Origin of the sequence: Butyrivibrio sp. INlla14 (genome assembly GCF_900102515.1) — a bacterium.
Taxonomy (GTDB): Bacteria; Bacillota; Clostridia; order Lachnospirales; family Lachnospiraceae; genus Butyrivibrio.
In genome coordinates this window covers 1-53,974 of sequence record NZ_FMVS01000028.1, presented here as the reverse complement: position 1 = coordinate 53,974, position 53,974 = coordinate 1, and the positions used below count along the sequence as shown (strand labels likewise).

Genomic DNA, 53,974 nt, shown 5'->3' with positions numbered 1-53,974 from the left:
ACTCCTCCAAGTGCGAGGATGCTCGGTCTTCTGATCATAACGATAGCACCGCCTATGGCAGAACGGGCAATCATCCTGATGCCATTTATCAGTCCTAGCCTGTATCCTGAGGTGGCATACACCATCCTGGTCATCATAGAAATTTGCATCTTCTATGACAGCATGGTTGACATTGAGCAGTTTTTTACATAGTGTATTAGCAGAAACCATCTGTGGGTACCTCCGGTATCTCTGAATGTTGTAGTTTAGTCGCTAATACATTACAGAAACACAGATGGTTTTTCAATTGTAAAAGTACATCAGAGGTTAGGCATAGTACCCACCTTTATGCCAGAAGCCTCTCATTAATTTGATATTTCCTTTCTAAAATTGTTGCTCGTCGTTATGTCATACTGCTTTTCTCAGATTGCGCTTGGCATTTTGTTGTGCTTATTCTCCTGAAATTGATACTTGGCAATAAGTTGTGCTTGCTCTCTTGAAATTGATGCTTGGCAATAAGTTGCGCTTGCTCTCTTGAAATTGATGCTTGGCAATAAGTTGCGCTTGCTCTCTTGAAATTGATACTTGGCAATAAGTTGCGCTTGCTCTCTTGAAATTGATGCTTGGCGTTGTGTTGGTATAATTTCCTTTTATATCCGCATAACCAGTGCCTATCAATATATAGATATTTTCTTTTCTGCACCACATATATTTTTACGTCTAGTTCTTCATTTCATTTTTCTAAGCAGTATGCTCAAAAATTGATTACTGCTCAATTATCAAAACAAGCAAAACTATAGTAAGACTCTGCAAATTAAAAGGATTTGTATGCAATTGTCTTACTGCCTGAATTGTCTATTTTTCTCCGCAGCGGTAAGAATCAAGCAAGCTTACGGCTAGTATGCAAAACACTAAAAAAATTTCGTAGTCCAAAATTCTCTGGCTTACTATAAAAATGAATAATTGGAAAATCTAGCAGTAACTCAGGAAATGAGCTACTGTAGTTTTGAATAAAACAGAATTCAAGACGTAATTCTCAGCTTTATTTCATCAAATAAATTAAAATTCAATACATACAAGCTAATACACAAAAGCTAATACATAAAAAGAACCGCATATTTATGCGGTTATTTTCAATCGGAGTGACGTGATTCGAACACGATTGAAATTTCTCAAAGCCCGCATGGAAAGGAGGTTTGACAACACCGACTGACCTCTTGGTCAAACAATAGGTCAAACAATTTTTTGCTTTCTCAGATACAGTATACGAAATAGTATAACTCCATATCTTCGATACCGATTTAAGTTTACAAGCCTATGATTACTGCTATAATTATGCTATTGGTGCTACCTAAACGGTCGCGGTTAGTCCTCTATCAGGGAGTACAAGCCCTGTTAATATAGAAACTCGCAAGAGAATACCTATAGGAGGAACCTGCCCTATGATAACCATGGAAGGCTTGATTGCAGTACTTGCGCTTTGCGCAACATTCTTCGGTCTCGGCTATTCCATAGGTCGGAATAGCAAGCATTAAAATAACCGCTCAGCCTCGAAAACTAGCGGTTATTTTAATAATCGTATAATTTCGGACTAGCCGTTGCTGTACGGGTAGTACCTTTTTGTATCTTGAATATAGCATTAATGCCGTCTTGTGTCAAAGAGTTTTCTGCTGGTTGTCAGCCTTAGCACCCAGTTAAGATGCCTTAAAGGTGCAGAAATAATTAAGTCCCCTGCCTGGACTACAACGTTTATCCCCATTGCCGGGCTTGATACCTGCAAATGGCATCTTATGTGGTGGAAAGCTTACCCTGCTCCATCTACAGCACAACTTTTTACGATGCTCTTACATCGGAAACATCTCTATTTCTGTCTTCATTATATCATTTATCTATCCCCACTTATCTGCATATTCAATAAGCTTAAGAAAATCGCTTATATCTTTAGATATCACATCATCCACGTTAGCCTTGAGCACATCTGGATATTGTGCATTATAAGCAGGTCTCATCAACTCATCATATGAGGCTTTTAATTTGTTTACCGTCTCTTTGTCTGAAAAATCTGTATTTATGATGTTGTCACGGATGTTTGCAATAAGATCCCGGTTTGTTGCAATATCTGTGCTTGCATACTCATTAGTTGATTTTCTTACTTCATTTGGCACATGAACCTCAATGCCAAAATATTTTCCGGATTCAGGATCATCATTAGTCTTAGTTTTCTTATTTGCCAGCATCCTTTCCTGAGTTCTGATCAGATTATTATTGTAGTCTTTCATAGCCTTGCTAATAGCTTTGGCCTGATCATCATTAAAGCCTTCGTAAGCACGGTTATCAACAACCTTCTGCGCTACTTCCATCTTTGCATAATCTCTGTAACTGAGATATCCATTCTTTAACTGACTTCCGACACCTGTTATCAAATCTCTTGCAGCAGATAACTCCTCATCATTAAAAGAAGCTCCGCCAATTTTATAAACACCTTCTGCATTTTTGCTTACCGGTATGTCTTTTTCATATAAAGCGCTTACAGGATGATTATTCCAGGAATCTCTCACTTTTTCTAATTCTTCAGCACCTAAAGCAGAAATAGACAAGGTAGCTGCCGTATCTGAGAAAGCAGTATTTATTTTAGATTTATCACTTAGTTTCTCGGCAACCGCGTTCTGTAAGCCACTGCTCTCATCCTTATTTACAGACTTTGTCTGCATCTCGTCACGCTGCAACTTTGCAGCATATATATCCTGACTAATATCTTTTACCTGTCTGTTCACTGAAGTAATATTGATTCCTGTCATAATCATCTACCTCCTTGTACATGATTTGTGAATATCACAAGGGTTTCTCTTTTTCCTTTCGGCATCAATCCTTTATCAGATAATACTAATTTCACCAATAGCATCATCTATGTCATGAATAGCGTTCTTCTTATATCTGACTGTCAACAGCGCTGCCCTTAACATCATTTGAAAGTAAGCTCAGCTTATTGAGGATATTCGTAATTTCAGAATTAACAGCATTCTGCGTATCCTCCATAGATGCACTCTCAGAAATAATAGTTCTCTGGGCATCCTCTGCTCCCATGCTGTCAGCTTCTGCACGTTCTCTTCTTGCAATAGCCCGTTTGGTATCAGCACTGGTTCTTTGGCTCTCTACTGCGTGTTCCTTGATATTCTCTATCATTTCCTGCTGCATAGCTTCTTTTTCGAGTTTCTTTGCTTCTTCCTTCTTCTCTTCTTTCTTCTTTTCGGCAGCTTCTTTGGCTTCTTCCTCGCGTTCCTTCTGCTCTTCGTCTACATGCTCAACCGCTTCCTGCGTCAAAAGAGCTATAGCCTCTTCGCCCGCTGCTTCCATAATATCTTCAGCTTCATCCTGAGCTTTCAGCATATCCTGTGACTTAGCTCGTTCTCTTTTCATATCTGCAAAGCCCTGAACATTTCCCATCTGCTGAGCTTTTGCCCTGTCTATATCAAGTGAATTCTGCTGATTCTTCGCAACATAGTATAAAGCCTGCTGCTGATACTCTGACATTTTGCTTTTTTCTTCATCAGATAAACCATCCTTGGAATTATTCATCTTAAAAGCAAGTTTTGAAAGCTCATTATTCTCTTCGCTGTCCAGATCAATTCCATATTGTTCCTGTAACTCTTTTAGCCTGGCATCATTCTCCATCGTATCAGCAGTCTTTTCGTTTATCACATCCTGAAGACGCTTTATCTCATCTTTAATGCCCTGCATCTGAGCATCCAGCTTCTTCTCGCCGCCAAAAGCATCGGAAACCACCTTGAGTGCCTGTTTTCTGGCTAGGCCCTGCCTCTGCTGGACAAGGCTTTCACCCTTCAGATTGGCACCTGATACTGAGGACAAATTGCCGCTCTTATGTGCAGTTTTACCTACCCCAGTAGTCGACTGGGCATTATTCTGATTTTGGAAAGGATTTATTTGAACATCCGTGTTCTGTTGTATCCTCATAAAGCACCTCCACTTATGGCAAAACTGATACTATCTTGTATCATGCATAATTATGTTCATCTATATGTATATCGGCAAAAATGATTCTTTATTAAAGCCTGAATAGCTCACTCTTTTTTATCAATATTTGACGGCAGAATTGATGACAGCACATCTGAATAATTTCCAGTACTCGTATACGTGCCACCAGCTCTTGCTGCGGCGTTTGTCATGGACTGCGCCTTGTCGTAAACCTTTGATGCAAAAGAGTTATAACCTGTAAATACACTCTTCAAAGTACTGATATCCGCCTTTTTAAGGGCGTCCTCATCAAGCTCAAGCTTATTATCAGCACCTACTGATATACCAGCACGCGCCAGAAGCCTTTCTGTAGACTTTGTGGTCTTGGTCATCCATGCAGCATTTCTTAAAACATCCTTGGTGTTTGAATTACCGGCACTCTCAATAGTTTTGTTGTAATTATCAACAAATGACTTTACAGCCTTGGTAATTGTATCCCAGTCATAATCTTCTTTTGTAGTCTCTTCGCCCGTCTTCTCATCTTTAGTCTTGATCTGTTTCTTTTCCCAAAGAGAGTCCTTCATAAGAGCACTTGCGGACTTTGCCAGAGTACCTGCTGCACTTCCCATGGAAGTAAGTTTTGCAGATGAATCCCTACCTGATGAAGCACCATCAGCCTTCTGCTTGGCATAATAGGCCTTAACAAGTTTCCCATAGGATCCATTCTTTATACTGGCGTAATCTGAGAGGTTTATTCCACCCATGATACCATTATTATTGCTGTTCCCTGAATTGATACTTAAACCAGCCAGGAATGAACTGGCATTTTGGTTATACGCGCTATAATCGTTATCAGCGCTGTCATAATAGTTACTCTGTGAATATCCTCTGATTGTTGACATCTATTCACCCTCCTTTGCTGTTTCCCGGAATCCATTCCCTTTATATGTGGTAATCAATATGCCTATATTTTTCAGGCAACGCTTTATCAAGTGGCAAGTTATTTAATTCCTTCGCCTGTGCTATTGCAGCGGCATCAGCTTCAGCAAGTGATTCATCTGATAGCGCCTCAAGATTCTCCTCGTTAAGTTCAGCCATGTCCTCTGCCATCTCTGCGAGCTCTTCAATCTGATCCTCAAGCTCATCCATGACCTCAGAAAGAATACCTTTATCCTTGTCAATACCAGTTGCCTCCTCGATCATTTCCTCACGACGCTCTTCCGGTGTCTTTGGAGCCATCTTCTCAGCTTCCTCAGCAATCTTTTCACCGCGTTCTCTGGCCTCATCCAGTATATGGAACATCTGAGAGTTGTTATACGAGGCTTTAGCTGCATCAATCTGGTCATCATACTGCTGGAACATATCAAGCTTCCTCTGGATATCCTCAAGAGAATTGGTTTTCATGTTCTTTAGGTTTTCCTTCTGCTTTTCAAAGAAGGCTATCTGATTATCACGCTTAGCCTGTCTTTCCATTCGATCCTGCGTTGCTTTGCTCATAGGTCTGTTAAGAAGATTTAACCCTTGCATGTTTATATTCATAGGCGTTCTCCAATATTCTCTGAAGTTCTTCAAACTGCTCCATCGTGAGATCAACGTGCTTTTCTTTGATAGGACTTGGATCTAATAGTTCCCTAAAAAATGCTTTAAGACCATCTGCCATAACCACCAGCCCCCTTCGTTATTATCAAACTACCTGTTCATTAGAGTTGAGCAGAGCACTTAGCGAAGTTCTTTTGAGCTTAGTGCGAGCCATGCAAGTTCACTTAGCGAGGTTCTTACGAGCTTAGTGAAGCTTGCTGATAATAATCCTCAAACAGCTTATTGGCTGCATTCATAGTCTCTTTGCATATTGCCGGAAGTTCACGTCCCCAGGTCTTAGTAGCCTGCTTGAATCCCTTTTCCATGGCTTTCTGCATCTCTTTCATCTTGTCGACATCATCTCCGGCAAGGGCTGCAGCAAAATCAAACAGTCTCTGGGATGTCTGCTTTACACCGTAGTATCCGTCTTCAGAAATATCTTTCTGTGCCTGCGCTCTTGTAGCCGCATCAACCTTGATATTTCCACCAGCAAGCTGTTGCCACATGCTGTTTCCTGTAGCCTTGCCATATGCACCTACCTGTCCCTGCAGAGTTTTCTGAACTATAGCCATCAGCTGGTTTCTCTGTTGTTCCTCTGCTGCTTTCATCTGCTGAACAATAGCTGCTCTGTCTGTAGCTGATTTCTTATAGATTGCCTTGGAATCATCCTCTTTGCTATTCTTCTCTGTGGCTGTCTTCTCATATACAGCGCCCTGCTGGTTTACCGCTGATTCCTTCTCTTCGTCTTTCTCATCGTTCTTTGCCCAGCTAGGCTCAGCATTATTAACGCCTGCATAGTTGTAGTTTCCATAGTTTGTGTTGATTCCGATACTCATAATGTAATACCACCTCCGTTTCACTTCGGATACAGTCTTACTAAGCTCGCAATGCTCGCTAAGTGCGACTAGCATCCTTTTATTAACATTTGTTAGCAGTATCCGTAAAAAAATAGTTTAAACTGTGGCATCAAATGATCCACCTGTTTCCACCGACATACTTTGCGATGATGTGGTGGTTACTGGCATATCCATTCCTCCAAGTGACAACGAAACTCCGCAGTCATATCCTCCAGCTAATGAGGCTTTTCCAGCGTTTTCCTTTTCCGATTGTAATCTGTCAAACAAGGCTTTCAGATATTTTAGGTCAGCTTTCAGAATGTCCCTTGCTTCATCCGATCTGTGTTTCACCTTAAGCTGCTCCAGATCTTCCGGTGTCATAGATCCTGAAAGAGCTTCTGCCATCTCATCCAGATCCTCATCAAGCTCAGCTGTTTCTTCTGCCATCTCCATCATATCCTCAGCAGCCATCTCCAGCTTTTCCATAAGAGCTTCAAACTCTTCCTGTTCCAGCTCTTTAATTTCTTCCTCAGAAGCCTCTTCATCAATGGTTTCTTCCGGCTCAAGCGGCATTTCTTCTTCACTTTCAATGCCTCTTTCTGCCCGTTCTTCCATCTTCAGATTCTTCTTTTTCTTGTCACAGGCACGCTGGACCATTTCCGCATGAAGTATAGCCCTTAGGATTTCTTCTTCATCATAGTCGCCGTTCTTTAGCTGCTTACGCAAAAGACCTATCTTCATCCTTATGCTCGTTGATACCTGTGCGGCTTTCCCTGATGTCTTTGCAGCGAGCACCTGCGACGAGACCTGCTTGAAACTGTATAGAGCTGCTTTTTTCTTTTTTCCGGTCTGCTTTGTCGGTTTACAGATTCCTATAGTTCCAACATGATTACCGTAGGCATCATAGAGTTTTTTTCTGTAATGCGTTGTATTTCCGCTTACATTTACTTCCCATCCGCCATTCACATGACCACCTCCTTACAGCCACATGATAATGCGCTCCCAGATATCCATATCTGTATGCTTTGGCAATTTGATTAGTCCGTCATGGATTTCGCTTGCATTAATCTCTGCCCATCCACCACCGCCGCCGATTCCGGGGATCTTATAATAGCCGCCTGATGAAATGTGAAACCATTCATCTGTTCCTTTTGCCTCAGGATATTGCTCCAACAGAGCCTTTCCATCCACGTAAATATAATCATCATCAAAATCTACTACGATTGATTTTTCCACATCTGTATAGATTTTCTGTACATTTCCTGTATAACAAATGCCACTTATCATTCCCAAATCATTGGTCCTATTATATGAATTGGCTTTAATGATTCCTACTGAAGCTACAACCAGAATCACTAATGCAACTGCACCAATAGATAGAATCTTTAGATTATAGGCTTTTCTGGCAACGATCCTTTCCAATCTTTTTTTCAGAATCTTATAGCTGTCATCCCACGCAAAAGACATTCCGCCCTCACAACCGAGCTTTTTCCTTGTATGCATCATATTCCTGGCACATCCTAAGATTGTCTCGCCATAATCACATGCATCAATTCCGCTTCTCTGGATTGTAACTGTGTCGCAGATGTCCTCAAGGTCTCTTTTCATATATCCTACGCAAAGATGCAGGAACAGATTAGGCCACAGCATAACTCGCAGAATATCATATGCAAGGAGTATCCAAAGATGTCCGAGCATAATGTGCGTCTCTTCATGCTTTATGACAACCCCGGCTTCATCTGATGAAATGCTTTCAGGGATAACAATTACAGGTCTTATGCATCCAGTGCAGAAAGATGCCAGTTCACCGGGGAACACCTTGATAACATATTTTGATCTATACTCTGCAGAATCATAAAGACGATTTACTGAATCTGAAAGTTTTTTCCTTCTCCACCAAAACCTGAAGCCAATTGCTAATATACCGATGACATAAACCATGCCAATCCATTTGTGACTTATACATAGGCTATGCCACCAAAGCATCAGATATAAACCAGCCTTAGTCTCAAAATACATATGAAGCTTCCCACAAAAAATAACGGGAATCAATAGACACCACAAAGCAGCCTTTCCAAAAACGCTCTTAGAAAACAGCGTGCTTCGCAGAATCATAATGATTCCCAAAACCAAAATCGATATGATTGCACAAAAACCAAGTATGGTCGCGAAATAGACACATACAAATTCTAAAAATCCATATAGCTTATTAAAGAATAACAGCATTCCCTGCATAACTGCTCCTTCGCTCATCCGTGAGACTCATTTATTCTTCTTAGCCTTAGCTATTAGGTTTTCCAGTTCCCTTATCTGTTCTTCAGATAGATTTTCTTTATCTAATAATGCAAATGCTGCTGAAAGCCTGTTGCCTTCAAAATAGCTTTCAACAAAAGCACTGCTCTTTGCCTTTTGGCACTCCTCTCTTCCTCTTGCAGCTGTATAGTGATAAACCCTGCTATCATCCGGATCCACGGTATATGTAAGCATTCCTTTTTTGCAAAGTCTGTTTATCAGGACTCTTACCATTCTCTGTGTCATCTTGGAAGACTTCGGAAGTCTGTCTGTTATCTCAGCAGATGTAAGGTCATGGCCGCATCTCCAAAGCACCTCCATGATCATCCATTCGCTTTCACTTGGAAGCATCTCTTCTCTTGGCATAATATACCTCCCGCATGTGCTTAATCAGATTATTTCTCTATTTATAGGATAACACATGAAATAACAAACATTAATTATAAACGCAAATTAATAAACATTTAAGATTTTAAGTCTTTATATCCAAGCTGTGATTAACTGAAATGCTTGCAGATACTTCTGAAGGAGTTGTGGGCGCTACTCTCTCATCGATGTGAGGAACACTGGTATTATAAGTTGATGCTGACTTAGTTTTAACTTCTACGCCGGCAACAGTAATCTGTTTTTCTTCGCCTTCACCAGGAATCTGAACATTTCCGGAAGCCTTTTCAGCAATCTGTTCCTGAAGCTGCTCGGCCTGCTCTCTTCTCTCAGCACGTTTCTTCTCGCGCTGCTTTTCAATACGTTCATTCTGCTTTTGTTCCTCAGTATCTGCTTTGGCTGCTTCGTTCATGTTGCTGTTAAGCTCAGATAACTGTGACATTTCCTGCTGACCTATTTCAGTAGCTTTTTTCTGTATGTGCTCCAGTTCTTCTTTCTTTTTTGTAACGTCTCCACCTCTACCGGAATCCAGCTTGATTTCTGCTTCCAGTACTCCGGCTTTTCCGTCCATCTGTGATTTTATTGCATGCTGAGCCTTAACCTGTTTCATGGAACTGCTGGCAGATATGAGTGATCTTGTCATTACATTTGATAAAGCCATTTGCCTACCTCCGTGTATTATGCTTCTATCCATAAAGTGTCTAAAAATATGTATAGTTATCCTTACAACTTATTTATCGGATAACAATCGTTAATAGTTAATAGTTGTTATCATTTTTTATTATTCTAAGTACAATGCTCTTATTTTTAGCACGTTAATATTTGTAAAAAAGCGTCCCCAAATGTCCCCAAAAATAACCCAAATGGCAACCAAATGGCACTTTTAAATTCAAATTACATTGCTTAAACTTAAAATGCGTAGAGTATTAGCTCTAATGCATTCTATTATAAAATACTGTTGTGGACGTCCCAATTTTGTCACAGTTTTGTCCCGACTTTGTCCTAACTTTGTCCATTGAAAACAATTCTACAGGAGCTAAAATAGTATAAGAAAAAGAATAAAATGTAGGCGTCTCAATCAGAGCAATCAGGAGTTTTTCCTGGTTGCTTTTTTATTTGTTTTTGCCAAATAAGCGTAACGTAAAAAATGTAAAACAAGCGAATGCGCCGTTCCGAGTTTTCGAGGTGTAATGGAGTTTGGGGCGTTACGCCCCAACAAGCAAAAAATGGCATTTGTCCCACAAATGCACTGCTTGCCACTTTTTTATAGCCCTCGTAGGGATTCTTGAGAAGCGGCGCCACTGCTGGGTTTAAAGGAGGTTTTGAATATATAATCAAGAAAAAGACAACCAACCAAAAAATGAGTATTTTCGAAGACATAAAAGAGAATATTACAACTCGCCAGGTAGCAGAAAGATATGGAATTGCGATTAATCGTAATGGTATGTGCAGGTGTCCGTTCCATAATGATAGGATTCCCAGTATGAAGATTGATAAGAACTTCTACTGTTTTGGTTGCGGCGAAAAAGGTGATGCCATAGATTTTGTCTCAAAGCATTTTGGACTTAGTCCCAAAGATGCTGCACTTAAAATTTGTGAAGACTTTGGTTTGAACGCAAGCACAAATTACCATGCTCCACCAAAATATACATCTCCTCCAAAATCAAACGAGCAGCTTTTTAGAGAAATTGAAAAGCATTGTTATCTTGTTTTATGTGATTACCTGCATCTGTTAGAAAAATGGAAAACTGAATATGCTCCCAAGGATGAAAACCATGAATGGCATCCTTACTTTTGCGAAGCTCTGAAGGAAATAGATCTGATTGAGAATCTTCTGGATACAATTCTCTACGGAAATATTTCTGACAGAGCTTTTTTAATTACAAATTATGGAAGGAAGGTAATAGATATTGAAAGACGAATGGAACAGCTTAGATGAAAACACAAAGAAGGCTCTGCTTAATGTAGCAAGGCAATTGGAATCTGCCAGTGATGAAGTTAACTGGTTTGATCAAAAAGCAAACAGAATTGATGAGGTGGAGTTCTGCTCATGGTTCATCAGAAGACATCCACTTAAATATGTTGGTGGAATCTTTTATGACATTGATGGAATTGTCAGCGAGGAAAAACTCAAAAAGGAAATAGTTGATATTCTGAAACCTTACGTAAAAACCAACATAGTAAAAAAGGCTAAGCAGGTTCTTGATGCCATACGCTATGAGGTCCTTTGCGATTCAATGCCAAAACATACAGACAGGGTTCATTTTAAGAACGGAACCTATTTTATTGATGGTGGATTCATCCCTGAAAAAGAATTCTGTTCAAACCGCTTGCCTATAAATTACAATCCAAATGCAAAAGAGCCTGTAAGGTGGCTTAAATTTCTTGATGAACTTCTTTTCCCTGAAGATATTGCTACTCTTCAAGAATTCATGGGATACATTTTTATCCCCACAACCAAAGCCCAGGCAATGCTCCTTCTTGTAGGTAGCGGTGGTGAAGGCAAGTCCAGAGTCGGTTTTGTCTGCAGAAATCTTCTTGGAAATAACATGACTGTATGCAGCGTTAATACACTGTCGAGCAACAGATTTGCTTTGGCGGATCAGGAAGGCATGCTCCTTATGATTGATGATGATATGAAGATGGAGGCTCTTTCCGATACCGGCATCATTAAAGCTGTGGTTACCATGGAAGATAAGATGAACCTTGAACGTAAGGGTCAGCAGAGCTACCAGGGCTACCTAAACGTCAGGATAATGGCTTTTGGTAATGGCTCTCTTAATTCTCTTTATGATAAGTCAGATGGATTCTACCGAAGACAGATAACTCTCCGGGTAAAAGAAAAATCTGAAAACAGGATTGATGACAGAAACCTTTCGGAAAAGCTCACATCAGAGACAGAGGGAATTGTCCTCTGGTGTCTTGAAGGATTAAAGAGGCTGATTGCCAATGAATTTCATTTCACAATAAGCGCGCGTACTGTTCAGAATCAAACAGAGCTTCGTAAGGATGAGGATAGCATCCTGGATTTCTTTGAATCAGAAGGATATATATCTTTCAAGGAAGAAGCCCTCTGTACAACAAAGGACTTGTATGAGGCCTATATGCTTTGGGCTAGCGAAAACCTTGTTAAGCCAAGATCTGAAAACTCATTTTCCAGAGAAGTCAAGCAACGTGCCTCTAAGCTTGGAATAACCTACCTCAAGAACGTATCCATAGATAGAAAGACAGCCAGAGGATACAAAGGCCTGTATGCCAATCATATCGTAGATAATGTGCCTTTTGAGAAGTTCAAAGGCGCATAAGGCATATAGGCATTGGTTTTTGAAGTTGCTCCTTATAAATCACAACAAAATATCTCAATCAAGTTGCAAATCATGTGCCTATGTGCCTAAGTCCAGTACGGAAAAGGGTTACATAGGCTTTTTATATGCCTTTAAAATGCCTTATGGAGCCTGATATATGATTCTAACCGAAAAGGATGCAAACCCAATTTCACAGCGTGATATCTTTGAGCAGATAAAAATACTAAGTTCCAAGAAGCTCCGATTGGAAACCGATGCCGACTATGCTACTATAAACTCAGTCGGTGTTGTTATCGAAGATTTGGAAAAACAGATTTTACAACTCAAGATCCAGGCTATCGAAAAAGAGCTTGGGAAAAAGATAACCACTGTCAAAAAGCCGAATATAACTTTATATTTAGTGTCTATCACAAAGGATGGCAAGAGAAAGCAGATATCAGCAACTTCTGTAGAAGCATTATATCAGAAGGTCATTGGTAGGATGCTCCCTGTCGCAGATACATACAACAGTACTGTCTCTGTACAGGATGTATTTAATCTCTTTTCAAAGCATAATCACACACCAATAGTTGATAATGATGGAGCTATTACCTATCCAACCAGCACTGCAAGGCGCAAGGACCAGTATTGGAACAAGTACTGGGCAGAGGATGTGATTTCTACTCTCCCCATACAGACTGTGATTTCCGGGGATATCATTGACGCCTTCAAAAGACTTACTGCAAGCAGGAAGTACAACGCAAGACAGATTGATCAGGCTAAGAGCGTGCTTAAGCAAACTTTTGACTATGCTATCTGGCAGAAGATAATAACAATCAATCCAGTTATTTCTCTTCCAAACAACATGTGTCCTAAGAAAGCCAAGAGCATGGATAAGAAGAAGGCAACTTCCAAGGACTGGCGCTATAGCCTAGAAAATCACCTGAAGGCACTTCCAAAGCAGACAGTTTACTCACTTGCCATAAGGTTCTGGCTTACATCAATGCAAAGAGTTGGTGAGTGGCTTGCAATCACTTGGGATGATGTTGATTTTGAAAAAGAGACACTAACAATAAAGCACTCATTATCTAAAAGAGAAGTTGATGGAAAACTTGTAGTAGTTGATGATGAACATTTAAAGGCCGATGAAGTGGCTAGAGAAATTCCACTGACAGATAAGGCACTTCACATATTGAAAGAGCTTTATCTTATCAATGGTCAAAAGAAATATGTTTTTAACAGTAAAGGTAATCTTCCTATCAGCACTAACCGCGTTAATGAGCATATTAAGATGTATTGCAGTGATATTGGCATAGAGCCTATGTCAACTCATGCACAGAGACGCGGAGCAATTCAAGAAGCATATTCTATGCAAATGGTTGAGGATCAGATAAGAGTAACCGCAGGACATGCAGACAGTACTATGACCAGATATTATAACAAGCAGAATAACAGAACACTGTCAAAAGAATGTCTCGAGGAACTTCTCGGCTGATCAGGTCAAACATTTGGTCAAACAAATTCTAAAAAAGGGCAAAGAAAAAGCCGCTAAACAAGCGGCTTTCCGGCAATCGGAGTGACGTGATTCGAACACGCGGCCCCTACCTCCCTAAGATAGTGCTCTACCAACTGAGCCACACCCCGATTCTTGCTAGTCCAAGTAACAAGTGTACTTGAATCAGCGACGTTTTTCATTATATAACGCAAGCAAAAATAAAGCAACCCTTATTTTTCAAAACTTGCCCATCATTGCTATCCCCATCACTGTTCTACAAGAAATACGCACTGTACTGCACATTTCTATCTACGATATATTCGCAGCTACATCCAGTGCAGTCTTAATCACATCTAGCGCAGCCAGATCGGTGTCAATTGTCCTGTCCCCCGTCTCCGCTACCACTATTTAGGATCATCTTCATGATAACCTGGACATTTTTAGCGCTGACCTTTTTGTAGTCGCAGCCGACATAATGCTCATTACCATTTCCCTGAAGGTAATTCATCACAGCATCTGCTGCCCTGTGGGACTGCAGGATATAGTCATTAAACACTGTACCAGCAATGTCACCATCTTCAATAGCTGCAATAGTTTCCGGAAGAGCATCAACTCCAACCACATAGATATCCTTGCCTGGAACAAGTTTTCCACTTTTAATTGCATCCACTGCTCCAAGGGCCATGGCATCATTGTTACATATAACAAGTTCCGGGATAAGTCCCTGAGAAAGTCCCTCCCTTACAAGAAGCTTGGAAGTTACCCTGTCCCAGTTTCCAACCTCATCCAAAAGACATTCCATCTCAACACCGGCATTCTTGATAGTCGAGACTGAATACATAGTTCTGTAGCCAGCATCAACATTCTCTGGAGCGCCCTCTATCATGAAATACTGAATTACTCCATCTCCATTTTTATCAAGTTCATCCAATCCAAGGTCCAGAACAAGTTCCCCCTGGTAAATGCCTGACTGTCTGGCATCGCACCCTACATAAGTAACATCAAAACCGTAATTTTCCCACCTGAGTTCCTCTTCTCCACTAGGCTCACGGTTGATATATACAAGTGGAATCCCGTTAGATACCGCTTTATCAGTGATAGCTCGGGCTACAGAGGAATTAACAGGATTGATTATAAGCGCATCAACTCCCTCGTCTATCAGCTTCTCAACTTGTGATAGCTGGATAGATTCGCTGTTAGCACTGCCATAAACTATTATATTATTCTTGGAAAATCCCTTAGAAACAAGGTAATTAACGAGTTCATTATTAAACAGAGTCATAAAATTATCAGAAATCTGATAAATACACACTCCCACCTTTGTTCCACTATATGAACTAAGGGTTACAGCTTCCTGCGGCTTTTCTTCTACTACTTGACTAGAACACCCCACTAGTAGGGAAAAAGCCAGGGCTGCCATAACCATATAGCAAACTAATTTTTTCTTCATTACAAAACGCCCCGCACTGCTTAAGCTAAAAAAACTAATTTTAGCAACGTATCTAATATTATCACAGATTATGAAAATATAGAAGATAATTTCCGACTATTCTCATTAGTACGGCTCTCATCAGCATTAGTATCCCACTGTCTGAGTCATACTCCAGCAATTATTTTGTACTTTCCAAATAGCCTTTTACCATCACTTGCTATTTTTGTGCAAGTGGTCGAGAACAGCCCATAATATCACCAGCGCAGCAATTCCTATAATTGCCAGATGCGTTGTCTTTATACTAAAAACCTTGTCATCTCTTTCTACAAGACTTTCTCCAATATCCTGGTAAAGCACGACCCCTGGACACATAATATCTGTGCTGATGGTAAGGACATCCGCGTCAGGAGAGGCGTCTTCAATAAGTTCACAGTTTCCCATATTGCTTGATAAAAAGAAATATGACCTACCCTCACCTATAAGATACAGTGGAATATCCATCTGTACATCGACATCAGAAGAAAGCGTTACTAAAGAATTCTCTTTATCATCAGATATTGTCTTGCTTGCTTTGACATCCAAATATATTCCTTCAGTCAGCTTTCCTATCTGCTCTTCATTTTTCTCTATTGCCTCGCTATATTGAGCCAGAAGCTGCTCATCATCCACCTCATCTGACACAACAAAATAGAAGGTGAGAAGCGCATTTTCACCTTCACTTATCCTTTCAAGTTCTTTTTGAGTAAAGCAGGATGTTACAACACTCGAATAGTCACCAAAGCGAAACTCTGGTGCTATAACCTCCATCTGACTGGAGGAATCAAGAACTATATTTACCGAACCTTCTCCATAAGAAATATTTGTCACCTGATGCATATGTAGCCCCCAGTGCTTTATTTTTCAATGCTGGTTGTGCCATCCTCATAGGTAATGACCCAGTAGCCTTTATCGCTACCGCAGTCCTCGTAATACTTCTTATCAACTACGCGCTTTTCACATTTTTCCTGGGCCTTAGCATCTTCTTTTCCAGTGCCTGACTGTTTCTTCTGATCTGCATCATCTTTTTCTGCCTGCTGCCCGGAAACCATTTCATCCTCCAGCTCCTGAGCACTAGAATCTATAGTCCCGGTAAGAGGAACACTCTCATCAATCCCAATTTCTGTAGTATCCAGCACACTAAGTGCCTTTGAAGTCTTGCTATTTCCAAAAGTCATCTCATCTCTTCTGATCACAACAGCTTCGTTATTTTCATCAATAACAACCATCGGAATCTGGCTGTCTCCTGCAACTGCCATCTCAAGCACGTCATGATAGGATGGAACATAGTTAAAGAGAAGCAGGTTCACCAAAAACAGCAAAAGCACCGATCCTGATATAGTTAATGAAATAAAAGCTAAACGTCTCATAAATCCTCCATGATAATTATTCAAAGCTCACCGAAAAGCTTCCAGTCTTTTCAAGCGGTCCTGCAGGGTAGCTATCATAGGTCTGCTTGTAGTAGCCCCCACCCTTTGCATCCTGCATCTCCGGATCAAAGACATACCATCGGTTTCCAAGTCTTACCTCTGTCCAGGAGTGTAGGGTCCTGCCTCCAAGTGCTGAAGTGACTGTTCCTACGCAAACTCTTGATTCATAGCCAAGGCCACTGGCCAGATAAGCAAAAGCTGCAGCATATCCATAGCAATTAGCCTTACCCGTTGAAAGAGCTTTTTCTGCATAATCCTCAGCCCAGTCGCCCGCAGGTATCTCCGTACTACGCTCATAAGATAATATCTCGGTAAGATAATCAAAAGTGCTCTGGAGCTTGTCCACTCTTCTCATATTCATTGTTGTACAATCATTTAAAAGAGCTGCAGACATAGCCATGAGGCTGGTGTTTGGCACGATGATAGTGCCATCAGCGCATTTCCACTTAACAGTTCCACCATCATGTACAAAATGTGCTCCCGGAGCATCAACTTCCGGTCCATATTCAAGAGCCTGGCTTTCAACCACAGAAACTATACTGTCTTTTAAATCCTGTGGCACACCGTGAAGAGCATACTCGCCTATAGAAACCACCGTGTCAGGGATGTAAGCCCCCGAAAGAGCCGGTGGAAAGCACAAAAGTTCTGTCATCTGCTTGTCATATAAACACCCGCTGTAAGAAGCATATATTGGATTATTTGCACTTACAGTAATAGCCTGAAGGTTGATCAGGTTTCTAAAAGCATTTGCTGTGATTTCATACACATCACTTCCTATGTGGATTGTAGTGATCTTATAGTTGCTTTTGAAAGTGGAAGAGTCAATGACTTCCCCGGCATCACCTGCAAAAGCCCTGCATGTAATTGTGTTGGCGCTTAAAAGAGCTACCGCCATAGCCAAAGATATAACTCTGGCAAACATACTTTTCATCATCATATCCCCGCAAAAAGATTAGTAGTCATTGGATACGCCCTTCATAGGGTTCGCATTTTTAGGAAGGTCCTGAGTACTAGCCTTGCCATTATCAGCATATGGCGGCCTTGTATTCATGATCTGGGAAATTGTTGCATAAGTTACATATTTCTGTATATCCTGCTCTACGCCGCCCTGCAGAGGATGCTTGCCATAACCGGCAATTCCATAGATTGCATCTGCGTATGCCTCGTGATTATCGCAGGCAATCTGGCAGTATTGCTGCTCCCAGGTATTTGCATTCATATGCACCCATTTAAGCGGAGGTGCCCCCGGATAATTCTGCTGTATCATGGCATCAAGGTAATCAAGGATAAGCCCCAGCGCTCTCGTTGCCCCTGCGCTAGTAAACTCATGTGCACAAAAGACTCCATAAGCAGTCCTGTATACTTTGCTGTTAGTGCTCTGCACTTCTTCCCTTGTCAGTTCTTTTCCCGCATTGCAGTATGCCTGGACTATTCCCGTTGCATAGGCTACCATCTGGATTTCATTTACCGGAGAAGCATTTGCATCCTTCTTATTGCTCTTCTTATTATTGTCACTGCTGTTAGCGGCCATTACCTGGTTGTAAATATTGGTCGCAAGCTGCTTGGCAACGCTTCTTGCCTCTGTCTCCTGGCGTCTGTTCATGCCTCCGTTACCATGGAGCTGTTCCGGAATAACTACCATTCCATCTTTCTTATCCTTGGTCAGCTGATAGGAAGGAACAATGTACTCATTGCTACTGCCCCAGGAGTGAGCGCCCCTAGTTATCTGCGTGTTAGCTACTCTGTTTTCTTTTAAACCATAAATCGCATAATGCTCAACCAGCTTGGCTGGATTAGCCCCATATGCAATTCGAAGATCATTGTAGTTCAGGAAATAGTAAAGCGGATTATATCCATACTTTGCCCCGTAATCCACGCCATTATACACAGTAGTGCCCTTGATAAGCGTATTATAGGTATCCTCTGATAAAGAAACCGTATCATCATAGGCTCTGCAGCTTATAGGAGAGTGCAAAAGAACTGCCACTGCCAAAACAAAACAGGTGATAACCTTACAAGATCCTTTAAGAAAACTACCAGACATAATAAAGCCTCCGTCACCATACCTGTGGTGAAGTGTTCTTGTGTTCTAAGAAAATTTTGTTTTTTCGCAACACAAAAAGTGCCAACAAGATTTCATACATTAATCTTATCGACACTTTTTCAAATTTATTTAACTCTAATTTTGTTTATTTCTTTTAATATTTATGACCATTATGATCATAACACACAGGATGATAAGGCTAAGCCTTGCTCCAGACGGAATTCCTTCATCTGAAGTTTCTGAACTTCGCACCCCGTGGGCTCTCTGCCCATCAATGCTCTCTGAGTTTCCGTCTCCATCCCTCTGTGCACCTAAAACCATCGGTTTATTATCTACAGTAGTTTTCTCCTGGTCCCTTACAAGAATACTTGTAACTGCTGATCCAGTGCTGTTGATTCCATTAGAATCTTCTCCTGATACAGGAACCAGTACAAGCTGGCCATTTACAAGACTGACATTATAAAACTTCTTGACACTATTGCCATTTTCATCAACTATGTCATAGCTTGTGATCTCATTAAGGGATGTTCCAGGACCTGTCTGGCTTCCCACAATCGTAGTTACCAATTTGTGGCCCTCTATAAGGCTTCCGGACGTTATATTGACCTTATCGTTTGTAAGAGTCTGCCCGTCATCGTTCTGGACTGTACTTCCAGCAGTTACAGTAATACTGCGTTTTGAAACCTCTGTCTTGTCACTTCCGCCCTTGGGATTCTTGCTGATCCCAGTATCTATAAGCTTGCCACTCTCATCCCAAATTCTGATATCGTCCAGTGAAATCTCTTTCCCACCGCTCAAAAATGGAATGCTATACAATCCTGGCTCTGTCACAGACAAATATGCACTGTCCACATTTACTTTATAAGTTGCTCCAGCAAAAGAAAAAACGGTGCCAGAAAGGGCGCTTTCACCTTCTGTCCTAAATGACATCCGCATCCCAAGCCTGTTTCCGTAAGGCCCATAGTCAAATTCCTGCAGAAGTTCTCCCGTTTCCTTGTCCAGAACCTCTATGACATATCCACCAATAATATGCTCCTGCCCGTCATACTCAAAAGGTTCTGCAAAGTTCTTGGTATAGATATTAAAACTATAATCAGACGAAACTGTCTCTTCTACAGGTTCTTCAATCGGATTCTCTCCAGGTTCCGGTTCTGTAGGCTCTGTGGGATTATCACCATACTGAGAATAAACCCTGCTTCTGATAACTCCGTCCACATGTACCCAAACATCAGCATTTGGCGCAGCAGTCGTGGTACTCTTTATAACATACCAGACTATGTAGTGCTTAGCCGGGTCAAACTCAGGCGCAACCTCCTGTATCTGTTCAAGCGTTGGCCTGGCCAAAAGACAAGTGGTCACTTCATTCTTTATAGTGTAGCCATCCTCATCCAGATTGTCCTCTTTATTTTCAAGATCTTGTCCTAATACTGTTCCAGTATATTTCACAGCATTATTAACTCTCATAGCATCAGAATAATTAGCAGAAGAATGTGGTGCCGGTTCATATGGAATCTCAGCATCTATACCACCTCGAATATAAAAACATACATCCTCTGTATATGGACCTGCGAAATATTCCTCGCTTTCACCAATTTCAATTATGATAGTCTTGCTCTCAGATATATCGATCTGATTCCCCTCATCAGATGTATCTGTAATAGCCTCATCAGCATGTTCTGATTCCAGATTTTCCTCTAAAGAAATCTCTGTAGTACTCTCATCATCTAAGCTTTCAAGATCCCCCTTCTCATACACGGCCTGTTCTGGTTCTTCCACAGATATTAAGGTCTGGTCATAATCACCGGCAAAAGAAATAACCCTACTGCTCCCCATTGCAGCTATCACAAGAAGTGATAACAAAACCCTCACCAGCGATATAAATTTCCTCCTCGACATCTAATTCACAACTCCCTAATCGTATTACCAAAATCTATAATCAACATACTCGAATATAATATCAAAAGAAAAATCATAGATTCAATCATATTCAAACTATTTTTTGATTTGTTTGAGATTTTTATGATACATATTTCATGGCATCGCTAACTGAAGAGACTCCAATTATCTCGATGCCTTCAAAGCTCTTTTTAAGCTTACTCTCCAGAGCCTTAGGAACGATCACAGTCTTAAATCCAAGCTTAAGAGCCTCTGAAACTCTGCTCTCAGCCATATTAACTGATCTGACCTCTCCAGATAGGCCGACTTCTCCAAAGGCCACCACATCATCGCTTATTGGCCTGTTCTTGAAGCTAGAGATGATTGCAAGGCAGATTCCAAGGTCAAGTGACGGCTCTGCCACCTTCATGCCACCAGCAAGGTTCACATAGGCGTCAAAATCCCCAAGCTGAAGGCCAATTCTCTTTTCCAATACAGCCATAAGGAGATTAACCCTGTTATAATCTGTGCCGTTAGCCTGTCTCCTTGGAAAGCCAAAATTAGTGTGAGATACAAGGGCCTGAACCTCTATAAGAATAGGCCTTGTTCCCTCTACAGAGCAGGTAACTATTGATCCACTTGCCCCCTCTGGTCTTCCATCTAACATAAACTCAGAAGGATTAGTCACCTCAACAAGCCCCTTTTCCTGCATCTCGAAAACTCCAATCTCGTTAGTGGAGCCAAAACGGTTCTTGACCGCTCTCAAGATTCTGTAGGAAGCATGCCTGTCACCCTCAAAATAAAGAACCGTATCAACCATATGCTCTAAGACTCTTGGGCCTGCTACCTGCCCTTCCTTGGTCACATGGCCCACTATGAAGATAGAAACATTCATGCTCTTGGCAATGCGCAAAAGAACTGACGTGGACTCTCTAACCTGTGACACGCTGCCAGGTGCTGATGAAACAGCCTCACTGTACATGGTCTGGATAGAATCGATTATAACAACCTCAGGCTTAGTGCGGGTTATAGCCTCCTCTACATTCGAAAGATTGGTCTCGCACATGAACTTAAGACTTTCAGAAAAATCCCCTATTCTATTGGCGCGAAGCTTGATCTGCCTAAGAGACTCCTCTCCTGATATATATAGAATGTCCTTTTTGTCACCAGAAAGATTGCCTGCCACCTGCAAAAGAAGTGTAGACTTACCAATACCCGGATCTCCGCCAACCAGAATAAGAGACCCTCTTACAAGGCCTCCTCCCAGTACTCTGTTAAGTTCACCAATATGAGTATCCGCCCTGTCTTCATCCTTCATGACTATCTGGGACAAAGAAACAGGTGCTGTATATTCTCCAGAAACTACAGATGCTGATTTGTTAGCCACAGCCTTGGCCGCAGGCTTAACTGTTTCCTCAACAAAGGTATTCCACTCTTTACATCCTGGGCACTGCCCCATCCATTTGGATGATTCATAGCCACAGCTCTGGCAAAAGAAAACTGTCTTTATCTTAGTTGCCATTTTCCCTCCAATAAACTAAAAAGGACTTTCCGCAATAAGCGGAAAGCCCTAAACTAACTTAATTCTTATTTCTCAACTCTTACCTGAGCCTTTCCTCCAGAAAGCTCAACGCTGAGATTAAGCTTTCCCCCAAGGTTTGTGCTCATCTTACCGATACTGGTATTATTTACGAATACGCTGTACTCTGTGTTTTCAAGAAGTCCAAGTGTGATCTGGGCATCACTGTCGCCCTCTACACTAAACTCTACTCCCTTATCTGTTTCCTTAAATCCAAGAACCGCTGTTCCCGGAACAGATTCATAAACGAAATTCTCGTTGCTCTCAAGCTTTGTGATGTCCTTGAAAGTCTTGACCTTGAGCAAATCCCCGTTGTGCTCAAAATTCTCAACTTTCTGTTTCTCTGGAAGCTTGTAATTACCAAAGCTAATGCTTCCATCCTTCTCAGCTCGAAGAAGCTCCTCTACGACAGCCATAAATTACCTCCTAAGTGAAATCTGACTACTTCGAAAATATGTTGTCTGCATTTCTGCACCTTCATTATAAAGCATAAGGCCTATATATAAAATTAAATCTTTTTAAACTTTTTTTGATTTTTTAGCGGGCTTTTTGGTAGTAATCGCAGCCTTACTCTTCACCTTGCGAGTAGTCTTAGTAGTCTTTACATTGGCCTTTTTGACAGAGGTTCTGCCTTCTCCTGTTGTAAAAACAATCTTCTCGTCCTTGAGCGATACTGTAACATCGCTGTTAGCCTTAATGTTGCCCCTAAGAAGTTCTTCCGCCATAGCATCCTCAATAGTGGACTGTATAGCCCTCTTAAGAGGTCTTGCACCCATCTTGGCATCTGAATACTTGGTCACAAGGAACTTCTTAACTGCTGGAGTTATTGTGAGATCAATGCCCATCTGAGTCTTACATCTCTTGGCAAGATTCTGAGACAGAAGTGTAACAATATCCATCATCTCTTTTTCTGTGAGAGTGTGGAATACCATGATCTCATCTATACGGTTGATGAATTCAGGTTTAAAGAGCTTTTTAACCTCTTCCATTACTCCTGACTTCATGTCCTCGTAATCCTTCTTGGCATCCTGGCCTGCGCCAAATCCAAGTTTCTTGGGGTCTACAATCTTCTGGGCTCCAACATTTGAAGTCATGATAAGGATAGTATTCTTGAAGCTGACCTTTCTGCCCTTGGAGTCTGTGATATGGCCATCATCCAGCACCTGCAACAGTACGTTAAAGATATCAGGATGAGCCTTCTCAATCTCATCAAAAAGAATTACTGAATAAGGATGTCTTCTGACCTTCTCAGAAAGCTGTCCGCCATCGTCAAAACCAACATATCCTGGAGGTGATCCAATCATCTTGGATACGGAGTGACCTTCCATATATTCTGACATATCAACTCTTATAAGGGCATTCTCATCTCCGAACATTGCCTCCGCAAGAGCCTTGGAAAGCTCTGTCTTACCTACACCAGTAGGTCCCAAAAACAGGAAGGAACCAATAGGTCTGTTAGGATCCTGAAGTCCAACTCGTCCTCTTCTGATAGCCTTGGATACGGCCTTTACAGCATCTTCCTGTCCAATTACTCTCTTGTGGAGCACTGATTCAAGTTTAAGAAGCTTTTCAGTCTCCTTCTCAGCTATCTTCTTGACAGGGATTCTGGTCCATTCAGCCACTACTTCCGCAATGTCATTTTCATTAACTATAAAGCCCTGGCTCTGCTCCTTCTTTTTCTCAGCATTTTTGGCTCTGCCCAGCTTACTAAGAAGTGAATTCTGCTCCTTGTTAAGCTGTCCGGCCTTGTCAAAATCACTGTTCTTAAGAGCATCCTCAATTTCAATATCGAGATTTCTGATCTTATCCTCTATCTCTTTAACCTTGGGTGATACACCCATAGTGCGAAGTCTTACTGCACTGGCAGCCTCATCGATAAGGTCAATCGCCTTATCTGGAAGGTTTCTGTCATTGATATATCTCTCAGAAAGATCTACAGCGGCCTTGATGGCTTCCGGAGTAATTGTAACCTTGTGGTGTTCCTCGTATTTGCCAACAATACCCTTAAGAATCTCTGTAGCCTCTTCCTTGGTAGGTTCATCTACATTTACAGGCTGGAATCTACGCTCAAGTGCTGCGTCCTTCTCAACATATTTGCGGTACTCAGTGATGGTTGTGGCACCAATCATCTGGATCTCGCCTCTTGCAAGAGAAGGTTTAAGGATGTTGGAGGCATCAATAGCACCCTCAGCGCCACCGGCACCAATAAGGGTATGCATCTCATCTACAAAAAGAATAATATTGCCATCTTCAGATACTTCCTTGATAACCTTCTTGATTCTCTCCTCAAATTCTCCACGGTACTTGGAACCAGCGATCATTCCAGACAGGTCAAGAGTTACAAGTCTCTTATTCTGAACAGTAAGCGGCACATCGCCTGCAGCAATTCTCTGGGCAAGCCCCTCAACTACTGCAGTCTTACCTACACCGGGCTCACCTATAAGGCAAGGGTTATTCTTGGTTCGTCTTGAGAGAATCTGGATAACACGCTTGATCTCACGCTCTCTTCCGATTACAGGATCGAGCTTATTCTCAAGAGCAAGAGCTGTCATATCACGGCTGTACTGGGCCAGGATAGATGCCTTCTTGCCAGCCTTAGGAGCTGCCTTTCTGCCAAGGTCCTCTTTCACCAGATTGGGGTCTTCTCCCATTGCAGCAAGAGTCTCTGCATAAATCTTCTGAGCAGGAACATTGAGTGTGCTGATAAGTCTGACAGCTACGTTCTCCCCTTCCTTGATAAGAGCAAGGAGAATATGCTCTGTGCCTGTCTTGTCAGCGTGAAAACGCTCTGCCATCCTGTGGGCCTCCTCAAGAACCTTCTCAGCTCTTGGAGAAAAGCCGTCTTTATCAAGGGTACGAACGCTGCTGTCTGGAACGATAAGGTCTCTTATCATATCCATCATCCTGTTCTCATCGATTCCATTATCGATAAGAATTCTGGATGCGACACTTCCATCCTCAAGGATAAGTCCCATCAGGATGTGCTCAGTACCCACATAGTTAAGTTTAAGGCTTCTGGCTGTGCGCTTAGCAAGTTTAAGAGCGTCAGCCGCCATAACGGTAAACTGTGAATCCATTTGTTATTTCCTTTCTACAAATCTCCTCAGCAGCATAAGTGCAATCTATACTGCACTATCTTTCTGCCATTCATGAGTTACGCTCATAGTTATCGTAGAGCTTGTCCACCAGTCCATGAATATCCTCTCTGCCAATTCCCTTGCATATCGCTCTTGCAAGTACAACTGCCAGTTCAGACTGGGCTTCCTGCAGTGCCTGAAGCTTGTTGATATCAATGGCTATGATAGCCCCACGCCTTCTGTCTATCTTGACAAAGCCGTCCTGCTGCAAGATAGAGTAGGCCTTGTTGACAGTGTGCATATTGATACCAATTGTCTCCGCAAGCTGCCTTACGCTAGGAAGCTGCTCACCCTCACGAAACTGAGACGTGGCAATACCCAATATGATCTGGTTACATAGCTGAACATAGATAGCTTCATCACTATTAAAATCTATTTCTATGATCATAAAGCGCCTCCTTTTCTGTGATAACTTTAGTATAACAGATGCTACAGATATTTCAAGGGTGGCTAATCACTACTAAATATGCACAAAATCCCACAAATGCTTGTTTTCGTCTGCGCGCTGATTTGCCTGGATTCGTTCACAGATGAAGGTCTCCTTTCAGCGTTGTTCATAACAGTCGACCTCCATCTGCTCTCTCAACCTGCAAATCATGCTGCTCGTCCGAGAACTGCACATTTGTGGGATTTTGAGCAATGTTTTGTCTTTGTGAATCATATAAAAATCCCCAATCTTAGAAAAAAGAAGGAAGACAATCAGTATGTCTTCCTTCTTTTATGTGTTTTTATTACGCAGAACTGCGCAAGTTTTTAATCATCAAGATCAAGGAATTCGAACTCGAAGTCGTCATCATCCCCTACGAAGTTGCGGGCGCGGCGCTTTGGTGCCTCTTCCTTTGTCTCAGCTGCGCGGCGCTCCTCTGTGGATCTGCGAACTGGCCTGTCATCTTCCTGGGCTGGACGTCTTGATGGACGCTCAGCATCGCGATCATCTGCCACTCTCTTTGATGGGCGTACATAATCACGCTCCGCATTTCTCTCAGGTCTTCTTACAGGACGCTCATCAGCCTCTCCCTGAGGTCTTCTGGTAGGTCTTACTGTTCTCTCCTCAGCCTCTCTCTCAGGTCTTCTGGACGCTCTCTCTGGCTCTTCATTTCTGCTTCTAGGACGTCTGTCCTCATCAGAACCTCTGTCAGCTCTTCTAAGAGGTCTCTCCTCTTCATTTCTAGATGGGCGCTTGCGGTTTGTGCTGTAGCGGTCGTACTCTTCCTCTTCTTCCTCGTCCTCATAGTAGACTGAATCTCTGAGCCTGATGATAAGGAATACGATAACTGCTACAAGAATTGCTGCAAGAACTCCCAGGAAAATAGCTATTTTCTTGTAGTTATCACTCTGCTTGCGGAGATTGTTGACTGCATCTGCGCTCTGGGCTGCAGCGATAAGATCATCAACCTTTACTCTGTATCCGCCCTGTCCGCCTTCATCATATGCGTACAGATACCAGATACCTGAACCATCTTCCTCTGCTGAATAAACAAGAGAATACTTGCCATCTCCCTGAGTCTGGCTGGTAGTTGTAGCAGGCTGACTCTCACTCTGCTCCTGAGAAGCCTCTCCCTCTGCAGGAGTTTCTGCATTCTCAGCACCGGCATTATCGCCGCCTTCTGTATTCTCAGTAGTTTCTGTGTTCTCAGCAGGTGCTCCCTCAGAAATAGCTACAAGATCATTTCTGACAAAGCCTGTCTTGCCATCACCAAAAGTTATCTGATACCAAGTCTTGCCATCTGTTCCAGATGCCTCACCTGTAATTGTAACTGTCTGTCCCTTAGTTACCTTGCCTACTGAATCATAGGCTGTGCCTGCACCCTTACGGACGTTAACACTCTCAGATGTTACTGTAGCGCTCTTCTGCTCAGTTGCTGTAACCTGTGTCTCAGGAAGTGAAGCAGTTGAAGTTGTTGTGCTGGTGCTGGTACTTGTAGTTGTAGTATTAGAAGAACTGCTTGATCCGCCTGACTTGGAAACCAGGTCGCTTCTAACATATCCATATTCGCTCTTGTTGACGAAAATCTTATACCATACGTAACCTGAAGCATCTGTTGCCTCATCTACGATATCTACAACATCTCCGTTCTTGAGAGAAGAAACCTGCTTGGCAGTTGTGCTGGCAGATTCTCTAACCTTGACATTGTCGGATACAACCTTACCTGATGTAGTATAAGCCATGGATGTAACAGGTGTAGCAACAAATAAAGATACTGCAACGCCTGCAGCAAGCATAATGCCTGCTACTCTCTTTCCCAACTTATTCATATTCATACCTCCTTCGCGTCATCGATAGCCTTTCCTATATCATGACGCATGTACTTATTCTCGAAGCTGACCCACTCAGTCGCTTCGTATGCCTTGGCTCTGGCCTCGGCCAGCGTATCGCCCTTGGCAGTGATACCAAGAACTCGTCCGCCATTTGTCACTATGCCTTCCGGTGTGCTCTTAGTGCCTGCATGGAAGCAATAGTAACCGTCCTTGCCCTTGAAGTTCTCAAGGCCAGTGATGAGCTTGCCCTTCTCATAGCTTACAGGATAACCATCACTTGCGAGAACAACGCAAACCGCTGCCTTGTCCTCAAATTCAATATTGATGCTATCAAGTCTGCCATCAATGCATGCATTCATCACATCAATTATATCAGTTTTGAGTCTAGGAAGCACTACCTGAGCTTCAGGGTCTCCAAATCTTGCATTATACTCCAAAACCTTAGGTCCGTCAGGAGTCAGCATAAGTCCAAAGAAAATAACTCCCTTAAACTCTCTACCCTCTGCAGCCATAGCCTCTACAGTCTTGCCATAGATATGCTCTCTGCAGAATTTATCAACTTCCTCTGTGTAGAAAGGACTTGGTGAAAAATTACCCATGCCACCAGTATTAAGTCCAGTGTCCCCATCTCCTGCTCTCTTGTGGTCCTGGGCTGATGACATAAGCCTGTAGGTCTTACCATCTACAAAAGATAAAACAGAAACCTCTCTGCCTGTCATGAATTCTTCGATAACCATGTGATTACCAGCATCACCAAACTTCTTATCCTCCATGATCTCGCGAACGCCAGCCTTGGCCTCCTCAAGATTCTGGCAGATTAGAACGCCCTTACCAAGAGCAAGTCCGTCAGCCTTTAGCACTATAGGGAACTTGGCTGTTTCAAGGTATTCAAGAGCCTTGGCAGGATCATCAAAAGTCTCATAAGCAGCCGTAGGAATGCCATATTTTTTCATAAGATCCTTGGAAAAAGCCTTACTACCTTCAAGAATAGCTGCATTCTTGCGTGGTCCGAAAACTCTAAGCCCTGCTGCCTCAAAGGCATCAACGATGCCGCCTACAAGTGGATCATCCATGCCAATTATTGTCAGATCTATCTCTTTTTCCTTGGCAAAAGAGACAAGCTTGTCAAATTCCATTGGTGTGATAGGAACACACTCGCAAAGCTCAGCAATTCCGCCGTTTCCTGGAGCACAATAAATCTTATCTACCTGCTTACTTCTGGATACAGCCTCAGCAATTGCATGCTCACGGCCGCCTCCGCCAACTATCAAAACCTTCATACGCTCTTCCCTTCTGCACTTTCTATATTGTAATGTCAAAATTTATCACTTCACTATATTCAATCTGTCTATATGACTATTCATCACGCATGGAATCAATCATAATTCCAGTGATTCATACCCCTTTATCATTACCTTTCCACCTTCGACGCTCACTCTGTCGTTGGCAATAAGGTCAATGGCCATAGGAAGTATCTTCCACTCAGCCTGCTCCATTATCCTCTTCTGAAGAACCTCAGGAGTATCCCCTGGCTGTATCATCACAGGTTTCTGTAAGATAATTGGGCCTGTATCTGTTCCTTCATCCACAAAATGAACTGTAGCGCCGGAAACACGAACGCCTCTCTCTAAAGCCTTTTCATGGACCTTGAGCCCATAAAAACCTGTCCCGCAAAATGACGGAATAAGTGATGGATGAATATTGATGATCCTGTTAGAAAACTCCCTGACTACAATATCAGGGATCACCACAAGACATCCCGCCAGTACTACAAGGTCAGGAGAAGCATCCTTAAGAATCTGCAAAAGAGCTTCATTGAACTCTTCTCTATTTGCAAACTCCTTAGGGCTTTTTACAGCTGTAGGTATTCCTGCCTTCCTTGCTCTTTCTATGGCATAGGCCTTGGGGTTATTACTGTAAACCAGGCATATTTCAGTATTTGTTATCTTGCCCTGATCAATCCCATCAATTATTGCCTGTAAGTTAGTGCCGCCTCCGGACACAAGTACTGCAATTTTCATTTATTCGGTACCCTCATAAATGTATTCGCATGCACATTCCAATTTGACTTCGTCAAAGTGCATGCTCACATCTGAATCATATTCTCACGCCCTCATCAGCAAGTGATTCGGGCTGTTTTTTATAATAATTCTACGCCCTTTTCTCCTGCGGCGCACTTACCAACAACCCATGCCTTGTCGCCAGAAGCCTTGATAGCCTCAAGAGTCTTGTCAACATCAGCTGGATCAACAGCAAGAACCATACCAAGTCCCATGTTGTAGGTGTTGTACATCATATGCTCCTCAATCTGTCCCTTCTTTTGCATAAGAGTAAAGATTGGAGGAATGTCATAGCTGTTTTTCTCAACAACAGCCTTGATTCCGTCAGGAAGCATTCTGGGAATATTCTCATAGAAACCACCGCCAGTGATATGGCTGCAGCCTTTAACCTTAACTCCGGAATTCTTGATGGATTTCATCATCTTTACATAGATTCTTGTAGGTGTTAAAAGAGCTTCTCCCAGCGTTGTGCCAAGCTCATCATAGTATGTCTCAAGGCTCTCTTTAGTCATATCAAAGACCTTACGAACAAGAGAAAATCCATTACTGTGGACGCCTGTTGATGCAACGCCGATAAGGACGTCTCCGTCCTTGATGTTGCTGCCATCGATCATATCCTTACGATCAACTACGCCTACTGCAAATCCGGCTACATCATACTCATCCTCAGGCATAAGTCCTGGGTGCTCAGCAGTTTCTCCACCGATAAGTGCTGCATCAGACTGCTTGCAGCCCTCCGCAACTCCCTTAACGATTGCTGCAATCTTCTCAGGAATATTTTTGCCACAGGCAATATAATCAAGGAAAAATAATGGTTCGCCACCAGCACAGGCAACATCGTTAACACACATTGCAACTGCATCAATTCCGATAGTGTCATGCTTGTCAAGAAGGAACGCCAGCTTAATCTTGGTTCCAACTCCATCTGTACCAGATAAAAGAACCGGATCTTCCATTTCCTTTATCTTGCTAAGAGAAAAAGCTCCGGAGAATCCGCCAAGTCCGCCCAAAACCTCTGGCCTCATGGTACCCTTAACGTACTCCTTCATAAGCTCAACAGACTTGTAGCCTGCCTCAATGTCAACGCCTGCCTTCTTGTAATCCAGTGCCATAATTACTCCTCATTTCTTTATATATAAATTTTTATGATGAACCTAATGATATGCTGATAAGTGAATTGCTACATAACTATGTTATTATCGCAAATCACAAACAATCAATAATTCTTATAACCAACTTCCTGAAGATGCTTATCTTTTTCTACAACAGTGTCCTTCAGGGACTTGGTATACTCTTTTAACTTCTGCAATAATGCTGCATCACTTGTTGCCAAAATCTTGGCTGCCAGGATACCTGCGTTGGCTCCGCCATTTATTGCTACTGTTGCCACAGGAATACCTGTAGGCATCTGAACTATACTGTAAAGGGAATCTCGTCCACCAAGAGAGGTGGTGTGCATAGGAATGCCAATAACTGGCATAGGGAAAATTGCGGCGCACATTCCTGGCAGATGAGCAGCCATTCCTGCTCCTGCAATGATGACCTTGAAGCCTTTATCTTCTGCGGTCCTTGCGTACTCAAAAAATTCATCCGGTTCTCTATGGGCAGAAATAATCCTCATCTCGTAAGAAATGCCCAGTTCATCAAGAATGCCTGCCGCCTTGGCCATAACAGGCATATCTGAATCACTCCCCATCACAATTCCAACTTGTGCCATATTGCTCCTCCAAAATATCATTTTATCTTGTAGAACTAAATCTTTTGTATCATACCATACAGCAAAATATAGTTCTATATCATTTTCTTATTTTTTTAACTGAAACAGGCGGTAAGTTTCCAAAGTCACTTACCGCCTAATGTTATGGATCATTCATCCATTGGTTTATTCAGTTCTTCTGTTCCAGGAAGTACAAATCGGCCATCTCTTATGATAGTAGCTGTGCTTCCATCCTTAGACACAACAGTAATCTCTCCAAGTTCATCGTAAGGAATTGTAATGTCAGTGTGGCAACTAAAGTAAGCCTTATCTGGCTCTGTCTTTCTCTTTATGGAAATCTCGTTATCCCTAGCTATGATTGCCTTACCATCTGGATTGTAGGTCATAGTATCCTCTTCATAGGAATAGCAGGTATCACCCACTGCAAAGTGAGGGCCTGTCTTTTCTGCAATAAGGATAGGAAGCTTGTCTGCAATGTTGTACTTTCTTGCAACCACATATGCTGTAGTATTTGTTCCAATAGCAAACTCGCCAATAGGAAGAGTCTTGTGGTTGTAGAGGATATTGTCGCTGATATACTTCTTGCCCTCTTGCTGGTCATCAAAGTTAGTACAACCGTATTCTGTAATGCAGCCGTTTTCAAACTTAAGCTCAAGATTCTTGTAGAAAAGGCCATCAAGATAAACACCTGTAACATGAAGTGTGCCTTCAGTTCCAGCAAGAACTGGTGATGTGAATACTTCACCCACAGGGATATTAACATCTGCAACGCAGTTCTCAAAGTTAGTTTCCTTGGAGCTATCCTTAAGTTCATGGAGCATAACCTTCATATCGGTATGGTTGTCACCCATTCCCTTAACGATTACGTACTGGCCCTGATCCAGGCAGTCGATGATCTTCTGCTGGATAGTCTGATAGAGCTTGTAATCAAGTGTGTTTATCTTAACTGTTTCGTCAAAGATTGCCTTGAAGTTATCACCAATGTCAGGAACCGGGAATGCAATGATAGTAAAGCTTCTCTCCTTCATGATGATGTAGTTATTCATAATAAGGCTGTTCTGCACTCTGTATTCGCTGAGCATCTTCTGCTGAGCCTTGGACAGATGTACCGCATCTGCGTTAGCCTCAGGAGAAAATGGAATCTCTCCAAACACTTCTATTACTGCTGGTCCGCCAAAGAGACGAGCCTTATCCTTGTACATCTCACCTGCTGCCTTGGCTGCCTCAAGCTTTCTTGTCACGAAATTATTATCAAGGAAAAGAGCTACATCTTCCTTATGATCATACTCAAGCTGCTTGTTAGGATTTGCTCCATACATGCCAGATCTTCCAGTTGAACTTGTCATCTTGAAAATATTGTCAGGCTCAAGCACGATTGTAGACTTAAGTCCAATCTCTTCAAGGTTTGAGATAGCTTTTTTAACCATTCTCTCAAATCCAAGATTGTAGTGAAGTCCTGCTGTCTTCTTGATAGATATATCCTTGCCAGTCATGGCAAAGCCAATGCGATAGCCTTCTGTATAGGTTGTTGCAAGCTTGTCGATATCTTCCTGTGAAAGAGAATTAAGGTGTTCTGCGGTCTTAATCTCATTGTCAGTAATATACTCACCAAATCTGTACAGATATCTAATATCTGTAAGGTCAGCAGAAAGAACTATCTCACTTACAAAATTCCTGTCAGAATCCACCATTTCTGCAAAATTATGCTGCCTGAATTCCTCAGCGTAGTCACTTCCATACCAGTACAAGATCTTACGAACTTCATCATACTTAGGAAGCGCCTTGTTCTGATCAGCAGAAGCAAAGACTCCGTATACTTCTAAAAAGAGTTCTGTAGCCACAGCAAGATTAAAGATATTCTCCTTGTAAGCTGCTGTTATAAGGCCTCTAAGCTCATAGTAAAGAGCTGCCAGGAGTTTTCCAAACTCCTCACCGAATTCAGCTACTGCAAAGCTTGGATTTGCATAGCTCTTTTTATAGTTCTCAGGAAGGATATCTTCGTAAAGCTTTTTATTTCTATCCTTAAGTTCTTCTAATGTAGCCTTGTCAAAAGATCCATCTTTTATGAATCTATAGTTCTCATCTACCATGAGAAGGAAGTCTTTTACAAAATGGAAGTACTTGTCATACTTCTCATTTGAAAAGTGCTCATCCTCCATACTTGCAAGTCTCTCTACAGAAAGAGCATATCTCTCTGCAAGAACTTCATTTCCAGTTTCAAATTCATAAATTAGTTCTTCGTTGTTACTCATCAATTATTTTCCTTATCTATTTGTTACTATGTTACATTGTTGTTTTGTTTTTATCGAAAATAAAATTACAGGAAGTTCAGCACGATCAGAAATACTACAAATATTACTGCCAGTGAATTCAAGATAATTCCTATATTAGGAAAGAGTTTGAATATATCCTTCTCAAATCTGGACATAATACCAAGCACCAGACCTGCGACAGAAAAAATAGCCGCAACAAAAGCTGCTGCTGCATATTGCATAAGGGCCTGGCCTCCATTGTTATATGTAAAAACCACAGCCAGTATATATGTAGTTACAGAAATACACCCCAAGACGGCACTTAAAATGCCCTTCTCCGGGTGTCTGTTATCTGTAAACATGAATCTGTCTCTGACAGGTTCAAGACGCTTAATGTGAAGTTTGAATTTAGACTTCTTTTTTGACATAAAAAAAATTTACCATGCTTAGATGATTACTTTTTTCCTTGCTGAGAGGAGTTTGCCACCACTTATGATGAGGAGGACTCCTGTAGCGATGCCTGCTACGATTGAGATTACTCCAAATGCTATGTTAAGACCGCCTGTTGCACCTAATACTTTATATGTATGCTCGTCCATATTTCTTACTCCATTCATTTATATTTTTAAAAGAAAATACCTGCATGAATGCCGTTGCATTCTTATTTTGCTCCGTACTCTGCGTAGTACTCGTCGATTGCCTTCTTGATTTCTTTGTTGATAACAACTTCTCCATCGATAGGTCTGTTGTAGAGGTGCTCAACTACATCTTCCATTGTAACGATAGAAGCTGCGCTGAAGCCGTATTTCTCTTTGATCTCATCAAGGGCGCTCATATCTGAATCAAGGCCCTTCTCCTGTCTGTTAAGAGAAACCATAAGGCCAACGATATCGCAATCAGCCTGCTCCTGAATGATTGGCACTGTCTCCTCGATAGATTTACCTGATGTAGTTACATCCTCGATGATAAGAACTCTGTCTCCATCGCGAAGCTTTGTTCCAAGAAGGATTCCCTTGTCGCCGTGGTCCTTGATCTCTTTTCTGTTAGAGCAGTATCTGATCTCTCTTCCGTAGAGTTCGCTGATAGCAGCGCATGTTATTACTGAAAGGGGAATTCCCTTATATGCTGGTCCAAATAAAACATCGAACTCAAGGCCAAATGTATCATGGATTGCTCTTGCGTAGTATTCGCCAAGCTTACGCAGCTGTGAACCTGTCACATAAGCTCCTGCGTTCATAAAAAATGGAGACTTTCTGCCACTCTTGAGTGTGAATTCTCCAAACTTAAGGACATTGCTGTCCACCATAAACTCGATAAACTCTTCCTTGTACCTCTCCATACCCCTGACTCCTTTGTAAAATGAACTAAATGAATTGCTAATATCTCATAATTGTCCTGTCATAATATTTACAACATGCGCATATTATAACACCTCATAGTGACATATACAATTTGAATATGAAACTATTAAAACGCTTACAAATCTAATGAATTATCTGTCCCTTTGGGATATAATTAAGCATGTGGGATAGCCTATTTTTTTATAGGTAAAACAATATTTTATAGGAGGCAGTGTATGAAGAGGAAAAAGTTTTTGAAAGGAGTAGTTTCACTACTCATGGCACTGATGATGGTTCTTACGCTGAACGTTCCAGGCTCTATGGTTAAGGCCGCAGGCGTTTCTGCTACAATCAAGACCATTTATGATGTGCCTGCAGATCTTACAGGCAAGACAGTTATCATGCATACCAATGATATCCATGGTGCTATCAGCAAATATGCCTATATTGCATCTGTTAAGCAGAATCTCCAAAAGAGAGGCGCTGAGGTCATCCTTGCAGACGCAGGTGACTTTAGCCAGGGAACACCTTATGTTAGTACCAGCAAGGGTCTCAATGCTGTAACTATGATGAACGCAGCAGGTTACGATATTGTAACTCTTGGTAACCACGAATTTGACTTCGGCTATTACAAGCTTGTTTCTAATCTCTCTACAGCCAAGTTCAAGGTAGTCTGTGCAGATATTCTTGATGCATCAGGCAATCCTGTTTTCAATCCAAACTACATGTACACAACCAAGTCAGGTGTCAAAATTGGTTTCTTTGGAATGGAAACTCCTGAGACTCTTACAAAGGTAAATCCAGGTCTTATCCAGGGTCTTACATTCCTTAAAAAGGATGACCTTGCAAAATGTGCTCAGGCTCAGGCAGACACCCTTAAAGCTCAGGGCGCAGATATCGTTATCTGCCTTGCACACCTTGGAGTAGATGATGAGTCTGCACCAGATGGACACAGAAGTATTGATGTATACGCTAAGACAAAGGGCATCGATCTTATGCTTGATGGCCATTCACACACAGTTATGACTATGGGCCCCAAGAACGAGCCTGTTCAGTCAACTGGTACCAAGGTTGAGACAATCGGTCTTGTATTTATTGATAACGCTACCAAGAAGATCGAAGACAGATACCTTATAAATCTTGAAGGTCTTCAGGAAGAAGTAACTACAGCAGCCAAGTCAAACAAGATGTTCAAAGAAGTTGACAATACTTATGGTGCTGTATTTGCAAACTCAGACATTAAGCTCAATGGTGATCGTGATCCCGGAAACAGAACTGAGGAAACAAACCTTGGTGATCTTATCACAGATGCTATGCTCTGGAGCGTACTTAGAGCTCCTGGTGCTCTTACAGTAGACAAAGACCACGTTATCAGCATCACAAACGGCGGTGGTATCAGAGCTTCAATTGACGCAGGTGCTGTATCCATGAAGGATGTTAATACTGTTCTTCCTTTTGGCAACACAGTAGCTGTTGTTTACGTAACTGGTGAAGAACTCCTTGAGGCTCTTGAAGCTTCAACCTATTGCACACCTAAGGCAATCGGCGGTTTCCCACAGGTATCAGGAATCAAATTCACAGTAAACACAACAAAGTCCTTTGCTCAGGGTCCTGCTTATCCTGGTTCAACCTATTACAAACCAGCTTCTATAAACCGTGTTTCTATTGATTCCATCAACGGACAGCCATTCGACAAGACTGCAACCTATGCAGTTGTAACTAACAACTTCTGCGCAGCTGGTGGCGATACTTACTTCGTATTCAAGAATGCAAGTGCTCAGTTCGACACAGGTATTCCTCTTGATGAAGCTGTTATGGATTACGTAAAAGAGACACTTGGCGGCAGGATCACATCTGAAGCCTATGGCTCAACAAACGGAAACATCACAATTATCAAGTAAGTAATCGAAAGGCCGGAATATTCGCTATCAATGTGAATATCCCGGCTTATTTATTGTCTTATTTATTCTTATCAGTATTTATCTGCTATAATGCATCTTTACTTCAGCGCATCTGCAATATCTTTTTTCATATCAAGCGCTGCTGCCCTTGCAGCCTCACCGACCTTACCGTCAGCAAATTCCTTGTAGTTATCGCTCTTCCATGCTGCAATTATTCCGCGGGAAGAATTAACGATTGCTCCAAGGCCGTCCTTGTTAAAGAAGTTCACAAGGTCTTTGCCCTTGCCTCCCTGAGCTCCATAGCCAGGAACCAGGATGTATGCATGTGGCATGATGTCTCTTAAAATCTTGCCCATTTCAGGATAAGTTGCGCCAACAACAGCACCAACATTACTATAGGAACCATCCATTGATTCAAGGCCCCATTTCTCAACCTGCTCACCTACATGCTCGTAAAGTGGTCTGCCATCTATTAGTCTGTCCTGAAACTCTCCACTTGATGGATTAGATGTCTTAACAAGTACAAAAATTCCCTTGTCCTCTTTGTTACAAACTGAAATAAAAGGCTTAACTCCGTCAGATCCAAGATATGGATTTACTGTGGCAAAATCTTCCTCAAAGCCTCTAAATACCTTGCCTCCAATCTCTACTCCGCCAAGATGTCCTACCGCATAGGACTCAGAGGTTGAGCCAATGTCGCCTCTTTTTATATCTCCAATTACGTAAAGTCCCTTTTCTCTGGCATAGTCTACAGTCTTCTTAAATGTGATAAGGCCTGGAATTCCAAGTTCCTCATACATAGCAATCTGTGGCTTAACAGCAGGAACGATATCATAAATATTATCGATGATCTCTTTATTAAATTCCCAGAAGGCATCAGCTGCGCCTTCAAGATTCTCCCCTTTTTCACCAAAGCTCTTATTTAAAATCCTGTCAGGAATAAATGAAAGCTTGGGATCAAGTCCCACAACAATAGGTGCCCCAGTGTCAACAATCTTGTCTACCAATTTGGATATCATAAACTTTTCCCTTCCCTGTACGTATTACTACTTATTTCTGCCTGCTCTTGCGACGAAGAAATCATCTATCGCGCCAGTTAGCTTTTCCTTGGACATGGATTTTAAAAGGTACTTCTCAGGCTTAAGAGAAACTACCTTCATAACACTTTCCTTGTCGTCCTTGGCTGTAAGGAAAATAACGGGTAAATGCTTAAGATCCTGATTATTCCTGATCTCTTTTAGCACATCAGGGCCACTCATTACTGGCATCTCATAGTCCAAAAGGATCAGATCAACCGTGTTCTGTGCAAGAAACGAAAGCGCTATCTTGCCAGAACTAGCCATATATACTCTGTACTTGACAGAAAGCCAGGTCTTCATCATTCTGAGCATGGCTCCGTCATCGTCGATTATAAGAATCTTCTTTTTGAGGTTCTCATCCACCGCACTATAATCAACAACAGTATCCAGCTGCTCAGCCAGCATCTTAACATCCAGCGGTCTAAGATAAGTCTCCTGAATCTTCTCTTTGGCAATATAGGTAATACCAAGGCTCAGTTCCTCGTTGTTACCAATAAGGTACAAAAGAAATCTCTCTGAATCGATAGCTTCATTGAGATACTTGAGCACATCAGCATCGTCTATCGTTATATCACCAAGATATAAAAGATAAATAGACGGACGATTCTCTATTGCTTTTATAAGATCTGATCTGGGAGACACACACTCAACCTGGTAGTCTTCCTTCTCAAGACCCTTTGCTATAGCTGTGATCATAAAGCTTTTCTGATTACCTATCAGTAATACTCGCTTATCCATAGTTTTCCCCTTTGATAATGGCGCTATTATTAAAGTACATTCAAAAGACCATCTCTGTCAACAGCCGCAAGAAGCCTTTTGATCTCGGCATGTTTTTCTTTATACTGATCAGGGATCCTGTATTCATCAAGCATTTTCATAATATCATCTGCGCTGTCAAAAAATGATCCGGAGATAAATTCCTTCATTGAACTATAGGCTCCTTCAAGTTCTTCGGGGTCAATTTCCTCTTTTCCCGAATCATCTTCCATTGCCAGAATTTCAAGCTTAGATAAATAACTTCTATACAGGTCCAAAAGCTGCGGCGTAAGATCATGGATCTCATCAACCATGTTATCATTGCCGCATTTTTCCAGGTATTCTGCCTTGTCTCCAAGGTCCACAGCACCAATTGCCCTGGCTGAGCTCTTAAGTCCATGAACATATATAGTGTAATTCTTTATGTCTCCCTCTTTTTCATAGCGTTCAATAAGGCCTGCCCTCTCATTTATGGCCATTCTAAAATCCTTCATTACATTTCTAGCCGCATCAGCAGAGCCGCATCTTTCAACAGCCATCTCAAGGTCAACACCATTTATCTTTAGAAGCTCCTGCATAGCCTCTTTTTCCGTCTCATTTATATCATCAGCATCAGAGACAAAGTCCTTATCCCCAGGTTTAATAACCTTGTCCTGTGGCAGATACATGAGGATCATCTCCTCTAACTTACTAGGATCCACAGGCTTGGACATGTAGTTATCAAAGCCTTCCTGATAGTACATTTCTCTGGAGCCTGAAATAGCATTGGCAGTAAGAGCTATTACAGGAGTATCTATGCTTGCATTATCACTCATCTCCTTCATGGCATGGAAAGTCTGGATTCCATCCATTTCAGGCATTCTGTGATCCAGGAAAATAATATCGTACTTATTTTCTTTTACCATATCTATAGCATCAAAACCGCTGATAGCAGTATCTATCTGGATCTTGGTCTTCTTAAGGAGGCCTTCTATCACTGTAAGATTAGTCTTGGTATCATCAACCACCAGAATCTTGGCTTTGGGAGCATGGAAACTCTCATGGTAGGTCTCCGCATCTCTTATGGCATCTCTGTAGCTGTCGCTGAAATTGCCGATAGGCTCTGGATCCACAACTCTTTGCTTAAGGTCAAAAGAGAAAACGCTTCCCTTTCCATATTCACTCTGAGCGTGAAGCTTACTTTCCATCATGCCAAGCAGGCTGTTAACAATATTGATTCCAAGGCCAGTACCCTCAATAGTCCTGTTTCTCTTTTCATCTATTCTCTCAAAGGCCTCTGAGAGTTTGTCCATATCCTCTTCTTTTATGCCAATGCCGGTATCTGTTACCTTGATCTTCAAAAGAATATAATCATCTTCAAGGTCAATCTCATCGTAGTTATTCTCATCATGAGGCACTTTCTCGTAGTCAACATCAAGGGTAACGCTTCCCTTTTCAGTGTACTTAATAGCATTGGTAAGGATGTTAAGTATACACTGCTTGATCCTGACCTCATCTCCATACAGGACATGCGGAATATTGTCATTCACATTAACGATGAGCTGAAGATTCTTTTCCTTAGCCCTCATAGATGCCATGTTTACAAGATCATTTATCACCGACCTAAGCTCATATTCAACAGGAATGATCTCCATCTTGCCCGCTTCAATCTTGGAGAAATCAAGCACATCATTTATCAGAGCCAAAAGAGTTTTGCCGGAGCCCTGAATATCTCTTGCATATTCGAGGATTGATTCATCCTTACTCTCTCTAAGGATCATCTCATCAAAGCCAAGAACCGCATTTATAGGGGTTCTGATCTCGTGAGAAATATTTGAAAGGAACCTTGACTTAGCCTCATTAGCAGATTTCTCAATTTCAAGCTGATCCTCTATGTTCTGCCTTGTCTTAACAAGGGCTATGTATTCCATGAGCCTGTAAAAGGTCAGATCCACGGCATGATACAGATCTTCTATTTCATCATTGGTATTTATTTCAAGGGCATGTACTTCTGCCACTTTTGCATTTATGTCATCATCTTCTGAATTATAAATATCAGACACTGCCTTGGACAAATCCCTTATTGGCGTCGCTATTCGCCGTTGAGCATAGCGGTTTACAAATACCGACAGTGGAATGACAATAATAGAAATAAGCATGGCAAGCTTTAGACTAAACTGCGCGTTTCTAAAGCCAACATCCACAGAGTATTTCTTTTCCATTTCCATGGACTGCTGACCTTCTATTGCAAGCTTAACGCTGACCTTGCTCTCCAGGATTCCTGCATTTGTAACATGACTAAAATCCTCTATCGCAGGAGGAATCTGCATTCCAGAATCTACAGCATACTTCATGGTAGGTACTAAAGTGTTTGATGCTATTTCCGCTGAAACACCAAGGACAATAGCTTCAAACACTACTATCCTAAGTATTACTCGCTCAATCTTAGACTTTCTGTTAAGTTCATATTTTTCGTCTTCTGTAAGCTGATCCTCTGGTATATAATATTTGCCATTATTTAAAAGTCTCTTATTGCTGGAAGGCGCATATTTATAGTAAAAATGCGCTATAAAGCAGGATGTAAAGCATCCCGGGAGCTCATTTAGAAAACAGAAGGTTATCAGTTTGGGATTTATAGCATCAAAACCTTTCCCTGCTAACAGCCAGAGCACCGTACTCCAGAATACTCCTGTCAAAAACTGCAGAATAACAGCAGTCATAACTGTGGTATACCATTTTTGGAAAACTTTCTTCCTGGCCAGAGCATCAGTCACAATGACTACTACAAGATATATAAATGTAAGATATGAGAAACTGCTATAGGAAAAAGATCTATGAAAAAAGATTATAAGCACAGCCATCATTCCTGGCACTGCCCCACCAAAGGCAGCTGACAGGATGATAGGGATGTACTTAAGTACATAAACAAGACCGGCAACCATGTTGCCTTCATGGGGGATTCTGCCAATCCCCCAGTTATACATTATCGATGCAATTGCCGTAAGTGATACGATAGCTGTATTTACAGCTATTCTCTGCGGCTCGTCATAGGCTCCTAAAAATGCAAAATGTCCAAACTTTTTCTTATTGTTCATTAATTGTGCCTCATAAGAAGACAAGAAAAAATGCATTCCTGCAACACTTAGTTACATGTGACCATCTCTATGCATAGAAAACTTATCCATCGGATAGTTTTCAAGATTTTCTAGTATTTTTCTATCATCAGCCTTAGACAAGAGCTGTTCTCTGGCTTTGGTGATCTCATTGATACTCCTGTGTTTGGAAGGTCCGCCGACACATCCTCCAGGGCAAACCATTCCTTCTATAAAATCTTCTGGAAGCTTACCAAACTTAAGAAGTGTAAGGGCTTTCTTACATTCAAGGCCTCCATGCGCCGCAAGGAGCTTGATGTTCTCAGTATCAATTCCCCTCTCCTGCATGCACTCAATAACTGCCTTGGCTACACCGCCGCTTCCAGCGAATCGCTTTCCAAAGATTGAAGATTCCTGGTAATTGTCTGGAACAGGCTCAAACTTCACATCCTTAGATCTCATGAGAGCCCTTAGTTCTCCGTAGGTCACTACGAAATCCGCATTGTCTTTTACCGATTTATCCTGAGCCTCGGCCTTTTTAGCTATGCAAGGTCCTACAAAAACAGTAACACAGCCTGGTCTTGTAAGCTTTAGATACCTTGATATAGCACACATAGGTGAAATAGTTGAAGACATGTTGTTCTCATACTGCTCAGGGAAGTGCTTTTTAAGCATTCCAATGAATGCAGGACAGCAGGAAGTTGTCATCTTCTTGCCTTCATTGTAAGCCTCAGCCCACTCCAAAGCCTCGTAGGCAGCGGTCATATCTCCGCCAAGTCCTACTTCTATCATGTCTGCAAACCCGAGCTTTTTAAGGCCTTCTCTTATGGATGCCATAGAAATGTCTTCTCCAAACTGCCCCTCAGTTGCAGGTGCACACATGGCGATTACTTCCTTGCCAGCTTTGATTTCTTTGATAATGTCTACCAGGAAGGTCTTGCTACCAATAGCTCCAAATGGGCAGCTGTGTATGCAATGTCCACACTGTATGCATTTATCTTCATCAATCTTGCAATAGCCGTACTGGTCATAGGTTATGGCACCTACCGGACAAGCCTTTTTGCAAGGTCTCTCGAGATGCACGATTGCCGTATATGGACAGGCTGCAGCGCACTTTCCACATTCCTTGCACTTGGCAGGATCAATGTGCATATGGGTATCACCGGGTGTAATAGCGCCAAATTCGCAGGAATTAAGGCAAGCCTTACCCATGCAGAATCTGCAGTTATCAGTAACAGAATAAGCTGAGATTGGACATTCATCACAGGCCGGATCTATTACCTGCACAATATTGGTTGAATCAGGATTGTAGGTAGGATTCTTGGCCATGGCCAGATTGATCCTCTGCCTTACAATCTCTCTTTCCTTGTAAATGCAGCACCTGTACTCAGGCTTGGGACCTGGGATTGTCTTAAGAACAAGCTGCTCTATGTGTTCCTGGTCGTTATGTCCCTCCCACTCAAGGCGACAGACCTCTTCCATTATCTTATGTTTAAAGCTAACAATACTTTCGTCGTTGTTTACCATATATACCCCCTATATCGTTTGACTTCGGTATTTTAGTTACTCTTTTGCTTTATAAGGTTATGATCCTGGCAAAATCAAGATCTTTGGTCTCTCTTGTAAAAATAGTTAGTGACCCCTTGCCCTGTTTGTCCCTGATATGGGGAATGAGCCTTAGCTTCATATCCCTCTCTATTCCCTCAAAGGGCTCATCCATGATAAGAACGTCACTTGGTATGGCCAGAGCTCGTATTATGGCTACAATTCTGCGTTCTTGTTTATATAGATTTCTTGCTGGAACAAATAACCTGTCCTCTGGAAGGAACAGCGAAAGCTCCTCAGCCACCGTCTGCCTGAATATTTTCTTGCTGACCATAGCTATATTGGTGACAGCATCAAGGCTTTCAACCAGTCTATCCTCCTGAAAAACAACTCCTGCATTTATGAAAGGATACTTGTAATCTCCTAAAAGACCTACCTTTCCGCCATCTGGCTGCTCAAGTTTTAGTATAAGACGCATGAGAGTCGTCTTACCGCTGCCCTCAGGCCCAGTTATTACATAGGAATGCTCATCTTCTATGTTCAAGCTAAAGTTCTCAAGAACCTTCTTCTCCCCATAGTTCTTGGAAACATCTTTAATTTCGATTATCAAAACTCTTTTCCTGCCTCTTCAAAATTATGTCCTGTAATAAGTAATTCACGTGATCAAGAAGTATCATTTTGCTTCATGCACAGGATTTAAGACCTGAACATATTCCTGATCTTCTCAAAAGCCATTGGAATATAAATATATCTGATTATATTCCCAGTTGGCATGCGGTAAACCCTCGCAAGTTCCAATAACTCTTTCATATATAATTTCTCCTCCCGTTAGTCTATCTGTACTGAGATTTCAATCCACTAAGTGCTGGCTAAATCCCTTGTTTATCATGTTTGCAAGGTATCCCGCTCCAAATCCGTTGTCGATGTTTACCACGCTCACGCCACTTGCACAGGAATTAAGCATAGACAAAAGAGCTGCCAATCCGCCAAAGGCTGCCCCATATCCCACACTTGTAGGCACTGCAATGACAGGACAGTCCGCAAGACCTCCAACTACGCTGGCAAGAGCCCCTTCCATTCCGGCAATGGCGATGATAGCATTGGCACTCATGATCTCATCCATGGCCTTATTGTCAAGAAGTCTGTGGATTCCTGAAACCCCCACATCATAGAGCCTTACAACCTTATTCCCCAGTATTTCTGCTGTTTTGGCAGCCTCTTCTGCCACAGGAATATCGCTGGTTCCACCAGTTGCAACAACTATCTTGCCAATTCCAGTTCCTGGCTCTATCTGCTGCCCGGCTATTCCAATCCTTGAGAGCTTGTCATAGCTAAACTCAAGATCATCTGCTTTATTAGCTAAAAAGAAGTCCGCTGCCTCAGGATACATTCTGGTTATCAAAACACTCTTTTGCCCATTATCAATAAGCTTCTCGGAAATCTTAAGAATCTGCTCAGGAGTCTTACCCTGTCCAAAAATAACTTCAGATGTGCCCTGCCTTAATCCTCTGTGGATATCTGGTCTTGCAAAGCCCATATCCTCAAAGGGAGCCTTCTTAAGTTCTAAAACCGCATCCTGTATTGTTGTATTTCCATCCCTGACGGACTGTAGTAACTTTTCTATATCTTTTTCTTCCATGCCATCCTCAAAATGTAAAAAATGTGTATAATGTTATTTGGTCTTATGCATAATCATACTTAATATCATTTTATCATAAATCCAGCCAATTCCCCTTGGGATATATCTGAAAATTCTATAAATAGGCGGAGTTGCGCACATAAAAGAATTAAGTGTTTTTATAACAAATGGAGATAACTATGAATATACATCTATGCAAAGGGGATGAAACCCTGGATCAGGCACTTGAGTACATAAACGAACACGATGCAGAAGGCCGCAAATATACCTTCGACAAGGAAGCTGACCGCTGCTACATAGGAGATGAGGCCTTTATAAACGCGCCAGTACTTATCAATTTCAAGAATCAGTACTGGGCTCTACACATTGTGGAATAAGACAATCTGCATATATATTCTCTTTGTGGTTAAAGAGTGGATAAAAGAAATTAAAACAAGAGAATGAAACTAGAAAGTGAACTCACATGAACAGCATAAAGAAATTTTTTAAAGACTATTTTTCACAAAAAGATTTTGTTAAACGCCTTATCATCATGAACATCGGCGTTTTTCTTATGGGCTTTTTCCTGTCATTTCTGATAGAGGTGAACCTTGGAACTGACCCCTGCACCTTTATGAACCTTACCTTATCACGATTCCTTGGCTTAAGCTTTGGAAACTGGCAGCTTCTTTTAAACAGCTGTCTTTTCATCCTGGTGATTCTCTTTGGAAGAAAGCTTATTGGTTTTGGAACCATTGCAAATATGGTATTTATCGGATACATCGCAGACTTCTTCTGTATGGTCTGGGGAAAAACTATTCCTGAACATGTATTCAAAGAATTTCCTTCAAGAGCTATTGTCTTTGGAATAGCACTGGCAATGTTCATCTTTGCTGTTTCTCTGTACATAAACGCCAACATGGGCGTAGCACCCTACGATGCCATCCCACAGATCATTTCAGAAAGGGTCTTAAAGAAGGTTCCCTTTGCAGTTATAAGGATTGCCTTTGATTTTACTGCAATCATAATCGGAATAATCTTCGGTGGCATTCCCAACATTGGCATGATACTCATGGCCCTCTTCCTCGGCCCAGTAATAACCCTTGTAGGCAAATTCCTCAACAAACACGTATTCCACCTGTAAGCCTCCGCTCCGCCCCGCTTAATAAGCGTGGCACTCATTCAGAAAGTTTTTTTCGTCGGCTCCAGTTCGGATATTCATGGGTTCCTGACAGATGCATAAGAATTCTACGGTTCAGAACTCGCCCCAGGGCAGCGCTTGCGAAGCGTCCAGTTTCCTATGCGAGTCTTAGATGGCAAATGCAATTTTCTAATGTTTCCACAGCAGTTTTTCCCGCGCGTGCGAAGCGTTGTCTGAAGCAGGACGGGGCTAGTTATCTTAATAAGAAAATGCCATTTGGCGCATCGCGCCATAAAGAAATACGACATCAACTTCTTCAAGCTCGCTTGAGAGGATTGATGTCGCATTTCTTGTATACGCCCGCATTGCGGGCTATGGCATTTTCTATTGTAATGTTCTTTTCCGTCCTGCAAGTTTACGCTGCAGCATGCGCATTGAAAGAAAAACTGCGGAAACATCTAAGAAAATCTGCATTTGTCAGTGACGAGCACTACGGGAACTGGCGTGAGTAAAAAGCTGCCCCTTGGCGCTCGAACATGTTGAACCGAAGCAGAATTCTTATGTACTGTCAGGAGCCTCATGAATAATTCCTCCTATGCACAGACGAAAAAAACTTCCATGAATATCGCTTCCCGCTTAATAAGCGGCTCGGAGCGGTATTTATCTAACCAGTATTACTGGATTGGTGTAAGCATTGAGAACATGGCATCTGTCTGGTCGTCGATAAAGCTTGTTGTTCCGATAGCCATCATGTAATTGCCCTTCTGGATGTTAACCATCTTGCAGAAATAGCCTAAGCCCTGAACCTCACCTGTGACCTTGAGAACTGTGTGGTTTTCTCCTGCGATTTCTTCCTCTGTGATCTCAGTCTTTACATTTTCAATTCCCTGACCCTCAAGCGCCTGAATAACTGATGGCATGCTCATTGTAATAACTGCCTTCTCATCAAAGAAAGCATTAGCAAGCATTACATTCTGCTGAACAGTTACATTTACAGTGTTACCAGTTTCGTTGTAACCAAGAGCAACGATCTGAGCATCTCCGCTCTCAAGTGCCTTGGCAACAGCCTTGTTATCTGTCTCTGAAAGAACATCTGTAGCATATCCGTAAACTGTTGAAAGCATCTCTTCATCAGCGAACTGATATCCGTCCTCAAGAGCGATCTGAAGTCCAAAGTACTCGTTTGTGTAGTTAGTTCCGTCTACCTTACCAAGTGCTGGAATTGCGTTTTCTTCAAGGTCAGCCTCAAGTGCCTCTGCGTCCTCTACTACCTCATCAGCCTGAGCCTCAACTGAATCCTCTGAGCTTGCTGCATCAGCGCTCTCTGTAGTCTCCTCTGTTGTAGCCTCTACAGTAGCTTCTACAGAAGCCTCCTGTGTTGTTGCATCTGCAGTGTTAGCGGAAGTACATGCTACAGCTGAAAATGCGATTGTCATTGCCATAAGAGCAACAATGATTTTCTTCTTCATAATATTCTCCTTTTTCATAAACATATTGTTCTATTTTTTGGTGACAAAGCCATGACCCCAAAAATAAAACGACAAAAGCTAGATTACCAAAACAAAAAGATAAATGCAACCACAAATACAGTATCCATCACATTTTGCACAATCTTTTGCTTTTGGAACCATCTAAAAAGAATACAATAAAATAATAGAAATGTTGCAAATATTTACTATATTAACGAAATTATATATAGAGCAGTTTTCATGCCGCTTTTGGGAACAACAATTTACGGAATATTGATATTTACTATGCTGAAATAAATTTTCATAAAATTTTAATGATTTATCAAGGCAAAGTATGTTTACTTTTTCTATCGTTGTTATATAATAAACGCATTAAATGAAATTTTGTTCTAAAGATTAACGGTTGAGGGGCCATTACTAATCTTTATTAGTCGTTTCATTTAATAATTTCTTATGAGATGGAGGAAACAGAATAATGAGAAGTTCCGCTAAGGCAAAAAGAGGCATGAGCCAGGGCTGCATCGAAATCATGTCAGACGTAATCAAGGCAAAGGAGCAGAACCTATCATATGGCAAGTTCAAGGCTCTTGACATGTTAGGAGCCGGCAGCATGCAGGACGAAGGTTACGAATCAGAGTACCAGGTGTACACGGACAACATCGTTCGCAAGAAGGAGCACACTGAGACCAAGAAGGCCGTTGCTTTCGTTAAGGTCAGAGCATAAATCTAGTTTTACAACTGAATATTGATGATAAAAGCTCATGGATTTCACTGAATCCATGAGCTTTTTTACAAAATATTGCTAAACAGAGGCTCTATTACTTCTGCACGCTGATCCTGTCATCACCAGCAAGATAACGAAGAAGAGCCTGTCTGGCATGGTCCTTGTCAGTGGCCTCAACGCTTACAGTAAACTGATAGGTGTGAAGCTTGAGTTCTTCTTCCTGACTTCTCCTCTCAGCTTCCTCAAGAGATTTCTCCTTGGTATCTTCACTAGTCATCTCCATGATGTCAGCTACTGCGAATTTCCTAAACAGTTCCTTGTGAGCCTGATCAGTCAGGAACTTATCTATCAGCATCAGGGTATTTCCAAGATTGAGATATTCACCGTGAAGAAACTTCTCCATGTCCATAAGGTCAGTTTCTGTCTTGATCCTCTCCTCGTCCCATTCAAGCTCTTTATTCATCATCTCCCTACTCTGACCTTCATGGTTCTTTTGCCAGTCAAGGAGATACCACTTCCATATCTGAAATCTCTTACTGTTAACATCCTCATCACTAAGTTCAGCCATCTTCTGGCAGGCATGTCTTACGCCTCTAGAAACAAGGTCATCTGTAGTATTCTCTACCTCATAGGTTCTCTCACTTACAACAGACTTCTTCGCATCATTGAGAATCTTAAGTCCCATATTGCCATCCACAGCCTTCTCCATCAAAAGAGAATAGTCTCCCTGGCGCGCAATAACAACAGGCCTCTCAGAGAGTATAGTGTCCCTAAACTCTTTAAAGGTCTTAAGTGCGTCATCATATTGGATGTACTTGAAGGTTTTGCTCATTATTTCTCCAATTTCAAAAATTATTTACGGTAGAGCTCTAGCTTTTTGAAATCATCAATTCTGCAAGGCCTTCCGTAGAAGTACCCCATAAGGTCAGAAACGGGATACTGTCTGGCTATTTGAGCCGTTTCCTCGTCCTCAATTCCTGTAAAGCAGGTTCTGATATGCAATCTATGCGTAAATGAGGTAATAGTCTCAATAACATATTTATTGGTCATATTCTTGTCTATACCATCAGTAAGCGCAGGTACAATGTTCACAAGATCTATAGGAAGGTGCCTGACATAATCAAGTGAAGCAAAATCTGTAACATCAAGTCCTATCCTGACTCCACAGGATTTAAGGAACTCAACCTGGCTCTTTAAATGTTCCATGCTAAGCTGTCTGCTACTCTGAGTTAATTCTAGACAAAGTCCTGTAGCAGGGTACCCTGTCTTCCTTAATATGTCAATGAGCGTCGTTCTAAACTCAGACCTTTCAAGTTGCATAAAGGCCAGATTAACGCACAAATAGAAATCTTTTTTATTCATTCTGATCTCAAGGCAGTCTTTTAAGGCATTTTCAAGGATCCAGTTTCCCAGATTGTAAAAGACCTGGTCCTGTTCAAGCCATGGCACAAACTCCGAGGGAGATACCGCACCAAATGGCTCTTTTTGCCATCTGACAAACACTTCCATCCCCACAAGTCTGCCGTCGACAGAGGAAACAATAGGCTGATACTCCAGATAAAAACCGTCCATGCCGTTAATAACACTGTTTCTAACTGCGTCCACAAGATCAATGTTGCTCTTTTTGTTATCAAGCTCATCATTGTGGAAAATGATAAGGTTTCCATGCCTTTGAGTCTTTGAAAATTCAAGAGCATACTTGGCACTTGTGTAAATTGAATGTTCGTCTACCTCAAAGTCAGCGGCCAGAATAACTCCGCCTCCAATCTCAGCTCCCACCTTCTTGCCGTTTATAGCAAGCGCCTCTCTCGTAAAGGCTCTCATGACCCCATAGAATTTTTTTATCTCATCTATGTCCATGGTGTCCGTGATAACAGCCAGAGTGGTTCCTTCACCTCTATACACCTTGCCTCTGTCAGCACATTCTGCTATGAGCTTTTTGGCAGTAGCTCTTAATATATTGTTACCTATCGAATATCCATAACGCCTGTTGATATCACCAAAATCTATGAAGGTGATCATGAGGATGGCATATATCTTTTTCTGAAGCTTTAGTTGCCTCATGTGATTAAGCATCTCATAGTGGTTTGGTAAAAGAGTTATGGGGTCGTTGTTATCCACAATTCCCTTGTTGATTATTGAGCAGGCATAAAACACCGGCTTACCCGCATAGTCTTTTATCACAACCCCTCTGCAGGAGCACACCACGTACTCCCCATTCTTATTCTTGGCTCTGTACTCTATATTAGGGTTAACCTTTTTTCCGGCATATACAGCCGTCAGGTATTCATTGTAATTTTCCCTGTCGTCAGGATGGATGCGGTTATCCCACACTGTCGACGCATTGTAAACATACTCCCCAGTAAGACCAAAATAATCCACAGCATTTAATGACCATCTGGAAATATTCTTTTCCATGTCATAAACGAACACATACCGGCTTCTGGAAGTTACCGCAAAGGTGTCAAAAATCCTGTTAATAGTATCGTATGATCCTCCAGCCATAGCTCTCCTCTTTTGTCATTCCCCCAAAATCATTCCATTATGTCTTTGGCTGTGACGCTTCCCGTCCCGCTCTCCTGCGCGCGTCTTGCCTTTAACAGCCTCTTGTTATAGTACATGGCATCATCTGCCTTTTTAACAACATCCTCAAGCTTGGAGCCATCCTCAGGACATCTTGCATAGCCTGCACTGATGGACACCTTTAAAGTGATATCTCCGATTACCACATCTCTAGCCACATTCTGCCTCATACGGGCAATCACACCCTCGTAGAATTTCTTGTCATGAGTTCCGTGAATAACAACTACAAACTCATCTCCGCCTATTCTGAAGGCTCTATCCTTCTCTCTTATGCTGTTCTGGAGTCTCTTGGCTGTAATATTAAGGAGCCCATCTCCAGTCTCATGTCCGTAGGTATCGTTGACCTTCTTGAAATCATTAAGATCCATATAGATAATGCCGTAAGGAAGCTTTTTCTTGGACAGTTCCTCCATATGCTCATGGTAGCTTCTTGGGTTATAAAGATTTGTAAGGGCATCTCTGTAGGATAAAACCTCAAGTTCCTTGGCATTGGCCTTCATGTTCATATAAGCATACATGAAAAGAGCTGACAAAGCGCTGATAATAAGGGCAATCAGAAGGACGATAACAACCTCGTAAATCTTCATCCAGGAATTTATAGGGGCAATATCCAATGTCCAAAAGTCGCCGCCCACGGTACTGATCATGGAGCCTACAGGAGCAGCCAAATTTTTGTCAGAACGCTCTACAATTACCCTATTCTCGCCTGTTATGGTATTATTCCCCACAAGTTTAAAGTCATAGCCTTCTTCTGCAAGGCCCTTGAGATTAACATCTGACATAAAAAGAGACTGATCTACAGTAACAGTAGCAAATCCCCAGAAAGAACCATCTCTTAAAAAGACAGGTCTGGTGATGATAATACTTTCTTTTCCATCATTCAAAGTCGCAGGAGCTATGATAACAGCCACCTGGCTCATCTTACTGTAATCTGCATAGACACCAAATCTGGAATCATTAAAAAAATTAGTTCCCACATCAAGACTTGATTCTCTTGGGAAAACATTGCTTACAATTCCGTCCTTGGCAAGAGAGATATCCACAATATCCAGATAATCATCGAAGAGAGCTTCTGAGATCGTATTAAATTCGGTCTCAGTAATTTCTCCATTACTTCCTTGTATCTGGATTTCGTAAACTCTTGTTATATATTCTCTGTTGTTAATTTCAGCTTCTATCCTGTCCGCAATAGAGTCCGCTATAAAAGACGCCCTTTCCTTGCGTGAATTGGACGTACTGATCAGATAGAAAGCCGCAATGGCAGTTGTGATAATAAGTGTGATGACAAAAGTAATTAAACTAAAAGATATGCTTTTTTTCTTTGACATTTTACCCTCTGACACGCTTACGCAAACAACTAAATGACAATTTTTGAGCCATATATAGTTATTATATCACACTTTAAGTTAGAAAGCCGACAAGGGAATATCAAGTCAAAGCTTAATTATGGTAAATCCTATACAGATCAAAATCATTATGCTCTATTCCATAGACTCCGAGATATTCCATCCCCAGATTATAGTTAATACAATCATTTTCCGTAACCGGCCAATTGTTTAAAGTATATAAGAACCATGCATTGTCATAATCGCTTGATAGATCGAAGTCTTCAACATATATCAGCCTGTCTTCCGGGAAATAAAACTTATACACAAATCCCATAGCTCTATAATTGTATATAACATAATCATTCTCACCGAGATTATCCTCAAAAAACTCCATAGTCTTGTCGGTATATGAGCTCTTGTATTCCTGTCTGAAGCATTCCTTGTACTGAACAGCACCGCTAAAAAGCATAAACAGCACAAACAAAATAACTAGATATTTTGCTTTACTCTTCAGTTTATCAGCACATACAATTCCGACGTATGTTGCAAGCAGGCCCAAGGCCGGTAAGACATACTGATCACGGTAAATAGGCGATTTTGTAAGAGAGATCAAAACTCCGGAAACAGTTGTCGCTGTAGGAACAAGCATACATAATATCGCAAATCTGATTCCTTTTTTCTTAATTCCCATACATGCCCAAACAAACACGATTGTCAGAAGGATCAGATATGCAATCTCTGCACCTTTCACCAGTTCAAGCCCAAACGTCCAAGTTAAATAGCTTTTTAGTACTTCACCTGTTATCGGTGGTATCCAATAGTTCTCCCTTACACTGGTATATTGTTTTACAAAGCTTGGAAGCCAGGGAGTATATCCTATTAGCAATACGAGGGAGCATATAAGCCATTTTTTTACCAGCTTTTTCTTGCTGATAAGAATTGCCACTAACAAAAAGAACATGGCAAAGCATACGCTTACAAATGCAAAATAATGCGTATACGCAGCTCCCAGCACTCCTATTCCCATATATATCCAGTGTTTTATATCTTCATGGATATATGCTCTGTATGCCTCAATTCCAGCCAGTGTCACAAAAAACAAGGCAAGAGAGTACATCCTTATCTGTACGGCAAATTCCATAGTGCATGGAAGGCATGAAAGAAATAATATGGATAGAAAGGCATGTGCCTCACCAAATTCTTTCTTTATAACTACTCCCATGTACACCAAAATTGCAGCCATAGGTAAGATGGCCGCAATCTTTTGTATCTGTATATTCTGGGGACTTATTAATTCGAATATCTTAGCGTAGAAGTAATATAGAGGTGGATGGACATCCTCAGCTGTCTTCTCAACTATTCCTTTCAGATCATATCTAAGAAGGTCAAATGTAAAAACTTCATCAGTCCATACATTTTTATTAAAAATCAGGCTGAAATAAAACTTTCCCAAATCGTCGGACTATAGGTTAAGCCCCTAAATCCGCGGTTTGTTACTTCAATTGTCAGAAAATGAGTGCACCAAAGGCAAAAATCCTTGGTAAACCGCATCATTTTCCCTGATTTTTACTGCACTTTGACATCAGATTTTTGTAAAATGGGACAAAGAAAACTTGATTATATAGTCCGACTATGGTATAATAGGACTATATAAAAAGGAGGCTTTCTTATGCCAGTTCCAGCAGATATCCGTGCAGTTCCCAGACCAGTGAATACTATTGTAGATGACAGTGGACGTGACGGCCCTAAAAGGTACGCCGTTAGAGAAAGAGCATCCA

General features: G+C 41.7%; 48 protein-coding genes and 1 tRNA gene. 8 read left to right on the top strand and 41 right to left on the bottom strand.

What is annotated here, in order from left to right:
• On the top strand, positions 1 to 192 hold a 192-nt coding region (locus BLO53_RS19320; RefSeq protein ID WP_207648485.1), incomplete at its 5' end, for a hypothetical protein.
• Positions 193 to 1,868: 1,676 nt separating this feature from the next.
• Here BLO53_RS19320 and BLO53_RS15715 read toward each other — a convergent pair.
• The 10 genes from BLO53_RS15715 to BLO53_RS15675 all read right to left on the bottom strand — a co-directional run bounded on the left by BLO53_RS15715 (position 1,869) and on the right by BLO53_RS15675 (position 9,702).
• On the bottom strand, positions 1,869 to 2,777 hold the full coding sequence (locus BLO53_RS15715; protein WP_092063692.1) for a hypothetical protein: 909 nt from the start codon (positions 2,775 to 2,777) through the stop codon (positions 1,869 to 1,871).
• A gap of 130 nt (positions 2,778 to 2,907) precedes the next feature.
• Entirely contained in the window at positions 2,908 to 3,951 is a 1,044-nt protein-coding gene (locus BLO53_RS15710) for a hypothetical protein (protein WP_092063689.1), read from the bottom strand.
• Positions 3,952 to 4,058: 107 nt separating this feature from the next.
• Positions 4,059 to 4,853 (bottom strand): hypothetical protein, encoded by a 795-nt coding sequence (locus tag BLO53_RS19700; RefSeq protein WP_242875394.1) that lies wholly within the window; start codon positions 4,851 to 4,853, stop codon positions 4,059 to 4,061.
• 40 nt (positions 4,854 to 4,893) lie between these two features.
• Positions 4,894 to 5,490 carry a hypothetical protein gene (locus tag BLO53_RS15700; RefSeq protein ID WP_176757319.1) on the bottom strand — a complete coding sequence of 199 codons (597 nt, stop codon included), beginning with the start codon at positions 5,488 to 5,490 and terminating at the stop codon, positions 4,894 to 4,896.
• Complete coding sequence (locus BLO53_RS19315; protein ID WP_176757318.1) at positions 5,456 to 5,611, bottom strand: hypothetical protein; 156 nt, start codon at positions 5,609 to 5,611, stop codon at positions 5,456 to 5,458. The genes BLO53_RS15700 and BLO53_RS19315 overlap by 35 nt, the downstream gene beginning before the upstream one ends.
• 115 nt (positions 5,612 to 5,726) lie before the next feature.
• Positions 5,727 to 6,365 (bottom strand): hypothetical protein, encoded by a 639-nt coding sequence (locus tag BLO53_RS15695; protein WP_092063686.1) that lies wholly within the window; start codon positions 6,363 to 6,365, stop codon positions 5,727 to 5,729.
• Between the two features lie 117 nt (positions 6,366 to 6,482).
• Complete coding sequence (locus tag BLO53_RS15690; protein ID WP_092063683.1) at positions 6,483 to 7,331, bottom strand: hypothetical protein; 849 nt, start codon at positions 7,329 to 7,331, stop codon at positions 6,483 to 6,485.
• A gap of 12 nt (positions 7,332 to 7,343) precedes the next feature.
• Positions 7,344 to 8,384 carry a M56 family metallopeptidase gene (locus BLO53_RS15685; RefSeq protein WP_176757317.1) on the bottom strand — a complete coding sequence of 347 codons (1,041 nt, stop codon included), beginning with the start codon at positions 8,382 to 8,384 and terminating at the stop codon, positions 7,344 to 7,346.
• Positions 8,385 to 8,627: 243 nt separating this feature from the next.
• The gene (locus BLO53_RS15680) at positions 8,628 to 9,023 is read right to left on the bottom strand and encodes a BlaI/MecI/CopY family transcriptional regulator (protein WP_092063677.1); all 396 of its coding nucleotides are present in this window, start codon (positions 9,021 to 9,023) and stop codon (positions 8,628 to 8,630) included.
• 106 nt (positions 9,024 to 9,129) lie between these two features.
• Positions 9,130 to 9,702, bottom strand: coding sequence for a hypothetical protein (locus BLO53_RS15675; protein ID WP_092063674.1), 573 nt, complete (start codon positions 9,700 to 9,702; stop codon positions 9,130 to 9,132).
• Between the two features lie 699 nt (positions 9,703 to 10,401).
• On the opposite strand from BLO53_RS15675, the gene BLO53_RS15670 reads away from it, so the two are divergent.
• From BLO53_RS15670 to BLO53_RS15660, 3 genes are all read left to right on the top strand, one after another.
• Complete coding sequence (locus tag BLO53_RS15670) at positions 10,402 to 10,980, top strand: CHC2 zinc finger domain-containing protein (RefSeq protein ID WP_092063701.1); 579 nt, start codon at positions 10,402 to 10,404, stop codon at positions 10,978 to 10,980.
• Entirely contained in the window at positions 10,952 to 12,346 is a 1,395-nt protein-coding gene (locus BLO53_RS15665) for a DNA primase family protein (RefSeq protein WP_242875393.1), read from the top strand. The genes BLO53_RS15670 and BLO53_RS15665 overlap by 29 nt, the downstream gene beginning before the upstream one ends.
• A gap of 157 nt (positions 12,347 to 12,503) precedes the next feature.
• Positions 12,504 to 13,820, top strand: coding sequence for a tyrosine-type recombinase/integrase (locus BLO53_RS15660; protein WP_092063671.1), 1,317 nt, complete (start codon positions 12,504 to 12,506; stop codon positions 13,818 to 13,820).
• Positions 13,821 to 13,896: 76 nt separating this feature from the next.
• Here BLO53_RS15660 and BLO53_RS15655 read toward each other — a convergent pair.
• From BLO53_RS15655 to pyrE, 20 genes are all read right to left on the bottom strand, one after another.
• Positions 13,897 to 13,969, bottom strand: a tRNA-Pro gene (locus BLO53_RS15655).
• Positions 13,970 to 14,193: 224 nt separating this feature from the next.
• Positions 14,194 to 15,270, bottom strand: a complete 1,077-nt coding sequence (locus BLO53_RS15650; protein WP_092063668.1) for a substrate-binding domain-containing protein — start codon at positions 15,268 to 15,270, stop codon at positions 14,194 to 14,196.
• Positions 15,271 to 15,462: 192 nt separating this feature from the next.
• Positions 15,463 to 16,128, bottom strand: a complete 666-nt coding sequence (locus BLO53_RS15645) for a hypothetical protein (RefSeq protein WP_092063665.1) — start codon at positions 16,126 to 16,128, stop codon at positions 15,463 to 15,465.
• A 17-nt stretch (positions 16,129 to 16,145) separates the two neighbouring features.
• The gene (locus BLO53_RS15640; RefSeq protein WP_092063662.1) at positions 16,146 to 16,658 is read right to left on the bottom strand and encodes a hypothetical protein; all 513 of its coding nucleotides are present in this window, start codon (positions 16,656 to 16,658) and stop codon (positions 16,146 to 16,148) included.
• Between the two features lie 16 nt (positions 16,659 to 16,674).
• The gene (locus BLO53_RS15635) at positions 16,675 to 17,649 is read right to left on the bottom strand and encodes a transglutaminase domain-containing protein (protein WP_207648483.1); all 975 of its coding nucleotides are present in this window, start codon (positions 17,647 to 17,649) and stop codon (positions 16,675 to 16,677) included.
• A gap of 21 nt (positions 17,650 to 17,670) precedes the next feature.
• Positions 17,671 to 18,762, bottom strand: coding sequence for a hypothetical protein (locus BLO53_RS15630; RefSeq protein ID WP_026488220.1), 1,092 nt, complete (start codon positions 18,760 to 18,762; stop codon positions 17,671 to 17,673).
• Between the two features lie 135 nt (positions 18,763 to 18,897).
• Positions 18,898 to 20,658 (bottom strand): hypothetical protein, encoded by a 1,761-nt coding sequence (locus tag BLO53_RS15625; protein WP_143003259.1) that lies wholly within the window; start codon positions 20,656 to 20,658, stop codon positions 18,898 to 18,900.
• Between the two features lie 121 nt (positions 20,659 to 20,779).
• Positions 20,780 to 22,159: a DNA repair protein RadA gene (gene radA / locus BLO53_RS15620; protein WP_092063652.1), complete on the bottom strand. Its 1,380-nt coding sequence runs from the start codon at positions 22,157 to 22,159 to the stop codon at positions 20,780 to 20,782.
• A 65-nt stretch (positions 22,160 to 22,224) separates the two neighbouring features.
• A complete protein-coding gene (locus tag BLO53_RS15615) occupies positions 22,225 to 22,632 on the bottom strand; it encodes a hypothetical protein (protein WP_026488217.1) in 408 nt (135 codons plus the stop codon).
• A 102-nt stretch (positions 22,633 to 22,734) separates the two neighbouring features.
• On the bottom strand, positions 22,735 to 25,293 hold the full coding sequence (locus BLO53_RS15610) for an ATP-dependent Clp protease ATP-binding subunit (protein WP_092063649.1): 2,559 nt from the start codon (positions 25,291 to 25,293) through the stop codon (positions 22,735 to 22,737).
• A gap of 70 nt (positions 25,294 to 25,363) precedes the next feature.
• The gene (locus BLO53_RS15605; protein WP_026488215.1) at positions 25,364 to 25,741 is read right to left on the bottom strand and encodes a GntR family transcriptional regulator; all 378 of its coding nucleotides are present in this window, start codon (positions 25,739 to 25,741) and stop codon (positions 25,364 to 25,366) included.
• Between the two features lie 365 nt (positions 25,742 to 26,106).
• Entirely contained in the window at positions 26,107 to 27,609 is a 1,503-nt protein-coding gene (locus BLO53_RS15595; protein ID WP_176757316.1) for an SH3 domain-containing protein, read from the bottom strand.
• A gap of 2 nt (positions 27,610 to 27,611) precedes the next feature.
• The gene (gene purD, locus BLO53_RS15590; protein ID WP_092063640.1) at positions 27,612 to 28,892 is read right to left on the bottom strand and encodes a phosphoribosylamine--glycine ligase; all 1,281 of its coding nucleotides are present in this window, start codon (positions 28,890 to 28,892) and stop codon (positions 27,612 to 27,614) included.
• Positions 28,893 to 28,991: 99 nt separating this feature from the next.
• Positions 28,992 to 29,633 carry a phosphoribosylglycinamide formyltransferase gene (gene purN / locus BLO53_RS15585; RefSeq protein WP_092063637.1) on the bottom strand — a complete coding sequence of 214 codons (642 nt, stop codon included), beginning with the start codon at positions 29,631 to 29,633 and terminating at the stop codon, positions 28,992 to 28,994.
• Positions 29,634 to 29,752: 119 nt separating this feature from the next.
• Positions 29,753 to 30,778: a phosphoribosylformylglycinamidine cyclo-ligase gene (gene purM, locus BLO53_RS15580; RefSeq protein ID WP_092063695.1), complete on the bottom strand. Its 1,026-nt coding sequence runs from the start codon at positions 30,776 to 30,778 to the stop codon at positions 29,753 to 29,755.
• Positions 30,779 to 30,888: 110 nt separating this feature from the next.
• Positions 30,889 to 31,389 carry a 5-(carboxyamino)imidazole ribonucleotide mutase gene (purE, locus tag BLO53_RS15575; protein WP_026488208.1) on the bottom strand — a complete coding sequence of 167 codons (501 nt, stop codon included), beginning with the start codon at positions 31,387 to 31,389 and terminating at the stop codon, positions 30,889 to 30,891.
• A gap of 149 nt (positions 31,390 to 31,538) precedes the next feature.
• On the bottom strand, positions 31,539 to 33,641 hold the full coding sequence (locus BLO53_RS15570) for an aminopeptidase (protein WP_092063634.1): 2,103 nt from the start codon (positions 33,639 to 33,641) through the stop codon (positions 31,539 to 31,541).
• Between the two features lie 65 nt (positions 33,642 to 33,706).
• Complete coding sequence (locus BLO53_RS15565; RefSeq protein ID WP_092063631.1) at positions 33,707 to 34,069, bottom strand: DUF6142 family protein; 363 nt, start codon at positions 34,067 to 34,069, stop codon at positions 33,707 to 33,709.
• A gap of 18 nt (positions 34,070 to 34,087) precedes the next feature.
• Positions 34,088 to 34,240, bottom strand: coding sequence for a hypothetical protein (locus BLO53_RS19310; RefSeq protein ID WP_026488205.1), 153 nt, complete (start codon positions 34,238 to 34,240; stop codon positions 34,088 to 34,090).
• Between the two features lie 62 nt (positions 34,241 to 34,302).
• Positions 34,303 to 34,980, bottom strand: a complete 678-nt coding sequence (gene pyrE, locus BLO53_RS15560) for an orotate phosphoribosyltransferase (protein WP_092063628.1) — start codon at positions 34,978 to 34,980, stop codon at positions 34,303 to 34,305.
• 237 nt (positions 34,981 to 35,217) lie between these two features.
• Between pyrE and BLO53_RS15555 the strand changes: the two genes are divergently transcribed.
• Complete coding sequence (locus tag BLO53_RS15555) at positions 35,218 to 36,882, top strand: bifunctional metallophosphatase/5'-nucleotidase (RefSeq protein ID WP_092063625.1); 1,665 nt, start codon at positions 35,218 to 35,220, stop codon at positions 36,880 to 36,882.
• Positions 36,883 to 36,980: 98 nt separating this feature from the next.
• On the opposite strand, the gene pyrF is transcribed toward BLO53_RS15555, so the two are convergent.
• The 6 genes from pyrF to larB all read right to left on the bottom strand — a co-directional run bounded on the left by pyrF (position 36,981) and on the right by larB (position 44,972).
• Entirely contained in the window at positions 36,981 to 37,901 is a 921-nt protein-coding gene (gene pyrF / locus BLO53_RS15550; protein WP_092063622.1) for an orotidine-5'-phosphate decarboxylase, read from the bottom strand.
• 27 nt (positions 37,902 to 37,928) lie between these two features.
• On the bottom strand, positions 37,929 to 38,699 hold the full coding sequence (locus BLO53_RS15545) for a response regulator (RefSeq protein ID WP_092063619.1): 771 nt from the start codon (positions 38,697 to 38,699) through the stop codon (positions 37,929 to 37,931).
• Positions 38,700 to 38,728: 29 nt separating this feature from the next.
• Positions 38,729 to 41,791: a hybrid sensor histidine kinase/response regulator gene (locus tag BLO53_RS15540; protein ID WP_176757315.1), complete on the bottom strand. Its 3,063-nt coding sequence runs from the start codon at positions 41,789 to 41,791 to the stop codon at positions 38,729 to 38,731.
• A 51-nt stretch (positions 41,792 to 41,842) separates the two neighbouring features.
• Entirely contained in the window at positions 41,843 to 43,315 is a 1,473-nt protein-coding gene (locus tag BLO53_RS15535; RefSeq protein ID WP_092063613.1) for a 4Fe-4S dicluster domain-containing protein, read from the bottom strand.
• A gap of 49 nt (positions 43,316 to 43,364) precedes the next feature.
• Positions 43,365 to 43,943, bottom strand: a complete 579-nt coding sequence (locus BLO53_RS15530) for an ABC transporter ATP-binding protein (protein WP_092063610.1) — start codon at positions 43,941 to 43,943, stop codon at positions 43,365 to 43,367.
• 240 nt (positions 43,944 to 44,183) lie between these two features.
• Positions 44,184 to 44,972, bottom strand: a complete 789-nt coding sequence (larB, locus tag BLO53_RS15525) for a nickel pincer cofactor biosynthesis protein LarB (protein ID WP_092063607.1) — start codon at positions 44,970 to 44,972, stop codon at positions 44,184 to 44,186.
• Between the two features lie 179 nt (positions 44,973 to 45,151).
• Between larB and BLO53_RS15520 the strand changes: the two genes are divergently transcribed.
• A complete protein-coding gene (locus tag BLO53_RS15520) occupies positions 45,152 to 45,349 on the top strand; it encodes a hypothetical protein (RefSeq protein ID WP_026488198.1) in 198 nt (65 codons plus the stop codon).
• Positions 45,350 to 45,435: 86 nt separating this feature from the next.
• Positions 45,436 to 46,095, top strand: a complete 660-nt coding sequence (locus BLO53_RS15515; RefSeq protein WP_092063604.1) for a YczE/YyaS/YitT family protein — start codon at positions 45,436 to 45,438, stop codon at positions 46,093 to 46,095.
• A 671-nt stretch (positions 46,096 to 46,766) separates the two neighbouring features.
• Here BLO53_RS15515 and BLO53_RS15505 read toward each other — a convergent pair.
• A complete protein-coding gene (locus BLO53_RS15505) occupies positions 46,767 to 47,561 on the bottom strand; it encodes a hypothetical protein (RefSeq protein WP_092063598.1) in 795 nt (264 codons plus the stop codon).
• A 475-nt stretch (positions 47,562 to 48,036) separates the two neighbouring features.
• Here BLO53_RS15505 and BLO53_RS15500 point away from each other — a divergent pair, with 475 nt between their 5' ends.
• Positions 48,037 to 48,285, top strand: coding sequence for a hypothetical protein (locus BLO53_RS15500; RefSeq protein WP_092063595.1), 249 nt, complete (start codon positions 48,037 to 48,039; stop codon positions 48,283 to 48,285).
• 94 nt (positions 48,286 to 48,379) lie between these two features.
• On the opposite strand, the gene BLO53_RS15495 is transcribed toward BLO53_RS15500, so the two are convergent.
• The 4 genes from BLO53_RS15495 to BLO53_RS15480 all read right to left on the bottom strand — a co-directional run bounded on the left by BLO53_RS15495 (position 48,380) and on the right by BLO53_RS15480 (position 53,649).
• The gene (locus BLO53_RS15495) at positions 48,380 to 49,117 is read right to left on the bottom strand and encodes a hypothetical protein (protein WP_092063592.1); all 738 of its coding nucleotides are present in this window, start codon (positions 49,115 to 49,117) and stop codon (positions 48,380 to 48,382) included.
• 20 nt (positions 49,118 to 49,137) lie between these two features.
• Positions 49,138 to 50,790: a sensor domain-containing phosphodiesterase gene (locus BLO53_RS15490; protein WP_092063589.1), complete on the bottom strand. Its 1,653-nt coding sequence runs from the start codon at positions 50,788 to 50,790 to the stop codon at positions 49,138 to 49,140.
• 29 nt (positions 50,791 to 50,819) lie between these two features.
• The gene (locus BLO53_RS15485; RefSeq protein WP_092063585.1) at positions 50,820 to 52,196 is read right to left on the bottom strand and encodes a sensor domain-containing diguanylate cyclase; all 1,377 of its coding nucleotides are present in this window, start codon (positions 52,194 to 52,196) and stop codon (positions 50,820 to 50,822) included.
• A gap of 112 nt (positions 52,197 to 52,308) precedes the next feature.
• Complete coding sequence (locus BLO53_RS15480) at positions 52,309 to 53,649, bottom strand: glycosyltransferase family 39 protein (protein WP_092063581.1); 1,341 nt, start codon at positions 53,647 to 53,649, stop codon at positions 52,309 to 52,311.
• Positions 53,650 to 53,974: the final 325 nt, after the last annotated feature.

Excerpts from the sequence above, each read along its gene's own strand:
- BLO53_RS15685 (WP_176757317.1), bottom strand. The coding sequence starts at position 8,384 with ATGTATTTTGAGACTAAGGCTGGTTTATATCTGATGCTTTGGTGGCAT.
- pyrE (WP_092063628.1), bottom strand. The coding sequence starts at position 34,980 with ATGGAGAGGTACAAGGAAGAGTTTATCGAGTTTATGGTGGACAGCAAT.
- larB (WP_092063607.1), bottom strand. The coding sequence starts at position 44,972 with ATGGAAGAAAAAGATATAGAAAAGTTACTACAGTCCGTCAGGGATGGA.
- BLO53_RS15570 (WP_092063634.1), bottom strand. The coding sequence starts at position 33,641 with ATGAGTAACAACGAAGAACTAATTTATGAATTTGAAACTGGAAATGAA.
- BLO53_RS15660 (WP_092063671.1), top strand. The coding sequence starts at position 12,504 with ATGATTCTAACCGAAAAGGATGCAAACCCAATTTCACAGCGTGATATC.
- BLO53_RS15515 (WP_092063604.1), top strand. The coding sequence starts at position 45,436 with ATGAACAGCATAAAGAAATTTTTTAAAGACTATTTTTCACAAAAAGAT.
- BLO53_RS19700 (WP_242875394.1), bottom strand. The coding sequence starts at position 4,853 with ATGTCAACAATCAGAGGATATTCACAGAGTAACTATTATGACAGCGCT.
- BLO53_RS15645 (WP_092063665.1), bottom strand. The coding sequence starts at position 16,128 with ATGCATCAGGTGACAAATATTTCTTATGGAGAAGGTTCGGTAAATATA.
- purD (WP_092063640.1), bottom strand. The coding sequence starts at position 28,892 with ATGAAGGTTTTGATAGTTGGCGGAGGCGGCCGTGAGCATGCAATTGCT.
- BLO53_RS15700 (WP_176757319.1), bottom strand. The coding sequence starts at position 5,490 with ATGAATATAAACATGCAAGGGTTAAATCTTCTTAACAGACCTATGAGC.
- BLO53_RS15625 (WP_143003259.1), bottom strand. The coding sequence starts at position 20,658 with ATGTCGAGGAGGAAATTTATATCGCTGGTGAGGGTTTTGTTATCACTT.
- BLO53_RS15710 (WP_092063689.1), bottom strand. The coding sequence starts at position 3,951 with ATGAGGATACAACAGAACACGGATGTTCAAATAAATCCTTTCCAAAAT.
- BLO53_RS15605 (WP_026488215.1), bottom strand. The coding sequence starts at position 25,741 with ATGATCATAGAAATAGATTTTAATAGTGATGAAGCTATCTATGTTCAG.
- BLO53_RS15595 (WP_176757316.1), bottom strand. The coding sequence starts at position 27,609 with ATGAATAAGTTGGGAAAGAGAGTAGCAGGCATTATGCTTGCTGCAGGC.
- BLO53_RS15715 (WP_092063692.1), bottom strand. The coding sequence starts at position 2,777 with ATGACAGGAATCAATATTACTTCAGTGAACAGACAGGTAAAAGATATT.
- BLO53_RS15540 (WP_176757315.1), bottom strand. The coding sequence starts at position 41,791 with ATGAACAATAAGAAAAAGTTTGGACATTTTGCATTTTTAGGAGCCTAT.
- BLO53_RS15640 (WP_092063662.1), bottom strand. The coding sequence starts at position 16,658 with ATGAGACGTTTAGCTTTTATTTCATTAACTATATCAGGATCGGTGCTT.
- BLO53_RS15555 (WP_092063625.1), top strand. The coding sequence starts at position 35,218 with ATGAAGAGGAAAAAGTTTTTGAAAGGAGTAGTTTCACTACTCATGGCA.
- purN (WP_092063637.1), bottom strand. The coding sequence starts at position 29,633 with ATGAAAATTGCAGTACTTGTGTCCGGAGGCGGCACTAACTTACAGGCA.
- BLO53_RS19310 (WP_026488205.1), bottom strand. The coding sequence starts at position 34,240 with ATGGACGAGCATACATATAAAGTATTAGGTGCAACAGGCGGTCTTAAC.
- BLO53_RS15630 (WP_026488220.1), bottom strand. The coding sequence starts at position 18,762 with ATGTCTGGTAGTTTTCTTAAAGGATCTTGTAAGGTTATCACCTGTTTT.
- purE (WP_026488208.1), bottom strand. The coding sequence starts at position 31,389 with ATGGCACAAGTTGGAATTGTGATGGGGAGTGATTCAGATATGCCTGTT.
- BLO53_RS19315 (WP_176757318.1), bottom strand. The coding sequence starts at position 5,611 with ATGGCAGATGGTCTTAAAGCATTTTTTAGGGAACTATTAGATCCAAGT.
- BLO53_RS15545 (WP_092063619.1), bottom strand. The coding sequence starts at position 38,699 with ATGGATAAGCGAGTATTACTGATAGGTAATCAGAAAAGCTTTATGATC.
- BLO53_RS15500 (WP_092063595.1), top strand. The coding sequence starts at position 48,037 with ATGAGAAGTTCCGCTAAGGCAAAAAGAGGCATGAGCCAGGGCTGCATC.
- pyrF (WP_092063622.1), bottom strand. The coding sequence starts at position 37,901 with ATGATATCCAAATTGGTAGACAAGATTGTTGACACTGGGGCACCTATT.
- BLO53_RS15565 (WP_092063631.1), bottom strand. The coding sequence starts at position 34,069 with ATGTCAAAAAAGAAGTCTAAATTCAAACTTCACATTAAGCGTCTTGAA.
- BLO53_RS15695 (WP_092063686.1), bottom strand. The coding sequence starts at position 6,365 with ATGAGTATCGGAATCAACACAAACTATGGAAACTACAACTATGCAGGC.
- BLO53_RS15495 (WP_092063592.1), bottom strand. The coding sequence starts at position 49,117 with ATGAGCAAAACCTTCAAGTACATCCAATATGATGACGCACTTAAGACC.
- BLO53_RS15505 (WP_092063598.1), bottom strand. The coding sequence starts at position 47,561 with ATGAAGAAGAAAATCATTGTTGCTCTTATGGCAATGACAATCGCATTT.
- BLO53_RS15520 (WP_026488198.1), top strand. The coding sequence starts at position 45,152 with ATGAATATACATCTATGCAAAGGGGATGAAACCCTGGATCAGGCACTT.
- BLO53_RS15675 (WP_092063674.1), bottom strand. The coding sequence starts at position 9,702 with ATGGCTTTATCAAATGTAATGACAAGATCACTCATATCTGCCAGCAGT.
- BLO53_RS15615 (WP_026488217.1), bottom strand. The coding sequence starts at position 22,632 with ATGGCTGTCGTAGAGGAGCTTCTTCGAGCTGAGAAGGATGGAAGCATT.
- BLO53_RS15535 (WP_092063613.1), bottom strand. The coding sequence starts at position 43,315 with ATGGTAAACAACGACGAAAGTATTGTTAGCTTTAAACATAAGATAATG.
- BLO53_RS15610 (WP_092063649.1), bottom strand. The coding sequence starts at position 25,293 with ATGGATTCACAGTTTACCGTTATGGCGGCTGACGCTCTTAAACTTGCT.
- BLO53_RS15680 (WP_092063677.1), bottom strand. The coding sequence starts at position 9,023 with ATGCCAAGAGAAGAGATGCTTCCAAGTGAAAGCGAATGGATGATCATG.
- BLO53_RS15635 (WP_207648483.1), bottom strand. The coding sequence starts at position 17,649 with ATGAAAAGTATGTTTGCCAGAGTTATATCTTTGGCTATGGCGGTAGCT.
- BLO53_RS15490 (WP_092063589.1), bottom strand. The coding sequence starts at position 50,790 with ATGGCTGGAGGATCATACGATACTATTAACAGGATTTTTGACACCTTT.
- BLO53_RS15650 (WP_092063668.1), bottom strand. The coding sequence starts at position 15,270 with ATGAAGAAAAAATTAGTTTGCTATATGGTTATGGCAGCCCTGGCTTTT.
- BLO53_RS15670 (WP_092063701.1), top strand. The coding sequence starts at position 10,402 with ATGAGTATTTTCGAAGACATAAAAGAGAATATTACAACTCGCCAGGTA.
- radA (WP_092063652.1), bottom strand. The coding sequence starts at position 22,159 with ATGGCAACTAAGATAAAGACAGTTTTCTTTTGCCAGAGCTGTGGCTAT.
- BLO53_RS15485 (WP_092063585.1), bottom strand. The coding sequence starts at position 52,196 with ATGTCAAAGAAAAAAAGCATATCTTTTAGTTTAATTACTTTTGTCATC.